Origin of the sequence: Ramlibacter sp. WS9, assembly GCF_003797765.1 — a bacterium.
In the GTDB taxonomy this organism is placed as follows: domain Bacteria; phylum Pseudomonadota; class Gammaproteobacteria; order Burkholderiales; family Burkholderiaceae_C; genus Ramlibacter.
This window is the reverse complement of record NZ_RKMB01000016.1, coordinates 1-53,767: the sequence shown is the minus strand read 5'-3', so window position 1 is coordinate 53,767 and position 53,767 is coordinate 1. Positions and strand designations below refer to the sequence as shown.

At 66.5% G+C, this 53,767-nt stretch carries 58 protein-coding genes; 25 read left to right on the top strand and 33 right to left on the bottom strand.

Going from position 1 to position 53,767, the window contains the following annotated elements; translation table 11 throughout:
- Positions 1–16: 16 nt before the first annotated feature.
- A complete protein-coding gene (locus EEB15_RS21605) occupies positions 17–385 on the bottom strand; it encodes a DMT family protein (RefSeq protein ID WP_141511998.1) in 369 nt (122 codons plus the stop codon).
- Here EEB15_RS21605 and EEB15_RS21600 point away from each other — a divergent pair.
- From EEB15_RS21600 to EEB15_RS21575, 6 genes are all read left to right on the top strand, one after another.
- The gene (locus tag EEB15_RS21600; protein ID WP_141511996.1) at positions 384–1,076 is read left to right on the top strand and encodes a pseudouridine synthase; all 693 of its coding nucleotides are present in this window, start codon (positions 384–386) and stop codon (positions 1,074–1,076) included. The two genes, EEB15_RS21605 and EEB15_RS21600, sit on opposite strands and share 2 nt — an antisense overlap.
- A gap of 56 nt (positions 1,077–1,132) precedes the next feature.
- Positions 1,133–1,759, top strand: a complete 627-nt coding sequence (locus EEB15_RS21595) for a protocatechuate 3,4-dioxygenase (RefSeq protein ID WP_199236594.1) — start codon at positions 1,133–1,135, stop codon at positions 1,757–1,759.
- Positions 1,641–2,327 carry an SDR family NAD(P)-dependent oxidoreductase gene (locus EEB15_RS21590; protein ID WP_141511994.1) on the top strand — a complete coding sequence of 229 codons (687 nt, stop codon included), beginning with the start codon at positions 1,641–1,643 and terminating at the stop codon, positions 2,325–2,327. The genes EEB15_RS21595 and EEB15_RS21590 overlap by 119 nt, the downstream gene beginning before the upstream one ends.
- A gap of 80 nt (positions 2,328–2,407) precedes the next feature.
- Entirely contained in the window at positions 2,408–2,719 is a 312-nt protein-coding gene (locus tag EEB15_RS21585; RefSeq protein ID WP_141511993.1) for a YqjD family protein, read from the top strand.
- 8 nt (positions 2,720–2,727) lie between these two features.
- A complete protein-coding gene (locus EEB15_RS21580; RefSeq protein ID WP_141511992.1) occupies positions 2,728–3,114 on the top strand; it encodes a phage holin family protein in 387 nt (128 codons plus the stop codon).
- Positions 3,115–3,123: 9 nt separating this feature from the next.
- Positions 3,124–3,426, top strand: coding sequence for a YqjK family protein (locus tag EEB15_RS21575; RefSeq protein ID WP_141511990.1), 303 nt, complete (start codon positions 3,124–3,126; stop codon positions 3,424–3,426).
- Positions 3,427–3,432: 6 nt separating this feature from the next.
- On the opposite strand, the gene EEB15_RS21570 is transcribed toward EEB15_RS21575, so the two are convergent.
- From EEB15_RS21570 to EEB15_RS21545, 6 genes are all read right to left on the bottom strand, one after another.
- Positions 3,433–4,161, bottom strand: a complete 729-nt coding sequence (locus EEB15_RS21570; protein WP_141511989.1) for a 2OG-Fe dioxygenase family protein — start codon at positions 4,159–4,161, stop codon at positions 3,433–3,435.
- Between the two features lie 32 nt (positions 4,162–4,193).
- Positions 4,194–5,573: a mercuric reductase gene (locus EEB15_RS21565; protein ID WP_141511987.1), complete on the bottom strand. Its 1,380-nt coding sequence runs from the start codon at positions 5,571–5,573 to the stop codon at positions 4,194–4,196.
- Positions 5,574–5,583: 10 nt separating this feature from the next.
- Complete coding sequence (locus EEB15_RS21560) at positions 5,584–5,865, bottom strand: DUF427 domain-containing protein (RefSeq protein ID WP_141511986.1); 282 nt, start codon at positions 5,863–5,865, stop codon at positions 5,584–5,586.
- Between the two features lie 16 nt (positions 5,866–5,881).
- The gene (gene egtD, locus EEB15_RS21555) at positions 5,882–6,883 is read right to left on the bottom strand and encodes an L-histidine N(alpha)-methyltransferase (protein WP_141511985.1); all 1,002 of its coding nucleotides are present in this window, start codon (positions 6,881–6,883) and stop codon (positions 5,882–5,884) included.
- Entirely contained in the window at positions 6,877–8,154 is a 1,278-nt protein-coding gene (gene egtB / locus EEB15_RS21550; RefSeq protein WP_141511983.1) for an ergothioneine biosynthesis protein EgtB, read from the bottom strand. The genes egtD and egtB overlap by 7 nt, the downstream gene beginning before the upstream one ends.
- A 169-nt stretch (positions 8,155–8,323) precedes the next feature.
- Positions 8,324–9,130, bottom strand: a complete 807-nt coding sequence (locus EEB15_RS21545) for an SDR family oxidoreductase (RefSeq protein ID WP_141511981.1) — start codon at positions 9,128–9,130, stop codon at positions 8,324–8,326.
- Positions 9,131–9,283: 153 nt separating this feature from the next.
- Between EEB15_RS21545 and EEB15_RS21540 the strand changes: the two genes are divergently transcribed.
- Positions 9,284–10,321, top strand: a complete 1,038-nt coding sequence (locus tag EEB15_RS21540) for an NADP-dependent oxidoreductase (protein ID WP_141511980.1) — start codon at positions 9,284–9,286, stop codon at positions 10,319–10,321.
- A gap of 49 nt (positions 10,322–10,370) precedes the next feature.
- On the opposite strand, the gene EEB15_RS21535 is transcribed toward EEB15_RS21540, so the two are convergent.
- From EEB15_RS21535 to EEB15_RS21515, 5 genes are all read right to left on the bottom strand, one after another.
- On the bottom strand, positions 10,371–10,781 hold the full coding sequence (locus EEB15_RS21535; protein ID WP_141511978.1) for a hypothetical protein: 411 nt from the start codon (positions 10,779–10,781) through the stop codon (positions 10,371–10,373).
- Between the two features lie 99 nt (positions 10,782–10,880).
- Positions 10,881–11,333, bottom strand: coding sequence for a response regulator (locus EEB15_RS21530; RefSeq protein WP_233259568.1), 453 nt, complete (start codon positions 11,331–11,333; stop codon positions 10,881–10,883).
- Entirely contained in the window at positions 11,330–11,809 is a 480-nt protein-coding gene (locus EEB15_RS21525) for a cupin domain-containing protein (protein ID WP_141511976.1), read from the bottom strand. Before EEB15_RS21525 ends, EEB15_RS21530 begins: the two co-directional genes overlap by 4 nt.
- A gap of 42 nt (positions 11,810–11,851) precedes the next feature.
- Complete coding sequence (locus EEB15_RS21520) at positions 11,852–13,000, bottom strand: serine hydrolase (protein ID WP_141511974.1); 1,149 nt, start codon at positions 12,998–13,000, stop codon at positions 11,852–11,854.
- Entirely contained in the window at positions 13,000–14,019 is a 1,020-nt protein-coding gene (locus tag EEB15_RS21515) for a methionine synthase (RefSeq protein ID WP_141511973.1), read from the bottom strand. The genes EEB15_RS21520 and EEB15_RS21515 overlap by 1 nt, the downstream gene beginning before the upstream one ends.
- Before the next feature lie 49 nt (positions 14,020–14,068).
- On the opposite strand from EEB15_RS21515, the gene EEB15_RS21510 reads away from it, so the two are divergent.
- On the top strand, positions 14,069–15,403 hold the full coding sequence (locus EEB15_RS21510) for an NAD(P)/FAD-dependent oxidoreductase (RefSeq protein WP_199236593.1): 1,335 nt from the start codon (positions 14,069–14,071) through the stop codon (positions 15,401–15,403).
- Between the two features lie 45 nt (positions 15,404–15,448).
- Positions 15,449–15,844: a DUF488 domain-containing protein gene (locus EEB15_RS21505; RefSeq protein ID WP_141511971.1), complete on the top strand. Its 396-nt coding sequence runs from the start codon at positions 15,449–15,451 to the stop codon at positions 15,842–15,844.
- Here the strand turns inward: EEB15_RS21505 and EEB15_RS21500 are convergent.
- The 4 genes from EEB15_RS21500 to EEB15_RS21485 all read right to left on the bottom strand — a co-directional run bounded on the left by EEB15_RS21500 (position 15,830) and on the right by EEB15_RS21485 (position 20,098).
- Positions 15,830–16,078, bottom strand: coding sequence for a hypothetical protein (locus EEB15_RS21500; protein ID WP_141511970.1), 249 nt, complete (start codon positions 16,076–16,078; stop codon positions 15,830–15,832). The two genes, EEB15_RS21505 and EEB15_RS21500, sit on opposite strands and share 15 nt — an antisense overlap.
- Before the next feature lie 94 nt (positions 16,079–16,172).
- Positions 16,173–17,285: a mandelate racemase/muconate lactonizing enzyme family protein gene (locus tag EEB15_RS21495; protein WP_141511969.1), complete on the bottom strand. Its 1,113-nt coding sequence runs from the start codon at positions 17,283–17,285 to the stop codon at positions 16,173–16,175.
- 61 nt (positions 17,286–17,346) lie between these two features.
- Positions 17,347–18,342, bottom strand: a complete 996-nt coding sequence (locus EEB15_RS21490) for a catalase (protein WP_141511967.1) — start codon at positions 18,340–18,342, stop codon at positions 17,347–17,349.
- A 58-nt stretch (positions 18,343–18,400) separates the two neighbouring features.
- Positions 18,401–20,098, bottom strand: coding sequence for a long-chain fatty acid--CoA ligase (locus EEB15_RS21485; RefSeq protein WP_141511966.1), 1,698 nt, complete (start codon positions 20,096–20,098; stop codon positions 18,401–18,403).
- A gap of 162 nt (positions 20,099–20,260) precedes the next feature.
- On the opposite strand from EEB15_RS21485, the gene EEB15_RS21480 reads away from it, so the two are divergent.
- The 4 genes from EEB15_RS21480 to EEB15_RS21465 are packed head-to-tail and all read left to right on the top strand — an operon-like array spanning position 20,261 to position 23,888.
- Complete coding sequence (locus EEB15_RS21480; RefSeq protein ID WP_141511965.1) at positions 20,261–20,698, top strand: OsmC family protein; 438 nt, start codon at positions 20,261–20,263, stop codon at positions 20,696–20,698.
- Between the two features lie 43 nt (positions 20,699–20,741).
- Positions 20,742–21,707: a tripartite tricarboxylate transporter substrate binding protein gene (locus EEB15_RS21475; RefSeq protein WP_141511964.1), complete on the top strand. Its 966-nt coding sequence runs from the start codon at positions 20,742–20,744 to the stop codon at positions 21,705–21,707.
- A gap of 1 nt (position 21,708) precedes the next feature.
- Complete coding sequence (locus EEB15_RS21470) at positions 21,709–23,127, top strand: amidase (protein WP_141511963.1); 1,419 nt, start codon at positions 21,709–21,711, stop codon at positions 23,125–23,127.
- The gene (locus EEB15_RS21465) at positions 23,124–23,888 is read left to right on the top strand and encodes a 2-keto-4-pentenoate hydratase (protein WP_141511962.1); all 765 of its coding nucleotides are present in this window, start codon (positions 23,124–23,126) and stop codon (positions 23,886–23,888) included. The genes EEB15_RS21470 and EEB15_RS21465 overlap by 4 nt, the downstream gene beginning before the upstream one ends.
- 100 nt (positions 23,889–23,988) lie before the next feature.
- Here EEB15_RS21465 and EEB15_RS21460 read toward each other — a convergent pair whose 3' ends face one another.
- Positions 23,989–24,840, bottom strand: coding sequence for a SirB1 family protein (locus tag EEB15_RS21460; RefSeq protein ID WP_141511960.1), 852 nt, complete (start codon positions 24,838–24,840; stop codon positions 23,989–23,991).
- Between the two features lie 58 nt (positions 24,841–24,898).
- Entirely contained in the window at positions 24,899–26,479 is a 1,581-nt protein-coding gene (murJ, locus tag EEB15_RS21455) for a murein biosynthesis integral membrane protein MurJ (protein WP_141511959.1), read from the bottom strand.
- A gap of 48 nt (positions 26,480–26,527) precedes the next feature.
- Between murJ and lepB the strand changes: the two genes are divergently transcribed.
- Together lepB and rpsT are read left to right on the top strand one after the other, a co-directional pair.
- Positions 26,528–27,337, top strand: a complete 810-nt coding sequence (lepB, locus tag EEB15_RS21450; RefSeq protein WP_141511958.1) for a signal peptidase I — start codon at positions 26,528–26,530, stop codon at positions 27,335–27,337.
- Positions 27,338–27,419: 82 nt separating this feature from the next.
- A complete protein-coding gene (rpsT, locus tag EEB15_RS21445) occupies positions 27,420–27,722 on the top strand; it encodes a 30S ribosomal protein S20 (RefSeq protein WP_141511956.1) in 303 nt (100 codons plus the stop codon).
- A gap of 92 nt (positions 27,723–27,814) precedes the next feature.
- Here the strand turns inward: rpsT and EEB15_RS21440 are convergent, their stop codons facing one another.
- The gene (locus EEB15_RS21440; RefSeq protein WP_141511955.1) at positions 27,815–28,048 is read right to left on the bottom strand and encodes a helix-turn-helix transcriptional regulator; all 234 of its coding nucleotides are present in this window, start codon (positions 28,046–28,048) and stop codon (positions 27,815–27,817) included.
- 8 nt (positions 28,049–28,056) lie between these two features.
- Positions 28,057–28,536 carry a DUF2975 domain-containing protein gene (locus EEB15_RS21435; RefSeq protein ID WP_158290186.1) on the bottom strand — a complete coding sequence of 160 codons (480 nt, stop codon included), beginning with the start codon at positions 28,534–28,536 and terminating at the stop codon, positions 28,057–28,059.
- Positions 28,537–28,685: 149 nt separating this feature from the next.
- On the opposite strand from EEB15_RS21435, the gene EEB15_RS21430 reads away from it, so the two are divergent.
- Complete coding sequence (locus tag EEB15_RS21430; RefSeq protein WP_141511952.1) at positions 28,686–29,261, top strand: hypothetical protein; 576 nt, start codon at positions 28,686–28,688, stop codon at positions 29,259–29,261.
- 13 nt (positions 29,262–29,274) lie between these two features.
- On the opposite strand, the gene EEB15_RS21425 is transcribed toward EEB15_RS21430, so the two are convergent.
- The gene (locus tag EEB15_RS21425) at positions 29,275–29,592 is read right to left on the bottom strand and encodes a DUF3579 domain-containing protein (RefSeq protein ID WP_141511951.1); all 318 of its coding nucleotides are present in this window, start codon (positions 29,590–29,592) and stop codon (positions 29,275–29,277) included.
- 219 nt (positions 29,593–29,811) lie between these two features.
- Between EEB15_RS21425 and EEB15_RS21420 the strand changes: the two genes are divergently transcribed.
- The gene (locus tag EEB15_RS21420) at positions 29,812–31,005 is read left to right on the top strand and encodes an aspartate aminotransferase family protein (protein ID WP_141511949.1); all 1,194 of its coding nucleotides are present in this window, start codon (positions 29,812–29,814) and stop codon (positions 31,003–31,005) included.
- A 7-nt stretch (positions 31,006–31,012) separates the two neighbouring features.
- The gene (argF, locus tag EEB15_RS21415) at positions 31,013–31,960 is read left to right on the top strand and encodes an ornithine carbamoyltransferase (RefSeq protein ID WP_141511948.1); all 948 of its coding nucleotides are present in this window, start codon (positions 31,013–31,015) and stop codon (positions 31,958–31,960) included.
- Positions 31,961–31,963: 3 nt separating this feature from the next.
- Here the strand turns inward: argF and EEB15_RS21410 are convergent, their stop codons facing one another.
- Positions 31,964–32,335 (bottom strand): hypothetical protein, encoded by a 372-nt coding sequence (locus tag EEB15_RS21410; protein WP_141511946.1) that lies wholly within the window; start codon positions 32,333–32,335, stop codon positions 31,964–31,966.
- A gap of 84 nt (positions 32,336–32,419) precedes the next feature.
- Between EEB15_RS21410 and EEB15_RS21405 the strand changes: the two genes are divergently transcribed.
- The 4 genes from EEB15_RS21405 (at position 32,420) to kynA (ending at position 35,610) form a co-directional block, all read left to right on the top strand.
- Positions 32,420–32,752: a YkgJ family cysteine cluster protein gene (locus tag EEB15_RS21405; protein WP_141511944.1), complete on the top strand. Its 333-nt coding sequence runs from the start codon at positions 32,420–32,422 to the stop codon at positions 32,750–32,752.
- Positions 32,753–32,823: 71 nt separating this feature from the next.
- Complete coding sequence (gene kynB / locus EEB15_RS21400; protein WP_141511942.1) at positions 32,824–33,450, top strand: arylformamidase; 627 nt, start codon at positions 32,824–32,826, stop codon at positions 33,448–33,450.
- Positions 33,451–33,452: 2 nt separating this feature from the next.
- The gene (gene kynU, locus EEB15_RS21395) at positions 33,453–34,748 is read left to right on the top strand and encodes a kynureninase (protein ID WP_141511940.1); all 1,296 of its coding nucleotides are present in this window, start codon (positions 33,453–33,455) and stop codon (positions 34,746–34,748) included.
- 1 nt (position 34,749) lies between these two features.
- Positions 34,750–35,610 carry a tryptophan 2,3-dioxygenase gene (kynA, locus tag EEB15_RS21390; RefSeq protein WP_141511938.1) on the top strand — a complete coding sequence of 287 codons (861 nt, stop codon included), beginning with the start codon at positions 34,750–34,752 and terminating at the stop codon, positions 35,608–35,610.
- A gap of 19 nt (positions 35,611–35,629) precedes the next feature.
- On the opposite strand, the gene EEB15_RS21385 is transcribed toward kynA, so the two are convergent.
- On the bottom strand, positions 35,630–36,805 hold the full coding sequence (locus EEB15_RS21385; RefSeq protein WP_141511936.1) for an FAD-dependent monooxygenase: 1,176 nt from the start codon (positions 36,803–36,805) through the stop codon (positions 35,630–35,632).
- A gap of 57 nt (positions 36,806–36,862) precedes the next feature.
- Positions 36,863–37,849, bottom strand: coding sequence for a BLUF domain-containing protein (locus EEB15_RS21380; protein ID WP_141511934.1), 987 nt, complete (start codon positions 37,847–37,849; stop codon positions 36,863–36,865).
- Between the two features lie 118 nt (positions 37,850–37,967).
- Here EEB15_RS21380 and EEB15_RS21375 point away from each other — a divergent pair, with 118 nt between their 5' ends.
- Complete coding sequence (locus tag EEB15_RS21375) at positions 37,968–38,882, top strand: LysR family transcriptional regulator (RefSeq protein WP_141511932.1); 915 nt, start codon at positions 37,968–37,970, stop codon at positions 38,880–38,882.
- 4 nt (positions 38,883–38,886) lie between these two features.
- On the opposite strand, the gene EEB15_RS21370 is transcribed toward EEB15_RS21375, so the two are convergent.
- From EEB15_RS21370 to EEB15_RS21355, 4 genes are all read right to left on the bottom strand, one after another.
- The gene (locus EEB15_RS21370; RefSeq protein ID WP_141511930.1) at positions 38,887–41,751 is read right to left on the bottom strand and encodes an aconitate hydratase; all 2,865 of its coding nucleotides are present in this window, start codon (positions 41,749–41,751) and stop codon (positions 38,887–38,889) included.
- An 83-nt stretch (positions 41,752–41,834) separates the two neighbouring features.
- A complete protein-coding gene (locus EEB15_RS21365; RefSeq protein WP_141511928.1) occupies positions 41,835–43,022 on the bottom strand; it encodes a phosphoglycerate dehydrogenase in 1,188 nt (395 codons plus the stop codon).
- Complete coding sequence (serC, locus tag EEB15_RS21360; RefSeq protein ID WP_141511927.1) at positions 43,015–44,088, bottom strand: 3-phosphoserine/phosphohydroxythreonine transaminase; 1,074 nt, start codon at positions 44,086–44,088, stop codon at positions 43,015–43,017. The genes EEB15_RS21365 and serC overlap by 8 nt, the downstream gene beginning before the upstream one ends.
- A gap of 217 nt (positions 44,089–44,305) precedes the next feature.
- Positions 44,306–44,710, bottom strand: a complete 405-nt coding sequence (locus tag EEB15_RS21355; protein ID WP_141511925.1) for a hypothetical protein — start codon at positions 44,708–44,710, stop codon at positions 44,306–44,308.
- 109 nt (positions 44,711–44,819) lie between these two features.
- On the opposite strand from EEB15_RS21355, the gene EEB15_RS21350 reads away from it, so the two are divergent.
- Both EEB15_RS21350 and EEB15_RS21345 read left to right on the top strand, forming a co-directional pair.
- Positions 44,820–45,638, top strand: coding sequence for a helix-turn-helix domain-containing protein (locus EEB15_RS21350; RefSeq protein WP_141512088.1), 819 nt, complete (start codon positions 44,820–44,822; stop codon positions 45,636–45,638).
- Between the two features lie 52 nt (positions 45,639–45,690).
- The gene (locus tag EEB15_RS21345) at positions 45,691–47,904 is read left to right on the top strand and encodes a molybdopterin-dependent oxidoreductase (RefSeq protein ID WP_141511924.1); all 2,214 of its coding nucleotides are present in this window, start codon (positions 45,691–45,693) and stop codon (positions 47,902–47,904) included.
- 143 nt (positions 47,905–48,047) lie between these two features.
- Here EEB15_RS21345 and EEB15_RS21340 read toward each other — a convergent pair whose 3' ends face one another.
- The 5 genes from EEB15_RS21340 to EEB15_RS21320 all read right to left on the bottom strand — a co-directional run bounded on the left by EEB15_RS21340 (position 48,048) and on the right by EEB15_RS21320 (position 53,709).
- Positions 48,048–48,284: a DUF6290 family protein gene (locus EEB15_RS21340; protein ID WP_141511923.1), complete on the bottom strand. Its 237-nt coding sequence runs from the start codon at positions 48,282–48,284 to the stop codon at positions 48,048–48,050.
- 101 nt (positions 48,285–48,385) lie between these two features.
- Positions 48,386–50,971, bottom strand: a complete 2,586-nt coding sequence (locus EEB15_RS21335; protein WP_141511922.1) for a bifunctional aconitate hydratase 2/2-methylisocitrate dehydratase — start codon at positions 50,969–50,971, stop codon at positions 48,386–48,388.
- Between the two features lie 55 nt (positions 50,972–51,026).
- A complete protein-coding gene (locus EEB15_RS21330; RefSeq protein ID WP_141511920.1) occupies positions 51,027–51,611 on the bottom strand; it encodes a hypothetical protein in 585 nt (194 codons plus the stop codon).
- Between the two features lie 20 nt (positions 51,612–51,631).
- The gene (locus EEB15_RS21325; RefSeq protein ID WP_141512087.1) at positions 51,632–52,534 is read right to left on the bottom strand and encodes a CoA ester lyase; all 903 of its coding nucleotides are present in this window, start codon (positions 52,532–52,534) and stop codon (positions 51,632–51,634) included.
- Between the two features lie 188 nt (positions 52,535–52,722).
- Entirely contained in the window at positions 52,723–53,709 is a 987-nt protein-coding gene (locus EEB15_RS21320) for a malate dehydrogenase (RefSeq protein WP_141511918.1), read from the bottom strand.
- Positions 53,710–53,767 lie beyond the last annotated feature (58 nt).

The window sequence follows — 53,767 nt, the reverse complement described above, 5'->3', positions numbered from 1 at the left end:
GCGGGGGCAATTTTCTTCAAGCACTGCGGAATATGAAATAGACGGCGCCAACCATGCACAGAGCCGCCCACAGGTAATCCAGCTTGAGCGGCTCGTCGAGGTACAGCACGGCAAACGGCACGAAGACGGCCAGGGTGATCACTTCCTGGATGATCTTCAGCTGGCCCACGGACAACGCGGCCTGCTGGAAACCGATGCGGTTGGCCGGCACCTGCAACAGATATTCCGCCAGTGCAATGCCCCAGCTGATGAGCGCCGCGGTGTACCACGGCGCCGTCGCCAGGTTTTTCAGGTGGCCATACCAGGCCATGGTCATGAAGATGTTGGACGCTATCAGCAGCACGATGGCCTGCAGCGAAAATGGGATCGAGGAAAGCATGCTCATGCGCAAATTATCGGATGCGGATACCGGCGGCCACGGGCTGTCGCTGCTGCATGCCGACACCCATCTGCTGGTCTTCGACAAACCCTCCGGCCTTCTGAGCGTCCCCGGCCGGGGAGCCGACAAGCAGGACTGCATGGCGGCGCGGGCCCAGCGCGCGTACCCCGACGCGCTGGTGGTGCATCGGCTCGACATGGCGACGTCGGGGCTCTGGCTCATGGCGCGCGGTGCCGACATGCAAAGGCGCATGAGCAGCGCGTTCGCGCAGCGGGAGGTGGGCAAGCGGTATGCCGCCGTCGTCACAGGCCGCCTGGAAACGCCGGCTTCATCCACCGATGGCTGGTCGCTGATCGACCTGCCGCTGGCGGCGGACTGGCCCAATCGGCCGCGGCGAGTCGTCGACCACGAGCATGGCAAGCCGAGCCAGACACGATGGCGAGTCCTCGAGTCTGCTTTGGGTGCAGGTGGGCGTGGGGGCACCACGCGCCTCGAACTCGAACCCCTCACGGGCCGCTCGCACCAATTGCGGGTGCACCTGCAAGCTCTGGGCCATCCCATCGTGGGCGACACGCTCTACGCGCCCGCCGAAGTCCAGGCGCAGTCACCGCGGTTGCTGCTGCACGCGACGGGACTGCGGTTCACACACCCCGCGACAGGTGAAGCGCTGGCCTTCTCCAGCGCTTGTCCGTTCTGAGTGAGGGAACTCCGGCCCGCGCTTCCTCTCAGACCGTGAAACCCCAGGAGAGCCCGATGCCCCCTTCCCTGCTCAACCGGCGTGCGGCGGCCGCCGCACTGGTGGCGCTGCCTGTGTTCTGGACAGGTGCTCGCGCCCAGCCGGCGCAGCCCCGGCGCGCCACGCCCTCCCAGACCGAAGGCCCGTTCTATCCCGTGAGCCTGCCCAAGGACGCCGACGCCGACCTGTTGCGCAGCGGCACGCTGGAATACCGCGGTGGCCAACCCTCGTGGGTCGAGGGCAGCGTCACCGACCTGCAGGGCAAGCCGCTGGCCGGTGCGCAAGTCGAAATCTGGCAGTGCGACGAGACCGGCCACTACCACCACCCCGGCGACCGTGGCGGCAAGGCCGATCCGGCTTTCCAGGGCTTCGGCCGCGTGACGGTCGGCGCCGATGGCAGCTACCGCTTCCGCACCATCCGTCCCGTGGCGTACAGCGGCCGCACGCCGCACATCCACGTCAAGGTCAAGCTGGGCTCACGCGAATTGCTGACGACGCAGTTGTACGTGGCGGGCGATCCGGGCAATGAGCGCGACGGTATCTGGCGTCGCCTCGACGAACAGGCGCGCGCCGCTGTCACAGTGCCGTTCATCGCCGGGACAGGTGGTTTGCATGCGACCTTCCCTATCGTCGTGGCGGCATAGTGTCCCGGGCGCGCAAGTTTGTTCGACGCTTGCGTTTGAAGACGGCGGCGCCTTCGCTTCGGTCACCCTGATCAACAACGCCGGCCTCGTGCCGCGCGCGGCTCCGCTCGACGCCATTCCGGTCGCCGAACTGGCGGAGGCGCTGCGGGTGGACCTGGAGGCGCCGATGCTGCTCACGTCCGCCTTCCTGCGCGCCACCGGGGCATGGCGAGCGCAGCGCAGGGTGCTGAACATCTCGTCAGGCCTGGGGCGGCGGCCGATGGCATCTCAGGCCGCGTACTGCGCCGCCAAGGCCGGCATGGACCACTTCACCCGCTGCGTGGCGCTCGAAGAGGCGGGCAAACCCGACGGCGCCAAGTTGTGCTCGCTCGCCCCCGGGGTGATCGACACCGACATGCAGGTGCAACTGCGCAGCGCGGACGCCAGCCAGTTTCCCGACATCGGCAACTTCATCGGTTTGAAGGACAAGGGCATGCTCACCTCGACGGCGGAAGCCGCGGCGCGAGTGCTGGCCGTGCTGGGGCGGGCGGACTTCGGCGCGAATCCGGTCGCCGACGTACGCGACTGATGAGAGTTGCGCCATTTTTGTGCCTCAACGGCGCCGCCAAGCGCTACCATTTGCTTCCAACCCGAACAATGGAGGCTCGCATGTCCGAGATGACCACCGCCCACAAAGAAAAATTGATGACCGATCTCAAACTCGTGATCGCCGACGCCGAAGAACTGCTCAAGCTCACCGCTGGCAATGTCGGCGACAAGGCGGCCGAAATGCGCCTGCGGATGCAGGCGCGAATGGAGCAGGCCAAGGCGGATCTCTCCAACCTCCAGGAAATGGCCATCAATCGCGCCAAGGACGCAGGCAAGGCCGCCGACAACTATGTCCACGACAACCCCTGGCGCGCCGTCGGCATCGCCGCCGGTGTCGGGCTGGTCGTCGGCATGCTGATCAGCCGCCGCTAGAGCGGGCGATGAGCGAGACGGAACCGTCTGTCGGGCTCTTCGGGTCGCTGCGCCGCCTGCTCGGCACGGTGCTGGAGATCGGGCAGGTGCGCCTGCAACTGTTCGGCAACGAGCTCGAGCAGGAGAAGCTGCGAATCTTCGACGGCCTGCTGCTGGCCGGCATCGGCCTCATGCTGCTGTCGGTCGGCGCCGTGCTGCTTTGCGCGCTGGTCGTGATGCTGTTTGCGGAGGGCTACCGCATCGTGGCGCTGGCGGTTTTGACTTTGGCGTTTCTGGCCGGCGGCGTGCTCGCGATGCGATCAGGCGGGCATCGCCTGCAAAGCCCGGGCGGAGCCTTCAAGGCCACACTGGCCGAGCTGTCGCGCGACCGCGCGGGCCTCGCGCCTCACGAATAGGCACCGGTCATGTTCAGCGAGCGCCGGATGATGATGCTGGTCCGTCAAGGCGAATTGGCCGCGCGCAGCCAAATGCTGCGCGAACAGCTGGCGCAGGATTCAATGGCGCTTGAACGCCCGCTGGCCATCGCGGACCAGTTGAGGGGCGGCGCCCACTGGCTGATCTCGCGGCCATGGTGGATCGCCGCCGCGGTGGCCCTGCCCATCGTGCTCCGGCCGCGACGCGCTGCGGCCTGGGGCGTCAAGCTGTGGTGGGGATGGCGCCTCTGGCGGAAGGCGCAGCCGTTCCTGGCGCACATCGGACGCCGCTGACGGCGCTCAACCGCCCTGAAAGCCGCCTGCGCGCAACGTCACGACCAGCGTGTCGCGATGGCCGCCTTCGGCCACAGGCTGAATCGGCGTGGATTCGTGGATCACGCGTTCGTCGTCCAGCAGCAGCAGGCTCCAGGGCTCGACCAGCGTGAAGCGTTGGCCCGCCGGGCCCGCAGCTTCGAACACGCGGGTCTCGCCCCCCTTGATGCCTTCGCGCCCGACCAGGAACACCGCCACCAGGTCCACGCCGTCGCGGTGCGCCCCTTCCGGTGTCGGCCGCCCGATGCCGCCTTCGGTGTCGATACGGAACTGGTGCGCTTCCACATACCAGGGCTGGGCGCCCTTGAGACCCGACGCCAGCTGCGCCAGGCCGTGCAGCATTTGCCGCCACGCCGGAGCGCCCACCACCGCCGGCTCCACCGGCTCGAACCACCGCTGCATGCCGCCGTGCAATGCGTTGTATTCGACCGGTTGCCAGTGCGCGCGGTGCGCCACCTGCGCCACCTCATCGCCTGTCACCACGAAGCACGAGTGGCGGCGCCTGCGATAGTGGCCGCCGTCCTTCAGGTAGTTGTCGGGCGGCAGGCCGTCCCAGCTGGGGTTGAGCGCCAGCAGGCCATCCAGCCGGCACCCCGCCAGATCGCAGACGGCTTGGGGGGCGACGACGGCATAGCCCTGGCCACGCAGCGCGGCGGGCACGGCGGCGGGTGCGGTGAGGGAAGGCGCGAGGATCATCCGGCGAGCATATCAAGCCCGCCGCGGCCCGGTCATTGCAGCGGCTTGAGGTTGCCCAGGATGGTCGGGAAGAACTCCGTCACCGTCGGGTGCACCGGCAACGCGTCCTTCATCACGCGCCAGCTCGCGCCGGCCGCCATGAAGTTGCTGACCACCTGGATGATCTCGTCGCCGTTGATGCCCAGCACTGTGGCGCCGACGAAGCGCTCGGTGTCGGCGTCGACCAGCAGCTTGATGAGGCCGGTGGTTTCGCTTTCTTCCTTGGCGCGGCTCACGTTCTTCATGTCGAAGGTCGCCATCAGGATGCGCTTGCCGCTGGCGCGCGCTTCCGCCTCCGACATGCCGACACGGCCCAGCGGCGGGTCGGTGAACATGGCGTAGGCCATGATGCGGTCGTCGGCGGAGCGTTCGCCGCCGTCGTGATTGGCCAGGGCGATTTCGTGGTCGTGATAGCTCGTGTGCGTGAAGGCGCCGCGTTTGTTGATGTCGCCCAACGCCCAGATGCCGGGCACATTGGTCTCCAGCCGCGCGTTGGTGGGAATGAAGCCCCTGGCATCCGTTTCCACGCCGACCGCCGCGAGGTTCAGCCGCTCGGTGTTGGGCAGGCGCCCCGTCGCCACCAGCAGGTGCGAACCTTCGACGCGCCGGTCACCCACCTGCAATGCGATGCCGTCGCCCGCGCGCTCCACGCGCGACACCGGCTGCCCAGCCAGCACCGTCACGCCCTCTTCGGCCATGAATGACGCGATGCAGGCGGACACCTCCGGATCCTCGCGGCTGGTGATGCGCGGCCCGGTTTCGATCACAGTCACCTCGCAGCCCAGGCGCCGGAAGATCTGCCCCATCTCGAGGCCGATGTAGCTGCCGCCGATGATGAGCAAATGGCGCGGCCGCGTGCGCAACTTGAGCAGGCTGACGTTGTCGAGGTACGGCACGTCACGGATGCCCGGGATTTCCGGGATGAACGCGCGCGTGCCGGAGTTGAGGTACACGCGCTTGGCCCGCACCGGCTGTTCGCCGGCCAGCAGGTCGAAGCAGCCATCGCTGCGGCCCGCGAAAGAACCCCAGGCGCGCAGCAGCGTGATGTTGGCCTGGCCGCCGACCCAGGTTTCCAGGCCGCCGCGCGCCGTGTCCACGCGCTGCTGCATGCGCTCCATCGCCGCGGCGAAGTCGACTTCGACGGGACCGACGCGCACGCCGAATTCGGCCGCGCGGCGTGCCAGGTGCGCGACGCGCGCGCTCTTGCGCAGCGTCTTGGTCGGCGTGCAGCCCGCGTTGATGCAGGAGCCGCCCAGCTGCACCGCCTCGATGTAGGCGACGCGCTCGCCGCGCTGCGCCAGCGCCACCGCGAGCGAGGGCGCGGCCTGCCCCGAACCGACGATGGCGGCGTCGACTTCGATTGTGTTGACCATCGCGGCCTCCTTAAGGTTCGATCTTCACGCCGTGCCAGAACGCGACGCGGTCCTTGACCATTTCGGCCTCGGGCTTCGGCTCGGCGTAGTACCAGACGGCGTTGGCGTTCATCTCACCGTTGACCAGCAGTGAGTAGTAGCTCGCCTGGCCCTTCCAGTAGCAACTGGTGCGATGGTTGCTGAAGGTCACGTACTCGCGCTTGAGCGCGGAGGCGGGGAAGTAGTGGTTGCCTTCCACGACGACCGTGTCGTCGCTCTCGGCAATGACCATGCCGTTCCAGATCGCTTTCATGAACTCCCTTGAAGAATTAGCCGGGCGCGTGCAGCCAATGCACGCTGAACAGCCGATTCTCGTCGGTCCACACAGGCCCGGGCCGGAAGCCGGCACGCATCGCCAGCGCACGGAGGCTGTCGATGGTGAACTTGTAGGAGTTTTCGGTGTGCAGGCTCTCGCCCTCTTCCAGTTCGTAGCACTCGCCGCCCAGGGCGACCTTCTGGCGCCGGCGGCTCACCAGGTGCATTTCGATGCGCTGCTGCGGCGCGTTGTAGAACGCGCTGTGGGCGAACTGCTCCAGCACGAACCGCGTGCCCAGTTCCCGATTCGCCCGCGCCAGCAGGTTCAGGTTGAATGCCGCCGTGACGCCTTGTGCGTCGTTGTACGCGGCGTGCAGGACCGCCGGATCCTTGATCAGGTCGGCGCCCAGCAGCAACGCGCCGCCACGCAACACCTGCCCCGCGATCTGCAGGAAGTGCAGCGCCTCGGCCGGCGTGAAGTTGCCGATGGTCGAGCCCGGAAAGAAGCCGACGCGCCGACCCGCGCCCGGCAAGGCCGCGGGCAGCAGCAAACGCTGGGTGTAGTCCGCCACCACGGGTTGCACGTCCAGGCCCGGGTAGTCGCGCTGCAATGACGTCGCGGACCGTGCGAGGTGCTCGCCCGAAATGTCGATCGGCAGGTAGCGCGCGGGACGGTCCATCGCATCCAGCAGCAGGCGGACCTTGCGCAGCGACCCGGCGCCGAATTCGACGATCTCCGCCCGAGGGCCCATGTGCGCCGCGATGTCAGCCGCTGCGTCGCGAAGAATGCCCAGCTCTGTTCGCGTGGGGTAGTACTCGGGCAAATCGCAGATACGGTCGAAAAGCAGCGAGCCCGGCTCGTCGTAGAAATATTTGGGCGAGATGCCGTGAGGCTTTGTGGACAGCGCGCGCATCAGGTCATGCGCGAACTCCCCGACGAGCGCGTCGCTGTCCGCCGGGCGGCTGCCCGCAGCGTCCCCGCCGGCTTCGATATTAATCAGCGAGCGGGTCAGCATGAACCATCCTTTGCCAGGCGCAGGCCCGAGAACTGCCAGCGCGCCCCCGGCGGGAAGAAATTGCGATACGTCGGGCGCGTGTGGCCGGCGGGCGTCGCGAGGCTGCCGCCGCGCAGCACCAGCTGGCCGACCATGAACTTGCCGTTGTACTCGCCCACGGCGCCGGCCAGCGGGCGAAAGCCCGGGTACGGGTCGTAGGACGAGCGCGTCCACTGCCAGGCGTGCCCCGTCATCTGCGTGATGCCCGGCGCAGCGTAAGCAGCTTCCCATTCGGCTTCGGTGGGCAGGCGCGCGCCGGCCCATTCGGCATAGGCAGCCGCTTCGTAGAAACTCAGCTGGCTCACGGGCGCCGAAGGGTCCAAGGGGCGCACGCCGTTCAGCCCGAAGACTTGCCAATGGCCGGCCGGGGCCTGCGGATCGCCAGGGGCGATCCAGTACGCGGGCGCCTGCCAGTTGTCGGCCCGCACCGCAGCCCATCCGTCGGACAGCCACAAGCCCGGCCTTTCGTACCCGCCGTCGGCGATGAACTGCGCGAACTCGCCGCAGGTGACGAGGCGATCGGCGATGCTGTAGGGCGCGAGTAGCACGGCGTGGCGGGGCGTTTCGTTGTCGAAGGCGAACCCGTCGCCGCTGTGGCCCATGTCCGAAAGGCCGCCCGCCATGCCGATCCAGCGCAATGGCACGCTGGCGGTGGCCAACCGCAAGGCCGGCGCTTCGGCCGCCTCATAGGCGGGAAGCAGCGGATTGCACGACAGCATGTGCAAGATGTCGGTGAGGATCAACTCCTGGTGCTGCTGTTCGTGGTTCAGCCCCAGCTCGACCAGCGGCGCCGCGGCCTCCCACACCTTGGCTTCCGCGCCCGCGATGAACGCCTGCATCGCCGCGTCGACGTGCGTGCGATAGGCATGCACCTCATCCAGGGACGGCCGTGTCAGCAGCCCGCGCTGAGGCCGCGGATGACGCGGGCCCAGCGACTCGTAGTACGAATTGAAAAGATGGAAAAAACACGTGTCGAAGGCGCGGTAGCCGGTTGCATGGGGCGAAAGCACGACCGCCTCGAAAAACCAGCTGGTGTGCGCCAGGTGCCACTTGGTCGGGCTGGCATCGGGCATGGATTGCACGCACTGGTCTTCGGCCGAGAGAGGTGCGGCCAGCGCCACGCTGTGGGTGCGCACTTGCGAAAAGCGTGCGGCCAGGGACTCGCGCCAGATTTCGGCATGGCGGCCGGGTTGCGCGGACGACGGCTTCGCGGACGACGGGTTCGCGGACATAAGCAAGGCCTCCGGTTGTTCTGTGTTTGACACCGCGCCGCCCTGATCCGGCACAGGCCTCGACACATCAGTCGCGGCCCCTCCCGAATCATTACAGCACAAGGGAAAGAAGCTTATCGCCTGTACGCGTGCCGTGGGCCGCCCCGGCCCACCCTCCTGACAGGAATGCTTACAGCGCCTTGCGCCCGATCACACCGCCGATCCGCCGAACCAGCCACTTGGGCGTGCTGCGCGACGCGATCATCGCGGCACGGTTGACGACGCCGGGCACGCAGATCACGTCGCCTTTCATGCAGGCTTCGAAGCCCAGCCGTGCAACGTCGTCGACGTCGCCGATCAGGAAGCCGGGCAATTGGCCCAGCCTGGCGTTGGCGCTTCGCGCGCTGTCGAGCATGTTGGTGGCGGTAACGCCCGGGCACAACGCGGTGATGGTGACGCCGGTGCCCTTGAGTTCCTCGGCCAGCGATTCGGTGAGCGACAGCACATATGCCTTGGTGGCCGCATAGGTGGCGAGCGTGGGCACCGGCTGGAATGAAGCGATCGACGCCACGTTCAGCACACGGCCCCTGCCGCGCTCGACCATGGCTGGGACGAACTCCGCGATGAGCGCCGTGAGGCCGGTCACGTTGAGGTCGATCATCTGGCGGTGTGCGGCCGGCTTCATCGCGGCGAATGGCCCTTGAGCCAGCACGCCCGCGTTGTTGACCAGCACGTCGATGGGCCGGCGCTTGCGGCGCAGCGCGGCGGCGAGGCGAGCCGGCGCTTCCGGTTCGGCCAGGTTGCAAGGCTCGGCCCACGCCTTGACGCCGTGTTCCGCCGCAAGTTGTTCCGCGAGTTCCTCCAGCTTGCCCGCGCTGCGCGCGACCAGTACCAGGTCGTGCCCCGCCTGCGCGAAGATGCGGGCGAGCGACTCGCCGATGCCCGACGATGCGCCGGTGATGAGCGCTGTCGGCGCGCGGGTGGGAACGGGTTTCATGGGCGGTCTCCTTGGGCAGTGCATGAGGTTAGCCCTGCCCGGCTCGGCTGCCTAGATGCGGCTCCCGGGAATCGTGTCACTTGCGCTACCGGCCCCGCATGAGCCCGCCGCTACCATGCGTTCACTTCCCCAGACATGCCTCCAGGAGCCCCCATGAGCGCCATCGCCACCCTTACCAACCACCAGGTCCGCCTGGCCAAGCGCCCCGTGGGCACGCCCACGCGAGACAACTGGTCCTTCACCAGCGAGCCGGTGCAGGAACCGTCCGCCGGGGGCGTGCTGGTCAAGACCCTGGCGCTGTCGCTCGACCCGGCGATGCGCGGGTGGATGAACGACGGCAAGAGCTACATCCCGCCCGTCGGCATCGACGAAGTCATGCGCGCGGGCGGCATCGGCAAGGTGATCGCGTCGGAGAATTCCAAGTTCGCCGTCGGCGACCTCGTGTCCGCGACCGTGGGCGTGCAGGAGTACATGCTCATTGCCGAAGACCAGATCAAGCGCAACGGCATGTTCAAGATCGACCCGCGCCTGGGCACACCCAACCAGTGGCTCAACGTGCTGGGCATGCCCGGCATGACGGGCTACTTCGGCCTGCTGGACATCGGCCTGCCCAAGCCGGGCGAGACGGTCGTCGTCTCCGGTGCTGCCGGTGCTGTCGGCCAGACCGTGGGCCAACTGGCCAAGATCAAGGGCTGCCGCGTGGTGGGCATTGCCGGCGGCCGCGCCAAATGCGACTGGGTGGTCAACGAACTCGGCTTCGACGCCTGCGTCGACTACAAGGCCGGCAACGTCAAGGCCGGGCTCAAGGAACACTGCCCCAAGGGCGTGGACGTGTACTTCGACAACGTCGGCGGCGACATCCTGGACGACGTGATGACGCGCCTGGCGCGCGGCGCCCGCATCATCATCTGCGGGGCGATCAGCCAGTACAACAACACCACACCCGTGCAAGGCCCGAAGAACTATCTGTCGTTGCTGGTGAACCGCGCCCGCATGGAAGGCATGGTCGTGTTCGACTATGCGGACCGCTTCCCCGTAGCGGTGGCCGAGATGGCCGGCTACCTGAAGGACGGACGGATGAAAAGCAAGGAAGATGTGGTGCGCGGCCTCGAGACGTTCCCCGAAGCGCTGATCAAACTCTTCACCGGCGAGAACTTCGGCAAGCTGGTTCTGCAGGTAGCTGACGCGTAAGCGGCAACGCGCAGATCCATCCCCGCGCAGGCGGGGATCCAAACCCTGCCTATCCAGGCCCGGGCATCAGCTTCACCGAAGCGCCGTCGACCATCACGCGGGTGCCTGCCGGCATGGCGCCGCGTTGCTCGACCGTGCGCAGTGTGCCGTCGTCCATGCGAATGCGCATCTGGAAGCCCTTCGCGCCGTCCACAGCAGTCACCGACTCGACCATGCCGCAAGCCCGGCATGCCGGGCCGGCGCCCATGCTGTTCAGCGGCGGCGCGTGCACCACCTGCTGCTGCGGGGGTGCCGCGGCTATCCGTGAATCGGGGTCGGCCGTATCTTGCCGGGTCGTCATCACGGCGGCGGCCAATGCCACGACCGCCATTGCGAGCACCGCAAGCGCTGGCGCGTGCTTTGCAGCCCAGTGGGTCTGCACCCTGGGAAGGGGTTGAGTCGCTTCGAAATCCGGTTCCATGGAGGAAAGTGTCCTTTCCCCGTTTTCTAGACCGCTCGCGGCGCGCGGCGCGTAGGAGAAGGTGACATCCGTAAGCACTCTTTGCCCGCAGGCCCGGCTTTACACGCGCGAAGCACGATTGGCCTCGTTCACCGTCATCCAGAAGTCGTAGACCTTCCGCATCTTCCAGCGCAGCTCGTCGTAGTCCAGGCTCTTGCGCACCACGCTGTTGGCGCCCGCTTCGTAGCAACTGTCGAGCTCGGCTTTTTCAGTGGACGCGGACAGCATGACCACCGGCACCGACTGGGTCCGCGGGTCCGCGCGCATGGCCCTGAGCACATCCACGCCATGGACGCGCGTCATGCGGATGTCCAGGATCACCAGGCGCGGCTGCTTGCGCACGTCGCGGCCTTCATGCGCGCCGCGCGCGAGAAGGTAGTCGAGCGCGTCGACGCCGTCTTCCGCCGTGGCGATGCGCGCCGGGTCGCAGCATTCGCGAAGCGCCGTGACCGTCAGTTCCCGGTGGTCGGGGTTGTCTTCGACGACGAGGATCGCGACGTCGCTCACCGTCATACCCCGCCGTGCGGATGCGTCGGATCCACCCAAAGCACCTGTTCGGGCTTTTCCACCGGCTCGATGTCGAGATTGACCGCCACCGCTTCTCCGTCGCTGCGGCAAAGCACGCATTCCAGCGTCTCGGTGGCGCTGGCGTTGATCTCCTGGTGCGGCACGAAGGGCGGCACGTAGATGAAATCGCCGGGGCCGGCTTCCGCGGTGAATTCGAGGTGCTCGCCCCAGCGCATGCGCGCGCGGCCCTTCACGATGTAGATGACGCTTTCCAGCGGGCCATGATGATGGGCGCCGGTCTTGGCATTGGCGTGGATGTGGACGGTGCCCGCCCAGAGTTTTTGCGCCCCGACTCGCGCGAAATTGATCGCCGCCTTGCGGTCCATGCCGGGTGTCTGCGCGGTGTTGGCATCCAGCTGGTTGCCCGGGATGACGCGCACACCATCGTGCTTCCAGGGCGCCGTGGAGGGGTCGTTGGCCATGGCGTTAGCGTACCACCACCGCCCGATATCCGCCACGGACCATCAGTCCACCGCCGCGTAGACCAGGTGGCGGAACAGGTTGCGAAAGAAGATGCGCTGGTTCGGCGCCTGCGTGAGGAGCATGGCGAAAAGGTCTTCCGCCGGATCGACGAAAAAGGAGGTGCCGCCGATGCCGCTCCAGAAGTACTGGCCGACCGACCCGGGCTGTGGGGCCAAGCCCGCATGCGTGCGTACGGAAAAACCCAGGCCGAAGCCATAGCCGGGCAGCAACAGGTCGCCGTTGGCGGGGATCGCGCCCAAATGATCGGCGGTCATCCACTCGATGGTCTTGCGCGACACCATCCGCGTGCCTTCGAGCGAGCCGCCGTTGCGCATCAACTGCAGGAAGCGCGTGTAGTCGGCCGCGGTGGACAGCAGCCCGCCACCGCCCGATTCGAACTTCGGCACTTCGCGGCCGTCCATCATCACCACGGCGTCGCCCGAGTCCGGGTCGTTGGCGAAAGGTTCCGCAGTGCGATGCCATTGGTCCTGCGGCACGGCGAAAGCGGTGTCCTTCATGCCCAGCGGCCCCAGAACGCGCTGCTGCAACAAGGCGCCCAACGGCTGGCCCGCCGCCACCTCGATCAGGGCGCCGAGCACGTCGGTCGCGCGGCTGTACTGCCAGCACGTGCCTGGCTGGTCGGCCAACGGCATCGCCGCGAGGACCTTGCAGAACTCGGCGCTGGTGCGTGAGCGGTTCGTGATGTCGGCGGCCTCGTACTGCCGCTGCACGGCGTTGCTGCCGAGAAACTCGTACGTGAGGCCCGCCGTGTGCCGCAGCAGGTCATGCACCGTGGCGTCACGCCGCGACGGCTGCAGGCGGACGGCGCCACCCTCTTCCACCGCCACCTGCTGGTTGGCAAACTCGGGCAGGTACTTCGACACCGGGTCGGCCAACTGCAAGCCGCCCTCTTCCGCCAAGATGAGTGTGGCCAGCGAGACGATCGGCTTCGTCATGGAGTAGATGCGGAAGATCGCATCGTCCTTCATCGGCGCGCCCGTCTGCGGGTCTTGCCGGCCGAGCGCCTCGAACAGCTCCACGTGCCCGCCCAGCGCGACCACGGCGATGGCGCCGGGGATGCGCTGCCTGTCGATGTGCGATTGAAGCGTCGCGCGCAACCGCGCCAACGCGGAACGGTTCAATCGGGCCATCAGGCGTGCCTCCGGCGAGCCAGCTCGGCGCCCTGCGCCAGCGCCTGCAACTTCTTCATCGCAACATCGCGGTCCATCGGGGCCAGGCCGCAGTTGGTGCACGGGAAGAGCCGCTGCTTCGGCACGAACTGCAGTGCCCGGCCGATGGTCTCGGCGACCTGTTCCGGCGTTTCAATCTCGTCGCTGGCGACGTCGATCACGCCCACCATCACGTCCTTGCCATCCAGCAGCTTCATCAGATCGGGCGGCACATGCGAGTGGTAGCACTCCAGGCTCACCTGCTTGATCGAGCTCGCCGCCAGCGCGGGGAAGATCTGCTCGTACTGCCGCCACTCCTCGCCCAGCGACTTCTTCCAGTCCACGTTGGCCTGGATGCCGTAGCCGTAGCAGATGTGGACAGCCGTCGTGCAGGTGAGGCCCTGCGCCGCCCGTTCGAGCGCCTTCACGCCCCAATCGGCCGCGTCCTTCATGTAGGCATTGAACGCCGGCTCATCGAACTGGATGATGTCCACCCCGTCGGCTTGCAGCGCCAGCGCCTCCTGGTTCAGCAACTCGGCGAAAGCGAAGGCCATCTTGACCTTGTCGCCATAGAACTGGTCGGCCACGGTGTCGATGATGGTCATCGGCCCCGGCAGCGTGAACTTGAGCTTGCGCTTCGTGTGCGCACGCGCCAGCTGCGCCTCGAACGCGTGGACGCGGCCCTTGAGCTTCAGCGGCGCGACCACCTGCGGCACCATCGCGTCGTAGCGGTTGTCGCGGATGCCCATCTTGACCTTGTGCTCGAAGTCGATGCCGTCGACCTGCTCGAGGAAGCCGTGCACAAAGTGCTGGCGCGACTGTTCGCCGTCGGTGACGATGTCCAGGCCCGCGTCTTCCTGTGCCTTGATCCACAGCAGCGTGGCGTCGGCCTTGGCCTGGCGCAGCTCATCGCCTTGCGCCCTCCACTGCGGCCAGAGCTTCTTCGTTTCGGCCAGCCAGGCGGGCTTGGGCAGGCTGCCTGCGATGGAGGTGGGGAACATATCGGCTCCTTTTGGATTTGTCATTGTGCCTCCTCGCATAATCGGGATCATGACTTCGACCGACAACAAGAAACCCCGGATCGTCATCATCGGCTGCGGCTTCGGAGGGCTGGAGGCCGCCAGGGCGCTATCCAATGCCGACGTCGACATCACCCTCGTCGACAAGACCAACCACCACCTGTTCCAACCGCTGCTCTACCAGGTGGCCACAGCGGGCCTGTCGGCCCCCGCCATCGCCGCGCCGGTGCGGCACCTGTTTCGCAAGCAGTCCAACGTGACCACGTTGCTGGGCGAGGTCGATTCCATCGACACAGAGGGCCGAAAGGTGATGCTGGCAGAAGGGCATGCACTGCCGTACGACCACCTGATCGTCGCGGCGGGTGCCACCCACAGTTACTTCGGCCGCGACGACTGGGCGCCCCACGCGCCGGGCCTGAAGACGCTGCAGGACGCCTTCGAGATCCGCCGGCGCATCCTCGTGGCCTTCGAAGCGGCGGAGAAGGAAGCGGACCCGGCCTTGCGCGCGGCATGGCTGACGTTCGTCGTCATCGGCGGCGGTCCCACCGGCGTGGAGATGGCCGGCACGCTGGCCGAGATCGCGCGCCATACCCTGCCCGGGGAGTTCCGCCGCATCGACCCGGCGAGCGCGCGCATCCTGCTGCTCGAAGGCGGCTCACGCGTGTTGCAGGCCATGCCCGAAGACCTGAGCCAGCGCGCCAAGGAGCAGCTGGAAAAACTCGGCGTCGAAGTGCACCTGGATTCGCGCGTGGTGGCCATCGACGCAGCCACGGTGGAAGTCCAGCAGGGCGCGGGCGGCGCGGCGAAACCGCTGACGCTCAACAGCCGCTGCGTGATCTGGGCCGCCGGCGTTGCGGCATCGCCTTTGGGCCGGCAGCTGGCCCAGACCACCAACGCCACCACCGACCGCGTCGGCCGCATCGCCGTGGACGCCGACCTCACCTTGCCGGGCCATCCCGAGATCAGCGTCATCGGAGACTTGGCGGCGGCGCGTAGCTTTGCTCCGGGACGCGAGCCGCAAGCCGTACCCGGTGTTTCGCCCGCGGCCAAGCAGATGGGCCGGACCGCTGCCGCCAACATCCTGCGGCGGCTGGCAGGCAAGTCATCGGAAGCCTTCCGCTACCGCGACTACGGCAACCTGGCCACCATAGGCCGCAATGCGGCGGTCGTGGACCTCGCGGCGCTGGCGGGCCACTTCAAGTTCAGCGGCTATTTCGCCTGGCTGTTCTGGCTGTTCGCCCACATCTACTTCCTGATCGGCTTTCGCAACCGCCTCGTCGTGCTGATCGATTGGGCGTCGGCCTATTGGAGCAAGCAGCGCTACGCCCGCGTGGTGAGCGACATCTCGGCTCGGGCACCCTTGTAAGAGCGCTGATCCGGTTTACGCTCTCGGCTGCAAGGAGAACGATCCATGACCATCCGCATCGTCCGACTCGGAACGCCCCGCACTGCGGGAGAAGGCTTGCGCCTGGGTACGGTTCGGCGTCCGCCGCGCGGCGTGCCCAAGGCCGAATTCGGCAAGCGCGACTTTTACGACACGTGGCTTCCCAACCTGGCGCCCAGCGCCGATCTCATGGCGCAGGGCCAGGCGGCGCAGGACGAAAAGGAATGGGCCGCCTTCCGGCGCAAATTCCACGCCGAGATGAAGCAGCCCGATGCCAGCCATGTGCTGGACCTGCTGGCGGCCCTGTCGCACCAATCGTCGTTCTCGCTGGGCTGCTATTGCGAGGACGAGAGCCGCTGCCACCGCTCCGTGCTGCGCGAGTTGCTCACGCAGCGCGGCGCGGCGATCTCAGATCCCGAGTAGCTTCTTCGCTTCGCCCAGCGATTTCATCGACTCGGTGTGCTTGCCGGCCGCGTGCTCGGCCTCGCCCTGGGCACGCAACTTCGCCACCTTGTCGGCGTTCTCCTTGGAGAGCGTCGGCTTGGCAGCGAGCTTGGCGTCGATGGCCTTCATTTCATTCGGGCAGTTATGGGCCAAGGCGGTGCCGCACACGGCGGCCAGGATGCCGAAAGCCAGCAGGGAAACGAGCTTGCGCATGATTGTCTCCGACCAGGAAAAGGGGGCTCCAACATAGCGCAACTGCGGGCGCCGCGCCAGCGCGCTTACCCCGGCGGCGTGGAGCCATGCCGCGTCACTGCGCCGGCTGGCGGAAGCGTTCCCAGGCCTCAGGCGTGGGTGTCGTGCCCGCACCGGGTTGCTGCGGCAGGCGGAAGCTGCCTTCCACCACCTCGACTGGTTCGGTGAAGCAGTCCTTGATCCACGGGATGTATTCAAGAACTGCACAGGCAGGATGCGCGTAGCTCAGGTGCACGTGGACCTGACTCATGTCGCCCGCGTGCGGCGCGACGGGAAGGCGGTACGCATGAGCCGTTTCGCAGACGCGCCATACCTCCGTGATGCCGGCCATGCGGGTGACGTCCGGTTGCACCCAATGGATGGCACGCTGGTGAAAGAATTCGGCGAAGGCATCGTGCGTGTACAACTGCTCGCCCAACGCCACGGGGATGCGCGTGGCACGCGCCAGCTCCGCGTGGCCCTTGACGTCGTCGTACCAGAGCGGCTCCTCGAACCAGTAGACGTCGAAGGCTTCGGCGGCGCGGCAGAATCGAAGGCAGGTGGGCAAGTCCCATTTGCCGTTGCCGTCGACGGCCAGCGTGATGTCGGGACCGACGGCGTTTCGAACCGCCTCCAGCCGCCGCAGGTCGCGCTCCACCGTGCTGCCGATCTTGATCTTGATCCCGGTGAAACCTTCGGCCACGGCGCGCAGCGCACCGGCCACCAGCTTGTCGTCGGCGATGCTGAGCCAGCCGATGTCGGTGTTGTACGCGCGCACTTTCTCGCGCACCTGGCCGCCCAGCAACTTCCACAGCGGCACACCCGCCTGCTTGGCTTTCAGGTCCCACAGCGCGATGTCGATTGCGGCATGCGACAGCGTCGTGATGCCGGCCCGCCCGATCCACTGCAGAGCAGGGTTGCGCGCGAGCTTCAGCCACAGGCGCTGCACGTCGCCCGCGTCTTCACCGATCAGCAAGGGCGCGTGGCACGTCGCGATGCAACGGGTGATCAGCTGGTCGCCCGCAAGGTGGGCATGCGTGCCGGTGAACCCGTAGCCCGCAAGCCCATCTTCGGTTTCGATGCGCGCGCCCACCACGCCCCAGTGCGTGATGGTGTGCGTGCTGTCGGCGATCTGCGAGCCGGTGACCGGCACGTGCAGGACGAATGGCTCGACGGTCTTGATCTTCAAGGACGCTCCTTCGCAAGGTCGTCCATCGTAAGGCAGCCGTGGCCGCGCGCCACAGGCGGGCTCAAGCCGCGCCGCGCCCCTTCTGGCTTTCGAAGTAGACGACCTTGCGGGCGCGCTGCACGTCGCCCAGGGGGCGATGCTCGCTTAGCGCCTGCCATGGGTCGATGACGCAGGCCTCGACCTTGTCGGCGAGTTCCTTGCCGCCTGCACTGTGTGTGTCCTGCTTGGGCAGCATGAGGCGCGCCACGGTCGTGTACGGCGTGGTCCAGTTGACGGATGCGTCCTCGATCGGCGTGGCTTGTTCGGTCGCGAAAAATTGGAGCTGCAAGTCCCAGTGCAGCGGCCCGCGCGCGAGCCGGCTGGAGAAATCGGCATCCCAGTCGACGCTGGCGCCGGCTTGCGCCTTGCCGTTGGACGCCGCGGGCAACAGGCGCACGCGCACCGCATAGGGGCCATTGGCCATCGGCACCGCGCTGAACAACGGCTCGGTCGCGAAGCCGCTGAAGGGCTTGCCGGCCAGCTTGATCATCTTGCCGAGCAGGCGCGGCCCGCCCAGCAGGCCATAGCGCTTGAAGGCGTGCTTGAACAGCTCGCCGGTGCCACGCGACGCGGCGACAACGAAAGCGACGAACTCGTCGGAGCCGCGGAACGCGAATGCTTCCTGGTTGATCAAGGTGAAGTCCTGGCTGCGCGCAGGCCCGTTGCCAAGCGCAGATTCGCCCTGCACGCCGAGCACCCGCAGGGCAAAGCCGCGTATGTCGGGGGTTTGGTCGTTCGCGCGGTCCAGCCCGCCGTTGGACAGCCGCACCCAGACGTCATAGTCGTGCGGTACTGCGAAGAGCCCGTGCCGCGCGAAAACGGGCAGGCCGTCCAGTACTTCCAGGGTGCCGTGCGCCGCCGTGAGCTGCTTGCGGTGCAGGGTGCGGCCGGCGCCCCAGCGCGCTGACTTGCGCTGCTGGATCTGCGCGAACTGCTTCGCGTATTCGGCGTAGCGCTGGTCCTCGTCGGGAGCGATCTTCTCTTGCCAATCGGTGCTGGCCAGGGGGACACTGCTCATGGGGACTTTCGTGCGAGTTCTTGTTGGGCTTGCAGTCTACGCCCGCCGCGGATTGGATTCAATCGGTGCGCGCCTCGGCCTCCTGCAGGGTGCGCCACATCACCTTGCCGCTGCCGCTCTTGGGCAGCGCGTCGGCGAACTGGACGATGCGTGGCACCTTGTACACCGCCATGTTGGCACGGCACCAATCGATGATGTCCTGTTCGCTGACCTGGCCCTTGTGGCTGGCCCGCAGCACCACCACGGCCTTCACGGTCTCACCGCGGTAGCTGTCGCGGGCCGAGATGATGCAGGCCTCCTGAATCGCGGGGTGACGAAACATCAACGCTTCCACTTCAGCGGGCCAGACTTTGAAGCCCGACGCGTTGATCATGCGCTTCAAGCGGTCGGTGAGGAAGAAGTAGCCGTCGGCGTCGACGTAGCCCAGGTCGCCGGTGCGAAAGAAGCGCTTGCCGGCAAACTCGATGAAGACGCCTGCGGTGGCATCGGGCCGCTTCCAGTACCCGTCGAACACCATGGGGCCGTGGACGATGATCTCGCCCTGCTCGCCGGTGGTCACCTCGTGCAACGTTTCAGGGTCGATCACCCGGGCGTCGCAGCTCATGAAGGGAATGCCCAGGCATTGCTGCTTGGGATCGTCCGGTGGGTTGCTGTGCGAGGGTGCGGCGGTTTCGGTCAGTCCGTAACCCTCGACGTAGCGCAAACCGAACTGTTCCAACAGCCGCTGCGCGACGGCCTGCGGCATGGCCGCGCCGCCGCCGCCGATGTGCACCAGGCTCGACAGGTCGAACTGGTCGAAGCTCGGGCTGCCCAGCAAGTCGATCACCATCGTGGGAATGTTCGTCCACGCGGTGACCTTCCATTGCGAGATCAGTCGCCCCGCCAGGTCGCGGTCCCAGCGAGGCATCACGACCAGCGTCGCGCTGGCGTAGATGCTGGCGTGCATGACGCTGACCATGCCGGTGATGTGGAACATCGGCACGACCAGCAGCGTCACGTTCTCGGCTGTCGCGTTGCCCCACACGCTGCTGGACACGGCGTTGTGCATGATGCTGGCGTGCAGGTGCATGCAGCCCTTGGGCAGGCCCGTCGTACCGCTGGTGTAGGGCAGGATGGCCAGGTCGCCGGGGCCTACCAGCAGTTCCGGCGCGGCGGCCATGGTGTCCAGCGCCGCCTGCCAGCCGATCGTCTCGCCGCCCTCGAGCGCGGGAAGCGGATGCTTCGCGAGCAGCCAATCGCGCCACGCGGCGGGCATGTCCTGCGCGCCCGGCCCCTGCACGTCGAATGCATCCGTGAAGTGGGTGACGATCATGTGCGCCAGCCGCTGGCCTTCCGGCAGCGCGTTGTTGGCCCTTGCGATTTCCGCGGCCAGGTCCGCCGTGGTGATCGCGACCTTCGCGTCCGGGTCGGTGATGTAGTGCTTGAGCTCCTCGGCACGGTTCATGGGATTGACCGGCACCACCACCGCGTTGGCGCGCAGGATGGCGAAGTGCGCGATGACCAGCTGCGGGCAGTTCTGCATGTCCAGCATGACGCGGTCGCCTTGGCGCACGCCCAGCGTGTACAGGCGCGCGGCCAGCCGCTCGGCCTGCTGCTGCACATCCTTGTAGGTGAGGACCTGGCCGAAGAAAACCAGCGCGGCCTTGTCCGGATAGCGCTGGGCGCTGATCGCGAGGTTGTCCCAGAGCGAGGTGGCGGGAGGTCGAAGGCTGTGCGGAAGGCGCTTGGGCCAGAACTTGTGATGCGGACGCTGCATGAAGACTCCTCTGTGGCCAGAGTAGCGGGCGTCCTTGCGCATCGCATCAGGGATGGCCCCAAAGCCGTCACCTTGGCGACGCGAGGCGCCGTCCTACAGACGCGGCAATGCGCCTTGCGCAAGACTCGTGCGCACCCCCCCCGTCGTCAAAAGGAGACCATCATGATCGAGAAGAAGGCCAGCATCCATTGGGAAGGCCCGGGCAAGACCGGCAAGGGCCAGGTCAGCACCGAGACCGGCGCCCTGAAGGACTATCCGTACGGTGTGGCCAGCCGCTTCGCCGACGACCGCAAGGGCACCAATCCCGAAGAGATCCTCGGCGCGGCGCATGCCGCCTGCTTCACCATGTTCTTCGCCGTGTCCTGCGAGAAGGCCGGCATCACGGTCGGCTCCATCGACACCACCGCCACCGTGCGGCTGGCCAAGGACGGCGAAGGCTTCAAGATCGACCGCATCGCACTGACCATGGAAGCAACCGTGCCCGGCCTGGACCAGGTGAAATTCGACGAGCTGGCCGAAAGCTCCAAGAAGAACTGCCCGGTGTCGAAGGCGCTGGCGGCGGTGCCTGAAATCACGCTGGACGCCAAGCTGCGCGGCTGAACAGTGCCCCGATATCATGTGTGCTCCTCTGCCGGAGACACACATGAAATTGACCCGCCGCGCCCTGGCGGCGCTGCTCATCAGCGCCAGCACCACCACGGCGTTTGCCGCCTTCCCCGAAAAGCCCATCCGCCTGGTGATCGGCTTTCCCGCGGGAGGCCCACTCGACCAGCACGCCCGCCTGCTCGGCGACCGCTTGCAGGCCGTGCTGGGGCAGCCAGTCATCATCGACTACAAGTCCGGCGCCGGCGGCACGGTGGGTGCGCAAGATGTGATGAAGGCCGCGCCCGACGGCTACACGCTGATGCTGGCGAACACCGGCGTCATGGTCATCAACCCCGGGCTCTACACCAAGCTGCCCTACCAGACCCTGCGTGATTTCACGCCGATCGCGCGCACCGCGATGCAGCCGCTGGCGTTGCTGGTCAACCCCAAGCTGCCCGTGAACACGCTCAAGGAGTTCGTCGACTACACGCGTACGCGGCCGGGCCAGGTCAACTACGGATCGGCCGGCAACGGCGGCATCAGCCACCTGGTTCCCGAGATGTTCAAGACGTCCACGGGCCTCTTCATGGTCCACATCCCGTACCGTGGCAGCGCGCCTGCCTTCACCGACCTGATGGGCGGGCAGGTGCAGTTCATGGCCGAGTCCATCCCCCAGGCCGCCAACTACCACAAGCAAGGCAAGGTCAAGGCACTGGCCGTGACCAGCAAGGAGCGCAACCCCGCGTTGCCCGACACGCCCACGGTGATCGAAAGCGGCATCAAGGGCTTCGAGGTGGTGGGCTTCTACGGCTTCCTCGCGCCCGCCGGATTGCCGAAAGACGTCACGGCCAAACTCAGCGATGCGTTCAAGCAGGTGATGGCCACGCCCGACATCCGCAGCCGCATGGTGGCGCAAGGAGCCGACCCGGCGTTCCTGGGCAGCGAAGACTTCGCGAAGTTCCTGGCCGCGGAGATGCCGCGCTGGGCCGACGCGGTGAAGAAGTCCGGCGCCAAGATGGATTGACATGACAGAGCTTTGGCGGCTCGGCGCCACTGCGCTGGCGGAAGGTTATCGCAGCGGCGCGTTCGATCCCGTCGAGGTGCTCAACGCCTGCCTGACCCGCGCAGCCGCGTGCCAGAGTGCGGTCAACGCGTTCGTCCATCTCGATGCGGAACGCGGGCGGATCGCCGCACTGGCCAGCCGTGAACGCTGGGCACGCGGCGCACCGCTCGGCCCGCTCGACGGTGTGCCCATCAGCTTGAAGGACAACTTGCACGCTGCCGGAATGCCGACGACCTGGGGCAGCCGGCTCCTGCGCGATTTCATTGCAGGCAGCGACGAGCTTCCGGTCTCACGGTTGCGCGCGGCCGGTGCGGTGATCTTCGGCAAGACGAACCTCCCCGAGTTCGCGCTGCAGGGCATCACCGACAACCTGCTGCACGGCCCGACGCGCAACCCGTGGGATCTGTCGTTGACGCCCGGTGGTTCGTCCGGTGGCGCTGCAGCCGCCGTCGCCTGCGGTTGCGGCCCCCTCGCATTGGTCACCGATGGCGGAGGTTCGACGCGCCGCCCCGCGTCGCACACGGGGCTCGTGGGGTTCAAGCCCTCGGCCGGGCTGATCGCGCGCGGCGGCGGCCTGCCGGAAATCTTTCTGGAGTACGAGGTGCCGGGCATGCTCGGCCGTCACGTGAGCGACGTGCAAAGTCTCGCGGGCGTGCTGGCCGAACGCGCTTTGGCCCATGCATCTGCGCGGCCGGCGCGCATTCTCTACGTTCCGCGGTTTGGCAGCAATCCTGTGGAGCCTGGCATCGCGCAGCGGGTGGCCGAAGCAGCGCGGCAACTGGCGTCGCTGGGCCACGCGATCGAGGAAGCGCCGCCCGCCGAGTGGGCCGAAGAGATCAACGAGGTGTGGCCCGTGCTCTCGAGCGCCGGGCTGGCATGGATGCTGCGCGACGCGGCGCGCTTCCCGGAACTGCGCTTGCCGGCGGGGCAAGCTGCTGACCTTTCGCTGTGCGGCCCATCCGCGCAAGCCAACGCCGCGCAAGGCGGCACCGCCAACGCCACGGCATTGTTCGCGGCCTTCGCCGCCATTCACGTTCTGCGCAAACGCATGGACGAAGTGTTCTCGCACTGCGACTTCATCCTCACGCCCGCCACGGCCGCCCTGCCCTGGCCCGCGCAACAAAGCCATCCGTCCGAGATCGGCGGGACGGCCGTCGGGCCGCGCGGCCACGCCGTGTTCACGGCCTTCGCCAACGCGGCGGGCCTGCCGGCGATCGCCCTGCCTTGCGGCTTTGCGAACGTGTTGCCGACAGGCTTTCAGCTGGTAGCACGTCCCGGCGCCGACGCCGCGCTGCTGGCGCTTGCCCTTCAGTACGAGCAGGCTTTTCCCTGGCACGCCCACTGGCCGCCAGGGGCTGTGGCTACGATGGCCGTGTCATGAACACGAACACTTCTTTCTTCGACGCAGCGGCTGTTGGCAGGCACTTGGCCGCCGCCCACAAGGGGTCGGCGGCGGTTCCGTACGCCGATGCATTGCCACCAGACCGCGTGGGCGCGTTCGCGGTGCAAGACACGACGCTCGCCGAGCTGGGCGCCGTCGGCGGCTGGAAGGTCGGCGCGAAGGGCCCCACAGCGGAACCGAGTTGCGCGCCCCTCCCGGCGTTGGGCATCAAGCCCTCAGGCACGGCGCTATTGGGACCGCCGTGGAACATGCGCGGCATCGAAGTGGAAGTGGCTCTGCGCCTCGGCAAGGACCTCGTCCCCGCCTCGGGCGAACCCGATGCCGCCACAGTGCGCGCCGCCGTCGAAGCCGTGCTGCCCGCCATCGAAGTCGTCGAGACGCGGCTGGCCGACTGGCGCGACAGCGCGCCGCTCGCGCAACTCGCAGACCTCCAAAGCCACGGTGCGCTGATTCTCGGCGACCCATCGGGCACCGACATCGATGCGCTGGACTTGCGCACCGTGCAAGCGTACCTCGCCTTCGATGGCCAGCCGGTCGCCAGCACGCGCGGCGCGAATCCTGCCGCCGACATCTGGCGGCTCGTGGGATGGCTCGCATGGCATTGCGTTCAACGCGGCCAGCCGCTGCGTGCGGGCCAGGTCATCACTACTGGTTCCTGCACCGGGATGCTGTTTGCGCCCGAGGGTGCGCATGTTCAGGCGCAGTTGGATGGGATCGGGCGGGTTGAGTTGCAGTTTTAGGTCTGTTTCTTTTTTCGGAAGACGTTCCCAGTGGTTCCGGGAAGTTGCGCTCTGAGACCTCGCGGCAAAACACCGAACCCCGCGAAACTCGAAGAAGAACCTAGTTTTTGGCTCTTCGCAGATCAGCCACACGATCCGCGATAGCGTCGATGTCCAGCGCGTCCTGGGCATGCACCAGATAGGTTTCCAGGTCGACCACCGCCAACGAAGTATGGCCCTGCTCGGCATGCGCCAGGCCACGATCGCGGTACTCGCCCCAAGCGTCGGGCAGCAGGATCACCAGGCGGTCCTGGACGGCGATCAGGCGCTGCCAGTCTTCCTGCGCCTGATGGATCTCCTTCAGGTTGCGCAGCATTCGCGCGATGATGTCGCGCGCCGGCGCCGCCTGCAGGTACAGACCCAGCGGCACCTCGAACTCGTCGACCAGTCCGCTGCGGCGCTTGTAGGGCTCGAGCCTTTCCGCCAGCTCTTCGCGCGAGAGCGACTGGCCGGTGAACGGGTCGATCACGACCTGTCCCTTGGGCAGGTTGACCTTCACCATGAAGTGGCCGGGAAAACAGACCCCGCGTGCATGCAGTCCCAGCCCCTGGGCCAGCTCGATCCACAGTACGGCGAGCGAGATCTGGATGCCGCGGCGCGTGCGCAGGACGACGTTGAGGTAGCTGTTGTCCGGGTCGCAGTAGTCGTTGACGTTGCCGCCGAAGCTCAGGTCGCGAAAGAAGAACTGGTTGAGCGCGCGCAGCCGTTGCAGGGGCGCCGCATCGGCGGGAAGCCGGCGCTTCAGCCGCGCCAGCAGTTGGTCGACATCGCCCAGGACCTGCTGCACGTCGAGTTCGGTGTATTCGTCTTGCGCCAGGCTGGCAGCGGCCTCCAGCAAGGGGAAATCATCGTCGCTCTGCACCAGCGAGCTGAAGTACTCGAGCGGCGTTGGCGCGGTGAGATTCAACAGCATGAGTTCTTTGTAATGGACGGGCCCGCGCGCGTCAAGCCTGGCCGCTCAGCACGCGTTCTCAACGCGTGACAAACTGACGCAGTTTCACCCCGGCGGCCCAGAGCGCTACAAAGTAGATAGCGGCGGAACCAGCCAGCATCAACGCCATCAGCCCGACGCGCTGCAGTACATGGGCACGCATGGCAAGCCACGGAAAAGCCGTTGCACCCCACAGCAGAAAGGCCGTGAGCAGCGCCGTCGCGGCGAACACCTGCAGCGCGAACACGCCCCAACCGGGCGAGGGCGTGTAGCTGCCGCGCCGGATCAGGCCCACGAGCAGCCACGCGGCGTTGATCAGCGCGCCGAGCCCGATCGAGAGCGCCAGGGCCGCGTGGCCCAGATTGAAACCGCGCATCCACGGCACCAGCGCGATGTTGAGCAACTGCGTGAGAACGAGCACGACGATGGCGATGCGCACCGGCGTGCGCATGTCCTGGCTGGCGTAAAAGCCAGGAGCAAGGATCTTGATCGCGACCAGCCCGAGCAGGCCGACGCCGTACCCCGACAGCGCGGCCGCGACCTGCAGCACGTCGCTGTCCTTGAACGCGCCGTAGTGGAAAAGCGTGGCAACCAGCGGCACGTTGAAGACCAGCAGCGCCGCCGAACTCGGGATCGCGAGCAGCACCACCAGGCGCAAACCCCAGTCGATCATCGCGGAGTAACGCTCCGGCTCACCGGCGGCACGCGCGCTCGCGAGTTGGGGCATCAGCACCACGCCCAGCGCGACGCCCAGCATGGCCGTCGGAAACTCCATCAGGCGGCCCGCATAGTCGAGCCATGTGACGTTGCCGGTGCCGAGCCAGGACGCGATCTGCGTGTTGATCATGAGCGATATCTGCGCCACGCCGACACCGAGCAGCGCGGGCGCCATCATGCCGGCCACTCTGCGCGTCCCCGGGTCTGACCATGCCTCCTTGAGGCCGCGCCACGTCAGCCCGATCCGCGGCAGCAGGCCGAGTCGGAGCAACGCAGGGATCTGCACGGCCAGCTGGAGCAGCCCGCCCAGCATCACGCCCCCGGCCATCGCATAGATCGGCTCGATACCCATAGCCTGGAACCATGGCGCGCCAAGCCACGCGGCCAGGATCATCGCCAGGTTCAGCAGCACCGGTGTCGCGGCCGGAATGGCGAATCGCTTCCAGGTGTTGAGCACCCCGGCGGACAGCGCGACCAGCGACATGAAGCCGATGTAGGGGAACATCCAGCGCGTCATCAGCACCGCGGCCTCGAAGCCGTTTGGGCTCTGCTTCAAGCCGCTGGCCAGGGCCCACACCAGGATGGGCGCGGCCGCGACGCCGATGACGCAGGTCAGCAGCAGCGCCCATGCAAGCGCTGTTGCGACGTGGTCGATCATCCGGCGGGTGGCCTCTTCGCCGTCCGTCTCCTTCGAGTGTGCGAGCGCGGGCACGAAGGCCTGGCTGAAGGCGCCCTCGCCGAACAGCCTGCGAAAGAGATTGGGGATTCGGAACGCGACGTTGAACGCATCGGTGAGCGCGGTGGCGCCGAACACGGACGCCATCAGCAGGTCACGCACGAGCCCGGTGATGCGCGATGCGAAGGTCAGCAGGGAAACGGTGGAAGCGGCTTTGAGCAGGGTCATCGAGGGCTCGGTGGTTGCGGAGTTTATAGTGCGGCTGCATCCACTTGCATGGACCCCATGGACCACATCGGCATCAGCATCCTCGAATACCTCAGCATGGCAGCGGCCGTGACCGGCATCTGCTGGCTGCTTGCGCGGCGGCGCCGCCTGCACCTGGCCGCACGCAAGCCCCTATGGGTCACCTGGGGCGCCGAGCTGTTCGGCGTGGTTGCGCTCGTGCTGGGTTGCCGCGTGGCCCTGGCCGATTGGCCCAGTGTGCCCACGGGTTCGATGGAGCCGACCATCCGGATCGGGGACTATCTGCTGGTGAACAAGTTGGCATACGGCCCGCGGTTGCCTTTCACCAACACCGCGATCGAGTTCGGCCAGCCGCAGCGCGGCGACGTGGTCGTGTTCCGCTATCCGCTGGACGTCTCCGTCCTGTATGTGAAACGCCTGATCGGCCTGCCGGGCGATGTCGTCAGCTACCGCCGGGGCGTCGTCAGCATCAATGGCGAACCGTTCCACGCCGCCAGCGAGCCTTTGGCGGCACCCTACCCGGAGGACAAGGGACAGGTCCTGGTGCACGAAACCGCGGCCGGGCAGGAACGGACGATCAAGGTCGACGCCCACCGGCCCGGGGCCATGATCCCGCCGCAGGCCTGGGTCAGCGCCTGGCCCGGCGCTTGCCAGGTGACGGCGGCCGATGCCTGGCGGTGCCAGGTTCCGGAGGGGAAATACCTGATGATGGGCGACAACCGCGACAACTCGGTCGACTCGCGGATCTGGGGCTTTCTGGACCACCACGAGGTCTACGGCAAGGCGGTGCGCGTGCTCGTGAATTTTTCCGACCTGAAGCGGGCATTCACGCCCCTTTAGGCGCGGCTGCGCGCGCGGCCGGGCCGCGCGATATAATGGTGGGCTTTGCTGGCATCATCCTCAGACACAAGGAACCACATTCATGGCCTCAGCCAAACCCAAGAAAAAGAACCCGCGCCTCGCGTCGGGCCGTAAACGCGCCCGCCAGGACGTCAAGCTGAACGCAGCCAACACGTCCCTGCGCTCCAAGTACCGCACTGCCGTCAAGAACGTCGAGAAGGCCGTGGCCGCCGGCGACAAGACCAAGGCCGCCGAAGCTTTCGCCAAGGCGCAAAGCATCGTCGACACCGTGGCCGACAAGCAGATCTTCCACAAGAACAAGGCCGCTCGCGACAAGAGCCGCCTGGCCGCCAAGGTGAAAGCCCTGGCCCAAGCCGCCGCCTGACGCTTCAGGCAAACAGCCCGTGGGGGAAACCCCGCGCCGTTTGAAACGGGTGCGCTGCCAGCAAAGTGAGAAACCGCCTTCGGGCGGTTTTTTCATGTCCGCGAAGGGGGTGACCCAGGGCCCTCGGCCACGAACGCCAGCAGGTCGCCCGGCTGGCAGTCCAGGAAGACGCAGATTTTCTCCAGCGTCTCGAAGCGCACGCCCTTGACCTTGCCCTGCTTGAGCAGGGACAAATTGGCCTCGGTGATGCCGATGTGCTCGGCCAGCTCCTTGGACCGCACCTTGCGGCGCGCGAGCATCACATCGAGTTGGACAACGATAGCCACACCCGGCCTCAGACGAATGAAGCGTTTTCGTCGGCCAAGGCCTGGCCCTGCCCGATGACGGCCGCCATCAACCACACCATGCCGGCAAAGAGCAGTGCGAACAGATGGTCCGAGCCGACGCCCAGCGCCAGGTGCCGCGTGCCCGGCGCGTTGCCCCAGGTCAGCAGCACCGAGAGGACAGGTCCCACGACGATGGCCGTCAGCGCACTGCCACCCATGCAGGCGGCAAAACGGCGCAGGCGCAGCACCGCGCCGGCTGTGAACACCTCGCCCTGCGTGAAGCCGCGGAAACACCGGTGCGCGTGCCATAGGCCGAGGCAGGCCAACCCCGCCGGCACCAGCGTGCACAGCGCGCCGGCCAGCCGTTGCCATCCCAACAACCGGCCTTGCACCGCGTCGGCGCGCAGATGCCCGAGCGCCGCCAGCTCAGCGGTGTCCGCGAGCAACCAGTAGGCCGACACTGCCAGCGGCAAGGCGACCGCGGCCATGAGGCAAGTCCAAGCCATGAATGCGCTGAGACGCTGGATTCGTTGGGCATGAGGGGTCGAGTGCGGCATATGGCCTCCTTGGTAATCATTGTAGATTGACATTTAATTTCTGTAAAACAATAATTATTTATCTCAATTCAATTATCACCATGAAAAAACTGCTGCCCCTGATCGCCTGCCTGGTGCTGGGCGCATGCTCCGGCATCCCCCTCGCCTCGGTACCGCGGATACTGGCCCTGAAGGCCGACTTGCTGGAGGCCAACCCTGCGGAGATCATGCTGGCGATCCAGGTCGACGAGCGGATCGCGCCGGCGAGGGGTGACGTGCCCGTGCTCCACATCGACATCCGCCCGCGCGAGGTAGGAGCCTTCGCGCCGTGGGAGGGCAAGATGCCCATGCGCCTGAGCGCCGGCGCGGCGCCCAAGGGCCTGCAACCTGCCGCACGCGGCAGGCATTGGCTGGTCTACAGCCTGGGGCCGGAATCGCAGGCCGAGCTGTTGCGAACACGGGCCAGGTTTCAACAACTTCAAGCCGAGCGCCGGGGCAAGAGCGGCGGCAGCGTCAGCGTGGGAATCGCCCAGGAGGGTGTCGCGGCCGCGAGCCCGCACGTGGCGGGCAGCGTGTGGGAAAGCTGGCTGCAGACCTCTGCGCAAGCCGGTTTCTTCAAACTGTGGTCCGGCACCCTGGATGACTTGAGAGCCCAGGCGCGCGCCGGCTCGCCCTGAGGGGCGACAGGCCCTACTTCCGGGCCGCGTCCGGCATCAGGCAGGCTTCGGTGACCTGCAAATCGTTGTCCCGCGCGAAGTTGATGACGAAGTCCCAGGCCATGACGTCGTGGTCGCGCAGTTCGCGGTTGACCACGACGGCTTTCACGTTGCCGATGAGGGTGGGAATGCACCAGGGCGAATAGCTCAGGTGGCTGCCGGGCTGCGCGCCGCCGGGGCGAAACGAGCTCATCACCCCGGCCAACCGCTCCGCCCAATCGCTGGGACGGAAGGTCTTGCCGTCGCGGGTCTGCCCCAGGATGAAGACTTCTTTGGCGGTACTCGAAACCATCGGTTGGAGGTTGGTTCTGGACACCGCGAACCGGGTGGATGAGCCCTTGTTGCAGTGCACAAGTATTATATCTTATATAAGACTTGCCAAACTTTCAGTCGGCTGTCACGGCGCATCGCTGTGATGCGCAATTGTCAACCAAGCCATGCAACCTCTGTGCCTAAAATCGGGCCTCAGCGGCTCACTCGTTGAGCCGAATTTCATTTTGAAAGGTCCCAAATGGCATTCATCGAGGCTGCTTCGCCCCACACCATGAACACGTACGGCCGGCTGCCGATAGCGCTGTCGCACGGCCAGGGCGTTCGAGTCTGGGACATCAACGGCAAGCAGTACCTCGATGCGCTGGCCGGCATCGCCGTCAATACGCTCGGCCACAACCACCCCAAGCTGGTGCCCGCGCTGCATGATCAGGTCAGCAAGATCATCCACAGCTGCAACTACTACCATGTGCCCAACCAGGAGCGGCTGGCCGCCACGCTGGCGGAGCTGTCGGGCATGACCAACGCGTTCTTCTGCTGCACCGGGCTGGAGGCCAACGAGGGCGCGATCAAGCTGGCGCGCAAATACGGGCATGACCGCGGCATCGCTCGGCCCGAGATCGTCGTGTACGAGAAAGCTTTTCACGGACGCAGCATCGCCACGCTGTCCGCCACCGGCAACGAGAAGGTGCAGGAAGGCTTCGGCCCGTTGGTCGAGGGCTTCATCCGCGTGCCCCTCAACGACATCGATGCCCTGAAGGCCGCGACCGAAGGCAACAAGAACGTCGTTGCGGTGTTCTTCGAAACCATCCAGGGCGAAGGCGGTATCAACCCGATGCGGGCCGACTACCTGCAGCAGGTGCGCAAGCTGTGCGACGACCGCGAATGGCTGCTGATGATCGACGAGGTGCAGTGCGGCATGGGCCGCACCGGCAAGTGGTTCGCCCACCAGTGGGCCGGGATCGTGCCCGACGTGATGCCACTTGCCAAGGGCCTGGGTTCAGGCGTGCCCGTGGGCGCCGTGGTCGCGGGCCCCAAAGCCGCCAACATCTTCAAGCCGGGCAACCATGGCACGACCTTCGGCGGCAACCCGCTGGCGATGCGGGCCGGAGTGGAAACCATCCGGATCATGCAAGAGGACGGCCTGCTGGAAAACGCCGCCAATGTCGGCCAGCACCTGAAGGGAGCGTTGGCGCGCGAGATCGGTGGGCTGCCCGGCGTGAAGGAAATCCGTGGCCAGGGCTTGATGATCGGCGTGGAGCTGGACCGCAATTGCACGGTGCTCACCCCCCGCGCCGCCGAGGCGGGCCTGTTGATCAGCGTCACCGCCGACAACGTGATCCGGCTACTGCCCCCGCTCATCATGACGCAGGCCGAGGCCGACGAGGTGGTGACTATGCTGGTACCGCTGGTCAAAGACTTCCTCGCACAATAGCCTGCTTATGGCGATCAAACACTACCTCCAGTTCAGCGACCTCTCGGCCGACGAATATGCCTGGTTGTTCCAGCGCGCGGCCATCATCAAGAAGAAGTTCAAGGCCTACGAGAAGTACCACCCGCTGGCCGACCGCACGCTGGCGATGATCTTCGAGAAGGCCTCGACGCGCACTCGCGTGAGCTTCGAGGCCGGCATGTACCAGATGGGCGGCAGCGTGGTGCACCTCACCACCGGCGACAGCCAGCTGGGCCGCGCCGAGCCGATCGAGGACAGCGCCAAGGTGATCAGCCGCATGGTCGACCTGGTGATGATCCGCACCTTCGGCCAGGACAAGATCGAGCGCTTCGCGCAGCACTCGCGCGTGCCGGTGATCAACGGCCTGACCAACGAGTTCCACCCGTGCCAGATCCTGGCCGACCTGTTCACGCTGCTGGAGCACCGCGGCGCCAACGCCGACGGCTTGCCCGATCCGGCGTACCTGAAGGGCAAGGTCGTGGCGTGGGTCGGCGACGGCAACAACATGGCCAACACCTGGCTGCAAGCCGCCGACCTGCTGGGCTTCACGGTGCACCTGAGCACGCCTTCGGGCTATGAGGTGGACCAGGCCATCGCCGGCATTCGCAGCAGCCAGAGCTACAAGGTCTTCAAGGACCCGATGGACGCTTGCCGAGGCGCCGACCTGGTGACCACCGACGTGTGGACCAGCATGGGCTACGAGGCCGAGAACGAGGCGCGCCGCAAGGCCTTCGCCGACTGGTGCGTCGACGCCGACATGATGCGGGTGGCCAAGCCCGATGCGCTCTTCATGCACTGCCTTCCCGCCCACCGCGGCGAAGAAGTCGAAGCCGACGTGATCGACGGCCCTCAGTCCGTGGTGTGGGACGAAGCCGAGAACCGCATGCACGCGCAGAAGGCGCTGATGGAATACCTGCTGCTGGGCAAGGTCGGCTGACCTTCAGGCTGCTGCGGTCGGCGCCATCATGCGCATGCCGGGACGCGGCGGCAGCAGGCCCATCTTGACCAGCCGCGACTCCACCGCGAAAGGCGTGCGGCCCATTTGCTCGGCCATCTGCTTCACGTCTTTGCCCTCGCGATGCGCGGCCACCAGTTGCGCGTCCTCGTCGGTCACCCAGGGTTTGCCGGCGTTGCGAGGTTGCGCCCGCTGCATGCGAGCCAGCTTGCCTTCAAGCGCGTGCGACACCGTGAACAAGGCGCGGATGACGGCCGGCTCGTTGTACGGGCTGTCGGCGGGCATCGTCTCGCCGGTGACGGGGTCCACGCCCTGGGACAGGGTGTCGATAATCTGGCGTGCAGTCTGAAGTTCCATGCTTTCCTCCTGATGAAGAGATGAATGACTGTATTTATATACAGTTTTACCGCAACGCGTCAACGTGGGCGCGGGTTGACCGCCATGGCTGAACCGGCCGGCCACCCGTGCCTCGCCTGTGGCGCCTGTTGCGCGAGCTTCCGCGTGGACTTCGCCGTGGATGAGCTGGAAGACCAGGGCGGTTGCGTTCCGGACGGCTTGGCCGTGGAGGTGACGGGCGCCACCTGCCGGATGCGCGGCACCGACCATTCGCCACCGCGCTGCGCTGCCCTCACGGGCACGCTCGGCCAGCGCGTCACGTGCGGCATCTATGAATGGCGCCCTTCCCCTTGCCGCGAATTCGAGGCCGGCAGCCCGGCTTGCAACACCGCCCGGGCGCGCCACGGCCTGCCGCCGCTGCCGCACCAAGTGCTTTAAGCCTCAACTATTTTCGTTTTGTTGGGATTAACCGACACCGCGCCCCCGCGCACCGGCGCACACTTTCTTTCATGAAAAAAATCTGGGACATCTCGCCACCGGTGGCGCCCGGCTCGCCCGTGTTTCCGGGCGATACGCCTTACGGCCAGGAGTGGTCGGCGACGCTGGCACCGGGCTGCCCGGTGAACGTCAGCCGCATCACCCTGTCGCCGCACGTCGGTGCGCACGCCGATGCGCCGCTTCACTACGACCCTGAGGGCGCGGCCATCGGCGCCGTCGGGCTCGAACCCTATCTCGGGGTCTGCCGCGTGATCCATGCGATCGGCAAGGGCCCGCTGGTCGAATGGAAACATCTTGAGCACGCGGTGCATGGCATTCCGCCTCGCGTGCTGGTGCGCACGTACGAACGCATGCCGGCCGACCGCTGGGACGCGGACCTCGCCGCCTACGCACCCGTCACCATCGAGCGGCTCGCCGTTCTGGGCGTTCAGCTGGTGGGCATCGACACCGCCAGCATCGACCCCGCCGAAAGCAAGACCCTGGACAGCCACCAGGTGATCCGCCGCCTGGGCCTTCGCGTGCTGGAAAACCTGGTGCTTGACGACGTGCCCGAAGGCGACTACGAACTGATCGCCCTGCCTCTCAAACTGATAACAGCCGACGCCTCCCCCGTGAGGGCCGTGCTGCGAGAACTATGACGATGACCACACTGCAAGACTGCCGCGCCCTCGATGCGCAAGACCCGCTGCGCAACCTGCGCGACCTGTTCATCCTGCCCGAAGGCGTGATCTACCTCGACGGCAACTCGCTGGGCGTGCTGCCACGCGCGGCTCCCGCGCGCATCGCGCAAGCGGTCACTGAGGAATGGGGCCAAGGCCTGATCCGCTCGTGGAACAGCGCCGGCTGGTTCAGCCTGCCGCAGCGCCTGGGCGACCGCATCGCCACCTTGATCGGCGCGAAGGCCGGCGAAGTGGTCGCGACCGACAGCACGTCGATCAACCTGTACAAGGTGCTGAGCGCGGCGCTGCACATGGCTGCGCAGGCCGATCCGAAACGCAAGCGTGTGGTCAGCGAACGCAGCAACTTCCCGACCGACCTGTACATCGCGCAATCGCTGTGCAAGGAGCGCGGCTTCACGCTGGATTTGGTCGACGACGAGCGCATCGACGAAGCGCTGGGGGCGGACGTCGCGGTGCTCATGCTCACCCACGTCAACTACCGCACCGGCGCCATGCACGACATGGCAGCCATCACCGCGGCGGCGCACCGGCACGGCGCGCTTACGGTGTGGGACCTCGCGCACAGTGCCGGCGCCGTGCCTGTGGACCTTCATGCTGCGCAGGCGGACTTCGCGATCGGCTGCGGCTACAAATACCTCAACGGCGGCCCGGGCGCGCCGGCCTTCGCGTGGGTCCATCCCCAGCACACTGACCGCTTCGAGCAGCCGCTCTCCGGTTGGTGGGGCCATGCGGCGCCGTTCGAGTTCACGCCGGAGTATCGGCCCGCCCCAGGCATCGCGCGCTACCTGTGCGGCACGCAACCGATCCTCGGTATGACGGCCCTGGAGTGCGGACTCGACACACTGCTGGCCGCACAGCCACTGGGTGGCATGACGGCATTGCGCGCGAAGTCGCTGGCGTTGACAGACCTGTACATCCGCCTGGTGGAAGAACGCTGCGCCGGGCACGGTCTGGAACTTGTGACGCCGCGCGACCACGGGCGCCGCGGCTCGCAGGTGTGCCTCACGCGAAGGGATGTCAAAGAGGCCGGTGCGGCCTCGGGCGCTTACGCCATCGTGCAAGCATTGATCGCGCGCGGCGTGATTGGCGACTTCCGCGCCGGCGATGCGAAACACCCGGACATCCTGCGCTTCGGCTTCACCCCGCTGTACATCGGGTTCGAGGATGTGTGGCATTCGGTGGAACATTTGAAGCAAGTGCTGGAGTCCGCGGAATGGCGCCGCCCCGAGTTCAACCAGAAGCACGCGGTAACTTGACATGAACGGCAACAACCCATCCCCCACCACGCCCGAGTCCATCGTGCACAGTGAAGGCGCGCAGCTGGACTTCAGCAAGTCCATGAGCTATGCGGACTATCTGCAACTCGACGCCATCCTCAGCGCCCAGAAGCCGCTCTCGCCCGACCACAACGAGATGCTGTTCATCATCCAGCACCAGACCAGCGAGCTGTGGATGAAGCTGATGCTGCACGAGCTGCGCGCGGCCATCGCCCATGTGGCCAAGGACGAATTGGGCACTGCGTTCAAGATGCTGGCGCGCGTCAGCCGCATCATGGAGCAGCTGGTCCACGCCTGGGATGTGCTGGCCACGATGACTCCCCCCGAATACAGTGCGATCCGGCCCTACCTCGGCAGCTCCAGCGGCTTCCAGAGTGCCCAGTACCGCTGCATCGAGTTCGCCCTGGGCAACAAGAACGCGGCGATGCTCAAGCCGCACGCGCACCGGCCCGAATTGCTTGCGCAGGTACAGCAAGCCTACGAATCGCCATCGCTCTACGACGAGGCATTGCGCCTGCTCGCCCGCCGCGGCTTGCCGGTGCCGCAAAGCCATCTGCAGCGCGACTGGACGCAGTCGTATGTGGAAAGCGACGAGGTCGAGAAGGCCTGGCTGGCCTGCTACCGCAACCCCAAGCAGTATTGGGACCTGTATCAGCTGGGCGAAGAACTCACCGACCTTGAAGATGCGTTCCGGCTTTGGCGCTTCCGCCATGTCACCACGGTGGAACGCGTGATCGGCTTCAAGCGCGGCACGGGCGGCACCGGCGGCGTGAGCTACCTGCGCAAGATGCTCGACGTGGTGCTGTTCCCCGAAATCTGGAAGCTGCGCACGGACTTGTAGGGCGTTGCAGGGCGGCGAATCATTCGCCGTAGAGCCAGGGCTGGTCGAGCAGGCGTTCGCCCATCACGCGCATGGCCAGGTCGCGCGCCCACCGCACCGGCCCCATCGCGTGGAAGATGCGGCCGTTGCGCCGCGACAGGCCCTGGACGCGCGCCACACGCTGCCAACGATTGAGCGCATAGCGGCGAAGGGCCAAGGGTACGTCGATAGGCCCGCCCACGGACGACAGGGCTCGCCCCAGCTCTCGCGCATCTTCGATCGCCATGCCCGCGCCCTGGGCGAAGTACGGGCGCATCGGATGCGCGGCATCGCCCAGGAGCGCGACGCAACCCTGCGCCATCGCGTCGGCGCTGCGCATCGGTGCGCGATCGTGCAGGCTCCACAGGCGCCAACCCGGCATCGCATTCACCAGATCGCGCAGTGGCGCGCACGACTCGCCCATCGCGCGCTGCAATTCGGCCGTGACCGCGTGTTGGTCCCAGTCGTCGGCCGGGCCGCTGGACCGCCCTTCGACCAGCACCACGACATTCAGCGCGTCGCCCCCGCGGACGGGATACGCCACCAGGTGCATGCGCGGCCCGAGCCAGACGTTGACGTCCTGCGTGCGCAGCGCCGGCGGCAGGCCTTCCTGCGAGGCAACGCTGCGGTAAGCAACATGCCCCGTCGCGGGCGGCGGCCCATCGCGCCAGATCAGTTCGCGCACGCGGCTCCACAAGCCGTCCGCGCCGATCAGCGCATCGCCCTCGACCTCGGCGCCGCCCTTGACGCGGAGCGCGACCGCGTCACCGAAGGCGACCACAGCGCTGACGCGCGAAGCGAGCACAGGAACGACGCCCTCCATCCGCGCCGCTTCCAGCAGCAGCGCCTGCATGTCGGCGCGGTGCACGCAAGCGTAGGGGGCGCCGTAGCGCTGCGCGAGGGTGTCGCCCAAGGCCAGTGTGCCGAGCTCGCCCCCATCATGCGCGCTGCGCACGCGAAGGCGCTGCGGAAAGGCCGCGACCTGGGCGAGGGCCCGGTCCAGGCCCCAGCTGTGAAGGATGCGTGTGGTGTTGGGGCCGAGCTGGATTCCGGCGCCCACCTCGCTCAGGTGCGGCGCCTGTTCGTACAGGCGCGGCAGCCAGCCGGCCCGGCTCGCCGCGAGAGCAGCAGACAGGCCGCCTATGCCGGCCCCAACGATCAGCACTTGTCGGGTCATGGGCGCCCATTGTGCACACGCGGCGTGCGCGCTGCATGCGCGCTGCAGGCGGGCGTTCTACGCGCTCAGGAAATCCAGTCGTGCACGCGCCGTATCGGCGCAGCTGCCAATGGCATCGAGAACCGTGTCGGCCAGCGCACCCGAGGAGCGGGTCGACTCAACCTCGACGATGTCCAGGCCCGGGAGACCGTGGAGCACGTTGACTGCTTCGGCACGGGTTTGTGCGCAAGACCCGATGACCCGCACATTCGGCCGCACGGCCATGCCTTCGAGCAAACCGACGACGGCCGTGGCCAGGCGCGAGGCGTGGTGCGGGCGGTGGCCGGTGAGCAGCACCAGGCTTTGCATGCCGCACAGCGACAGCTTGATCATGCTGTTGTCGAGGGCGCGCCGCGACAGTGCCTGCAGTCGGGTCATGTACCCACTGCCCGCCACGTCGACATACGCAGCTCCCGCCTCGCCCGCGTCGCCGCTCGCAAAACGCTGGTAGCTGATCGGGGCGCGGCTTCGATCGGCGATCACCTTGATCAGATCCACCGACTCGGTGTACTCGGAGGTGACGGCCACCACGTTTCGGCGAGCCACCGACAGCGCCGTGTCGCGAGGCTCCAGCATGCAAGGGGCGCTCAGCAGGTTCCACATTTCCGCGGGCTCGCCGTCGAGCTCCAGTTCATGCTCGCGCTCGATGCGCAGCAAGCGGCGCGCAACGTCCGTGGGTTTGTCGCGGTTGTGGAGCGACGCAATGTGCAGGGGTTCGGTCAAGCCGGGCACCCCCTGGCTGCGATGAATCACGCGGGCGTGGGCATGGCCGGGGTGCGTCAGGGCCCGCTGCCAGACATCGTCGACGGCTTCCTGCGTGCCCTCATGCCACTGCACGAACCAGCCGCTGCTGTAGAGCAGGGCCGTGCGCACTCCGGTGCGGGCGTTCAGCCGGCAGATGCCCGCGCGCATTCCCAGCAGCTGCTCCACCACGGAGCCCGGCATGCGGCAAACGCTCGCGCCCATCAACCTGGACACGTTGTGCGCGCCCGAACCGCCTGTCATTGCCCTGCTCCTGTTGCGAATATCTCAATTGCGATTGTTCATGCTTAAAGTATTTCCGTCCAATGCATAGTATGAATAAAATCGATGCAGCGGCTGCATCAGCGGCCAGGGCGAAACCATGGACCTCAAACGACTCGGCCACGTCGTCGCTTTGGCGGACGAGAGCAATTTCCGCCGCGCGGCCCAGACGGTGCACCTGAGCCAGCCGGCGTTCAGCCGCAGCATCCAGGCGGCCGAGGCAGAGCTGGGCCTGACGCTCTTCGAGCGCGGCGGCGCCGCTGTCCGCTGTACGCCCGCCGGTGCGTTCGTGGCCGAGCGGGCGCGGCGGCTCCTGGCGGAAAACAGCCGCTTCCAGCGCGACGTGGACCTGTACCGCGACCATGAAATCGGTGAACTCGCGCTGGGCTTTGGCCAGTTCACCGCGGCACGCCTGCTGCCGCCATTGTTGGCCCACCTGCGCCAGCGCTACCCGCGGGTGGCCGTGCGGCTGCAGGTTCAGAGCCCCAGCTACCTGCTGGCGCCGCTCAAGCGGCAGGAACTGGATTTCTTCGTGGGGGACGCGCGGTTCGCGGCGGGCGACGAGGCGTTCGAGGTCCGCTCCATCGGCACGGTCGCGGGCACCTTCTACGTGCGCAAGGGCCACCCGCTGCTCGCACGCAAGACACGGTGCATGGCCGACATGGCGCCTTTCGGCCTCGCGACCGGCCGGCTGCCTATGCCCGTGCAGGCGAACCTGCGCCGGCTGATGGGAATCGACGAATCCGACGAGTTGCCCATCGCCGTGGAATGCGACGACATCCTGTCGCTCAAGGCCATCACCATGGCGACGGACACTGTCATGATCGGCACGCCCGGGCTGGTGGCGCAGGAGGTCGCTTCCGGCGTGCTATGCGCCCTGCAGATCGCCGACCAGCCCAAGTCGCAGTCGCACCTTGCGATCGTGTCGCTGCGCGGGCGCACGTTCTCGCCAGTGGCCTCGCACGCGGCCGGTTTTCTTCAGAAACTCGTGGCGGCGACGCCGCCAGCAGAATAAGTGCTTATGCAGCCAACAGCTGCCTGAGCACAAAAGGAAGAATGCCGCCGTGCTGGTAATAGTCCACCTCGATCGGCGTGTCGATGCGCAGCGTCACCGTCAGTTCCTCGCGGCTGCCGTCGGCGCGCGTCACCAGTAGCTGCGCGTCGCTGCGCGGGCGCAGCAGCGGATCGGGGATCACGTCGATCAGCTCGTCGCCCTGCAGGCGCAGCGATTGCCAGGTGTCGCTGCCCTTGAACTGCAGCGGCAGCACGCCCATTCCCACCAGGTTGCTGCGGTGGATGCGCTCGAAGCTCTTGGCGATGACCGCCTTGATGCCCTGCAGCTGCGTGCCCTTGGCTGCCCAGTCGCGCGAGGAGCCCGTGCCGTACTCCTCGCCCGCGAAAATGACCGTGGGCCGGCCCTCGGCCATGTACTTCATCGCCGCGTCATAGATGAACATCTTTTCGGCGGCACCGTCGGCGCCGCGGTAGAGCGTGAGGCCGCCCTCCTCGCGTGAGCCGTCGGGGCCCGCGGGGATCATCAGGTTCTTGATGCGCACGTTCGCGAAGGTGCCACGCATCATCACTTCGTGGTTGCCCCGGCGCGAACCGTAGCTGTTGAAGTCGGGCTTCTTGACGCCGTTCGCCAACAGCCATTGACCGGCCGGTGAGCTTTCCTTGATGGAACCCGCCGGCGAGATGTGATCGGTGGTGATGGAATCGCCGAACAGGGCCATGACCCTCGCACCGCGCACCGTCACCGGCTCCTCGGCTGCGGTGTGTGCGAGCGTGAAGTCCTCGAAGAACGGCGGCTGGGCAATGTAGGTACTGGCGGGCCAGGTGTAGGTTTCGCCGCTGACGCCGTGGATCGCTTCCCACAACTCGCCGGGCTCGGCCTTGACCTTCGCATAATTGGCGCCATACATCTTTCCGTCGAGCGCGAACTTCATGAGCTTGTGGATCTCGTCGCTGGAAGGCCAGATGTCGCCCAGGTAGACATCCTTGCCGCCATGGCCCTTGCCGACGGGCTCGGTCATCAGGTCCTTGAGCACGGTACCGGCGATCGCATAGGCCACGACCAGCGGCGGGCTGGCCAGGAAGTTGGCCTTGATGTTCGGGTGGATACGCGCTTCGAAGTTGCGGTTGCCCGAGAGCACCGCGGCGCAAACCAGGTCGCTCTTGGTGATAGCTGCGTTGATCTCCGGCGTGAGGTCACCCGAGTTGCCGATGCAGGTGGTGCAGCCGTAGCCGACCAGGGCGAAGCCGAGCTTCTCCAGGTAGGGCAGCAGGCCGGTGCGCTCGAAATATTCCGTGACGATGCGTGAACCGGGCGCCAGCGACGTCTTGACGTGGGGCTTCACGCGCAGGCCCGCCTCGACGGCTTTCTTCGCCAACAGGCCGGCGGCCAGCAGCACGCCCGGGTTGGACGTATTGGTGCAACTGGTGATGGCGGCGATCAACACGTCGCCATTGCCGATGGTAACGTCCTCGACCTTGATGGCCGGCGGCGGCGCTTCGAATTTCGCGGCGGCGAGCGTGGGCTTGTTGCCCTCCATCTCCATGAGTTGGCGCTCGGCCGCCGGAGGCGTCGGTGGGCTGGCCGGCACCTTCGCGTCGGGCTGCTCGCCGCCGGCCCGTACGAGGTGGCGCGTCAGCAGCAGGCCGGCCGACTGGTTGAAGCCGTTCTCGGCGATTGGTTTGCTGAACAGCTGGCCGAAGTTGCCGGCCACCTTGCCCAACTCGATGCGGTCCTGCGGGCGCTTGGGGCCGGCCAGGCTGGGCGTCACGTCGGACAGGTTGAGGCGCACGACCTGCGTGTAGTCGATCTCGCCGTCCAGTGGCACGCCGAACATGCCTTGCGCGCGGAAGTACGCCTCCAGCGCGGCGATCTGTTCCTTGGTGCGGCCCGTGCCCTTGAAGTACTCGATGGTCTTGTCGTCGACGGGGAAGAAGCCCATGGTCGCGCCGTATTCGGGCGCCATGTTGCCGATGGTGGCGCGGTCCGGCACCGCCAGCGTGCGGGTGCCTTCGCCGAAGAACTCGACGAATTTGCCGACCACCTTCTGCTTGCGCAGGATTTCCGTCACCGTGAGCACCAGGTCGGTGGCCGTGCAGCCTTCGCGCAGGCGGCCGGTCAACTCGAAGCCGACCACGTCGGGCGTGAGCATGTAGACGGGCTGGCCGAGCATCGCCGCTTCGGCTTCGATGCCCCCCACACCCCAACCCACCACGCCGACGCCGTTGATCATCGTCGTATGGCTGTCGGTGCCAACGAGCGAGTCGAAGTAGTGCACCCCTTCCTCGGTGCGATGCACGCCGCGCGCCAGGTACTCGAGGTTGACCTGGTGCACGATGCCGAAGCCCGGCGGCACCACGCCGAACGTGCTGAACGCCTGCATGCCCCACTTCATGAACTCGTAGCGCTCGCGGTTGCGCTGGAACTCGAGCTTCATGTTCAGGTCCAGCGAATCCTTGCCGCCGTAGTGGTCGACCATGATCGAGTGATCGACCACCAGGTCCACCGGCACCAGGGGTTCGATGGCGCCGGCCTTCTTGCCCAACCTTGCAGCGGTGCTGCGCATCGCCGCCAGGTCGGCCAGCAGCGGCACGCCGGTGAAGTCCTGCAGGATCACGCGCGCCACGACGAAGGGAATCTCTTCGGTGCGGTCGGCGTTGGGGAACCAGTTGGCCAGTTGGCGCACGTGCTCAGCCGTGACCTTCTTGCCGTCGCAATTGCGCAGCACCGACTCCAGCACGATGCGGATAGAGACCGGCAACCGGCTGATCTTGGGAAACTGCTTCGCGAGAGCGGGCAGCGAGTAGAACTTGCCGGCGGTGCCGGCACCTGTCTTGAAGGACTTGAGGGTGTCCGCGAAAGCGTGGGGCATGCTCAACCTTGGTTGTTGTTGCTCTTGCCCCTATTCTGCAGCCAGAACAACCACCCCTGCCCCGACAGTGACAACTGTTGCGGCTACTCCGGCTGCGGCAGGTAGCGCACTGCGAGCACCCCTTCAATGCCCCTGAGCGCGGCAATGACCGAGTCCCCCACGGGGCTGTCCACATCCACCAGCGTGTAGGCCATGTCGCCGCGCGACTTGTTGACCATGTTGTGGATGTTCAAGCCCGCGTGCGCCATGGCGGTGGAAATTTGCCCCAGCATGTTGGGCACGTTGGCATTGGCGATCGCCACGCGAAAGCGCGACTCGCGGCCCATCGTCACCTGCGGGAAATTGACCGCGTTGGTCACGTTGCCGTGTTCCAAATAGTCGCGCAACTGGTCGGCCACCATGATGGCGCAGTTCTCTTCAGCTTCGCGCGTAGACGCACCCAGGTGGGGCAGCGCGACGACCTTGGGGTGCTTGAGGATCGTGCCGCTCGGAAAGTCGCAGATGTACCAGCCCAGCTGGCCGCTGTCCAACGCCGCGAGCACGGCGGAATCGCTCACCACGCCTTCGCGCGAGAAGTTCAGGACGACGGCGCCGGGTTTGGTCAGGGCGACGTTCTTCTCGTTGACCAGATCGCGCGTGGCGTCGACCAGGGGCACGTGCAGGCTGATGAAGTTCGCATTCTTCAGCACGTCGATCACGCTGGTGGCCCGCTTCACCTGCGCGGGCAGGCTCCAGGCCGCATCGACGGTGATCTCCGGGTCATAGCCCAGCACGTTCATGCCGAGCTTGATGGCCGCATCGGCGACCAGGCAACCGATCTTGCCCAGGCCGACGATGCCCAAGGTCTGGCCCGCGAGTTCGTAACCCGCGAAATTCTTCTTGCCGTCTTCCACGGTCTTGTCGAGATCGGCCGACGAAGGGTCGAGCTTTTCGACGAAGCGCTGCGCCGGCGCCAGGTTGCGCGCCGCCATCAGCATACCCGCGAGCACCAGTTCCTTCACTGCGTTGGCATTCGCCCCAGGTGCATTGAAGACCGGCACGCCTCGTGCGCTCATCGCCTTCACCGGGATGTTGTTGGTGCCCGCGCCGGCGCGGCCGATGGCCTTCACGCTCGCGGGGATGTCGATGCTGTGCATGTCGGCGGAGCGGACCAGCACCGCATCGGGATCGCTCAGGTCTTTGCCTGTGGTGTAGTTCTCTTCCGGCAGCCGCTTGAGCCCATTGGAAGAGATCTGGTTCAGGACCAGGACCTTGAACGATCTTTTAGCCATGCTGCGCCTCGAATTCCTTCATGTAGGCGACCAGCGCCTTCACCCCCTCGATCGGCATCGCGTTGTAGATCGACGCGCGCATGCCGCCCACCGAGCGGTGGCCCTTGAGCTGGATCATGCCCTTGGCCTGCGCGCCCTTCAGGAACGTGTCGTCCAGTGCGTCGTCCTTGAGCTTGAACGGCACGTTCATCAGCGAGCGGTCTTCTTTCGCGACGGGGTTCGAGAAGAACTTGCTTTCATCGAGGTAGTCGTAGAGCACCGCGGCCTTGGCCTTGTTGTGCGCTTCCATCGCGGCCAGGCCGCCCGTCGCCTTGATGTGGTTGAACACCAGCCCGGCGATGTAGATCGCGTAGGTGGGCGGCGTGTTGAACATCGAGTCGTTCTCGGCCTGCAGCTGGTAGTTGAACGCAGACGGCGTGATGGGCAGTGCGTGGCCCATCAGGTCGTCGCGGACGATCACGATGGTCAGGCCCGACGGGCCCATGTTCTTCTGCGCGCCAGCGTAGATCAGCCCGTACTTGCTGACGTCGATGGGCCGCGACATGATGTTCGAGGACATGTCGGCCACCAGCGGCACGTTGCCCGTCTCGGGCGTCCAGTGGAACTCGACGCCGCCGATGGTCTCGTTCGAGCAGATGTGCACGTATGAAGCTTCCGGGTCGAGCTTCCAATCGGACTGCTTCGGAATGGAAGTGTTCGGGCCTGTGGCCGCCGTGTTGATGGTGCCGTAGGTCTTGGCTTCCTTCAGCGATTTCTTGGACCAATCGCCGGTGACGATGTAGTCGGCCTTGCCGGTCTTGCCGATCAGGTTCATCGGCACGATGGCGTTCTCGCCGATGGCGCCGCCTTGCATGAACAGCACCTTGTAGTTGGCGGGCACGCCCATCAGCTCGCGCACCAGGCTTTCGGCTTCGGCGTGGATCGAGATGAATTCCTTGCCGCGGTGGCTCATCTCCATCACCGACATGCCGGAGCCGTGCCAGTCGAGCATTTCTTCGGCTGCCTTGCGCAGCACGGATTCGGGCAGGGTCGCGGGGCCGGGGCTGAAATTGAAGACGCGGGTCATGGGACTTTCTCTCTCTTGGCTGGGGATGGGAACTTGGCTGGCACAGCGGTAGCGCCAAAGTTCCCACAGCATACAAGAAACGGAATAAACCCACCCCCGAAGCGCCTACGGCGCCTCCCCCTCAAGGGGGCGCCACCAGCGGCCCGGCAAAGCCGGTTCCGCGGTGGCCCCCGCATCTGGCCGTCGCGCTCCAGACGCCGTGTTCTAGGACTTCGTTTCATGCCCAGCCGACGCGTGGGGCGCGGCGCAGGCCGAACCACTCCAGTTCCGCGAGTGCGGCCACAGCCAGGGCGTGGACCACGATGTAGGTTTGGCCGAGCGGCGTTGCCGTGCCGGCGTTCATCATGAAGATGACCGCGCAGCCGCCCACCCAGGCCCAATTGGCCGCGATGAGCATGCTCACGCCGCTGCGCGAGATCGGCTCATACGCCGCCAAGTACATGGCCGCCGCCACGTAGACGAGCAGTCCCGCGCCACTCATGACCAGCACGGCATGGGGCAGGCCGAGCAGGGGCGCCAAGAGGCCCGCGCCCAGGAGGTGCAGCAGGCTGCTGACAGCGCCGGCCGTGGCGTCGGCCCACAGCACATTGCGCAGGAATTGGGGTGAGGCAAAGATCGACATGAGAAGCTCCTTTTGCGTTGCGAAGGGCTCCATCGTTCCCGCGCACAGGCAGCCAGTCGATTACCTGGCCGGTAATGGCCTTGCGCTCTGGCCGCACTACGATGCGGGCATGAACACTGTCACCCACTCCGCCCATCGTGCGCCCCAACCTTTCGGCGATCACCTGCGCCACTGGCGGCAGCACCGGCGCCTGTCGCAGCTGGATCTCGCGCAGGAAGCCGAGATTTCGACGCGCCACCTCAGCTTCGTCGAGACCGGCCGATCGGTGCCAAGCCGCGAAATGGTGCTGCGCCTGGCCGAGCGCCTGGACGTCCCGCTGCGCGAGCGAAATGCGCTGCTGGTGGCGGCGGGCTACGCGCCCATGTACCGCGAGCGCCCGCTCGACGACCCTGCCCTCAGCGCGGCGCGCCAGGCCGTGGAGTTGATCCTCAAGAGCCATGAGCCCAATCCGGCGCTGGCCGTCGACCGGCATTGGAACCTGGTCGCGGCCAACGGCATGCTGCCGCACCTGCTCACAGGTGTCGATCCTTCGCTGCTGCAAGGCCAGACCAATGTCTTGCGCCTGTCGCTGCATCCGCTGGGCCTGGCGCCGAAGATCGTCAACCTCGTCCAATGGCGCAACCACCTCTTCGAACGGCTGCGTCAGCAGATCCACGCCACGGGCGACAGCGTGCTGGCCGCGCTCCTGGAAGAGTTGCGGGCCTATCCCGTACCCGAAGGTGCGGACGAGCTGCACATGGACGGCGAACACCTGGGCGTGGTCATGCCGTTCCGGTTCCGCAGCACTCATGGTGTCCTGAGCTTCATCAGCACCACCACGATCTTCGGCACGCCGGTCGACGTCACGCTGCAGGAACTGGCGATGGAGACCTTCTTTCCGGCCGACGCCATGACAGGGGAAGTGCTGCGCAAGCTGTCGCCCGCGTGATCGCGCGGCGTGCGCAGACCCGTCAGCATCGACAACGTTAGGAGCCCATGCCATGACCGAAGCCACCGTCCACCACCGCATCTGCCCCCTTTGCGAAGCCTGCTGCGGCCTGGAAATCAAAGTCGCCGACAACAAGGTCATTGCCATCCGCGGCCATGACGAAGACGTCTTCAGCGCGGGCTACATTTGCCCCAAGGGCGTGGCGCTCAAGGACCTGCACGAAGACCCGGACCGGCTGCGCACACCGCTGGTCAAGCGCGATGGCCAGTTCGTGGAGGCGACATGGGACGAAGCCTTCGCCGAGATCGAACGCCGCCTGCCGCCGCTCATCGCGGCGCATGGGCGCGATGCGGTCGCGATGACGCTGGGCAATCCGGCGGCGCACAAGTTCGGCCTGCTGCTGTACGGGCCGCAGCTGATGAAGGCGCTGGGCACCAAGAACATCTTTTCCGCATCCACGCTGGACCAGATGCCCAAGCACGTGTCCTGCGGCTTCATGTTCGGGAACATGCTGAGCATCCCGGTGCCCGACATCGTGCGCAGCGACTACCTGTTGATGCTGGGCGCGAACCCGATGGCGAGCAACGGCAGCTTGTGGACGGTGCCGGATTTCCGCGGCAAGGCCAAGGCGCTGCGGGCCCGCGGCGGCAAGCTGGTGGTGATCGATCCGCGCCGCACGGAAACGGCGGCGCTGGCCGACGAGCACCACTTCATCCGCCCCGGCGCCGATGTCTTCCTGCTACTGGGCATGGTGCACACGTTGTTCGACGAGGGGCTCGTGCGCCTGGGCCGGCTCGGCCCGTTCGTCGCGGGCGTCGATGCGGTTCAGTCGGCAGTGCAAGCCTTTTCGCCCGAGACAGTGGCGAAGCGCTGCGGTATCGCCGCCGCCGACATCCGCCGGCTGGCGCGTGACCTCGCCGGCGCCCAGCGCGCCGCCGTCTATGGCCGCATCGGCACCTGCACGCAGGAATACGGCACCCTGGCCAGCTGGCTGGTCGACGTGCTCAACGTTCTCACCGGCCGTCTGGACGAACCCGGCGGCGCGATGTTCCCGAAGGCGGCCGCATTCGCTGCGAACACCGCCGGCACGCCCGGCTCGGGCCGCGGCGTTGCCACGGGCCGCCACAAGAGCCGCGTGAGCGGCGCGCCGGAAGTGTTCGGCGAGTTGCCGATGACGTGCCTGGCCGAGGAGATCGAAACACCGGGCGCAGGCCAGGTGCGCGCGCTCATCACCGTCGCGAGCAATCCCGTGCTCTCGTCGCCCAACGGGCCTCGCCTGGCCGCCGCGCTCGACCAGCTGGACTTCATGGTCAGCATGGACATCTACGTCAACGAGACCTCCCGCCATGCCAACGTGATCCTGCCCGCGCCCTCGCCGCTGGAAGACGTGCACTACGACATCGCCTTTCCGCAGATGTCGTGGCGCAACCATGCGCGGTTCAGCGACGCGGTCTTCGCATTGCCGGAAGGCCAATTGCCCGAGTGGGTCACGCTGTTGAAGCTGGCGGCCATCGTGCGCGGCCAGGGTGCGCAGGCGGATGCCGTGCAGATCGACGACGAACACTTCGCGCGCGAAGCCGGCAAGCACTTCGGCGAGCATGCGGCCCGGGCCATCGAAGCAACGTCGCACTTGAAGGGGCCGCGCCGGATGCTGGACATGGCACTACGCATCGGCCCGCACGGCGACCAGTTCGGCCGCAAGCCCGAGGGTTTGAACCTGGCCAAGGTGCAGGCTGCGCAAGGCGGCATCGACCTGGGCGAACTCACGCCGCGCGTCCCGGAGATGCTGCGCACACCGTCGGGCAAGATCGAACTCGCGCCCGCGACGTTCCTGGCGGACCTTTCGCGACCGGCGCGGGATCTCGCGAACGCGGCTCCGCCCATGGTGATCATCGGCCGCCGCGATGTGCGCTCCAACAACAGCTGGATGCACAACTTGCCGCTGCTTGCCAAAGGGCCGGAGCGCTGCACGGCGCTGGTCCATCCCGACGATGCCAAGCGACTCGGCCTGCGGGACGGCGCCATGGCTCACATCAGCAATGCGAACGGCCGCATCGAGGCACGCGTGCAGGTGAGCGCCGACATGATGCCCGGCGTGGTGAGCCTGCCCCACGGGTGGGGCCACAACCTGCCGGGCGCGCGGCTGTCCGTCGCAGCAGAACGCCCAGGCGCCAACCTCAACGACCTGCTCGACGAGGACCGGCGCGATCCGCTGTCCGGCAACGCGGTGCTCGGCGGTGTCGCGGTAGAACTGCTGCCGGCCTGACTGGCTGCCAGCGAACGCCGACAGGCGCGCGCGTTGTGTTCCGACAGGGTTTCCTGTGTTGCGTCGAGAAGCTCGTTGAGCCGTGTTGCGAGCATGAAAAAGCGGCCCGTAGGCCGCTTTTTTTTTTGGCGCTCCGCGCAAGCCTATTTGCGATCCAATTTATCGGGTGCAACGTCGGGGACCCGCGCCAGCGCCGCGTCAAACTTTTTCCGGCTTCCGCGCTTCGCGCGCAACTCCAGATAGTCCTCGGTCGCCAGTGCCGACAGCTTCTCTGCCAGCGCGGTGCTGATCAGCTGATTCACGGAGATGCCCTCCTGGGCGGCGTACTCCTTGGCGTATTTGTGCAGGGATTCGGGCAAACGGACACTGAGTGCGCTCATGATTACTGCTCCTTCAATCGTTTCAGAAACACATCGGGGCTCAAGGCTATTCCCAAACGAGAAAGCGGCCCGCGGGCCGCTTTTTCTTGGGTGGGGAAGCCTCAGGCCGCCACGGTCTGCGCCGCGTCGGTGTAGTCGCTCACCTTGTCGAAGTTCAGGTACTGGTAGATCTTGTCGCTGGCGGCCGTGAGCACGCCCATGTCGGCCAGGTACTCTTCCTTCGTCGGGATGCGCCCGAGTTTGGAGCAGATCGCGGCGAGCTCGGCGCTGCCCAGGTACACGTTGCTGTTCTTGCCCAGGCGGTTCGGGAAGTTGCGCGTGCTGGTCGAGAACACCGTCGCGCCTTCCTTCACCTGCGCCTGGTTGCCCATGCACAAGCTGCAGCCCGGCATTTCCATGCGAGCGCCGGCCGAGCCCAGCACGCCGTAGTGGCCTTCCTCGGTTAGCTGCTTGGCGTCCATCTTGGTCGGCGGCGCCATCCACAGCTTCACCGGGATGTCGCGCTTGTTTTCCAGCAGCTTGGAAGCCGCGCGGAAGTGGCCGATGTTGGTCATGCACGAACCGATGAACACTTCGTCGATCTTGGCGCCGGCGACTTCCGCCAGCGTCTTCACGTCGTCCGGGTCGTTCGGGCAGGCCACGATCGGCTCATGGATCTCGGCCAGGTCGATCTCGATCACGGCGGCGTATTCGGCGTCGGCGTCGGCCTTCATCAGCACCGGGTTGGCGAGCCATGCTTCCATCGCCTTGATGCGGCGGTTGATGGTGCGCACGTCCGAGTAGCCGGTCGCGATCATCCACTTCAGCATCGTGATGTTGCTGGTGATGTACTCGATGATCGGCTCCTTGTTCAGGTGCACCGTGCAGCCACCGGCCGAGCGTTCGGCGGAAGCATCGCTCAGTTCGAACGCTTGCTCCACCTTCAGGTCAGGCAGGCCCTCGATCTCGAGGATGCGACCCGAGAAGATGTTCTTCTTGCCTTGCTTGGCGACGGTCAAGTGGCCCGCCTTGATGGCGTACAAGGGAATCGCATTGACCAGGTCACGCAGCGTGACGCCGGGCTGCATTTCGCCCTTGAAGCGCACCAGCACCGATTCAGGCATGTCCAGCGGCATCACGCCGGTGGCGGCGCCGAAGGCCACCAGGCCGGAGCCGGCCGGGAAGCTGATGCCGATGGGGAAGCGGGTGTGGCTGTCGCCGCCCGTGCCCACGGTGTCGGGCAGCAGCATGCGATTGAGCCACGAGTGAATGATGCCGTCGCCCGGGCGCAGCGAGATGCCGCCGCGGTTGCTGATGAAGTCGGGCAGCTCGTGGTGCATCTTCACGTCGACCGGCTTCGGGTAGGCGGCCGTGTGGCAGAAGCTCTGCATCACCAGGTCGGACGAGAAGCCCAGGCAGGCAAGGTCTTTCAGTTCGTCACGCGTCATCGGGCCGGTGGTGTCCTGCGAACCCACGGACGTCATCTTCGGCTCGCAGTAGGTACCGGGGCGCACGCCCTTGCCTTCCGGCAGGCCCACCGCGCGGCCCACCATCTTCTGTGCCAGCGTGTAGCCCTTCTTGGTGTCGAACGGCGCCGTCGGCAGGCGGAACAGCGTGGAAGGCGGCAGGCCCAGCGCCTCGCGCGCCTTGGTGGTGAGGCCCCGGCCGATGATCAGAGGGATGCGGCCGCCGGCGCGCACTTCATCGAACAGCACGTCGCTCTTGAGTTTGAACTCGGCGATCACTTCGCCGTTCTTCAGCGCCTTGCCTTCGTAGGGACGCAGCTCGACCTCGTCGCCCATGTCCATCTTGGAGACGTCGAGCTCGATCGGCAGCGCGCCCGAGTCTTCCATCGTGTTGTAGAAGATCGGGGCGATCTTGCCGCCCAGGCAGACGCCGCCGAAGCGCTTGTTGGGAACGAACGGGATGTCCTCGCCGGTGAACCACAGCACCGAGTTGGTGGCGGATTTGCGCGAAGAGCCCGTGCCGACGACATCGCCGACGTAGGCCACCAGGTTGCCCTTGGCGCGCAGGTCTTCGATGAACTTGACCGGGCCGCGCTTGCCTTCTTCTTCGGGCGTGATGCCCGGGCGCGGGTTCTTGTGCATCGCCAGCGCGTGCAGCGGGATGTCCGGGCGGCTCCACGCATCGGGCGCGGGCGACAGGTCGTCGGTGTTGATTTCGCCGGAGACCTTGAAGATGCTGACCTTGATGCTTTGCGGCACTTCCGGGCGGCTGGTGAACCACTCGGCGTCAGCCCAGCTTTGCAGCACGGCCTTGGCGTTGGCGTTGCCCTTGTCGGCCTTTTCCTGGACGTCGTGGAACTGGTCGAACATCAGCAGCGTCTTCTTCAGGCCTTCGGCGGCGATGCCGCCGACCAGCGCGTCGTCCAGCAGGTCGACCAGCGGGCTGATGTTGTAGCCGCCCAGCATGGTGCCCAGCAGCTGCGTCGCCGTTTCGCGGGTGATCGCGGGGCACTTCTCGGTGCCGTGCGCCACGGCGGCCAGGTAGCTCGCCTTGACCTTGGCCGCGTCGTCCACGCCGGCCGGCACGCGATGCGAGATCAGGTTCACCAGGAACTCGGACTCGCCCGGCGACGCGTTCTTCAGCAGCTCGATCAGCTCGCCGGTCTGCTTGGCCGACAGGGGAAGGGGCGGGATGCCGAGCGCGGCGCGCTCGGCAACGTGGTCAACATAGGCTTGCAACATGGTCTTCTCCGTTCAAATCAAAAATCGTTTACCGGCAAGCAGGAATCGTTCCGCTTCAATTCGGGCCGGTTTTCTGGGTGGCGGTGCTCTGCGGTCCCGGCAACGAATCGAGGATGCTGGGCAACGGGTTCTTCTTCAGGGCTTCGGCATAGGTGAGCTGCTCGGGGCTCTGGCATTCGTCGGCCAGGCGCTGGCCCAGCTTCTGGCTCATGAGCATCGACTTATTGCCCAGCTGGAGCCACATGGCGCCGCGCGCCGGGTCTTCCAGGCGGATGGCGCCGGTGCGGCTCTCGACCGGGTGCATGCGGAAGCGATGGCCCTTGGTCGTGATCATGAACATGCCTTCGCGCCGCATCGGTGTGATCTTGACGCTGGCGCCCAGCTCGCACGGGATGTCGCCCACATAGACCTTCTTGGCGACTTCGACATCGGCCTCGGACAGCTTGATGCTCGGATCGTCGTCGATGGGCGTCACTTCTTCCACGGCCTTCTGCGCGGACGGGGCGAGCTTGCCCTTGGCGGCCGGCTTGGCCGCGGGTTTTACGTCGGGTTTGGCGGCAGGCTTGGCTGCCGCGGGAGCTTGCGCGAACACCAGCGCGGGTGCGGTGGCGATGAGCAGCGAAGCGAGGATTGTTTTCATGAGGGTTGTCTCCGTTGGGATCATTGTTGACGCGGGGTGTCCATCCACCCCTGCACTTCCTGCGGCAGCTTCCTTCCGGTCTGGTGCGCCCTCTCCAGCACCTGCCAGTAATAACGGTAGCTTGCCCTGTCCTCCAGCTTTCCTTCGTGGCTGATCGGCGCCCAATCCGCTTGGGCCGCCGCAGCGATTATTCTTGTGGCTGTCTCGATCTCATGCACGCTCGGCGCAAACGCTTCCAGGATCGGACGGATCTGGTCCGGGTGGATGCTCCACATGCGTGTGTAACCCAGCTCTTGCGCGGCCCGGCGGGCGGCGCGGCCGAGCGCTTTCGTGTCCTTGAACTCCGTCACCACGCAGTGCGACGGCACTTTGCCGTGCGCGTGGCAGGCCGACGCGATCTCCAGCTTGGCGCGCACCACCAGCGGATGCGTGAACTGGCCTTCGATGCCCATGCCGTCCGATGGAATGGCACCGGCGTGCGCCGAAACAAAATCCATCAAGCCGAAGCTGAGCGACTGCACGCGAGGGTGCGCCGCGATGTCGAATGCGCGGTGTACCGCAGCGGGAGATTCGATCAGCACCTGAACCGGCAAGTGACCGGCGCCCGCGGCGTCGAGCAGCTGGCAGGCACGCTCCACGTCCTTCACGGACTCGACCTTCGGAATCATGACGTGGCACAGCCGCTTGCCGGCCTTGCCCGCGATGGTGGCGATGTCCTGCTCGAAAGCCGGATGGTCCGCCGGATGGATGCGCACCGCGACGCGCGCCTTGTCGCTCGCCAGCGAAGCCAGCGCTACGACCAGCGCGGCGTGTTCCGCTTCGCCGCCAACCGGGGCGCCGTCCTCGCAGTCCAGCGTCACGTCGAAAACGCAAGCGCCGAACTCCTCGGTCATCTCGGCCTGCAGCTGCAGGCTCTTGCGCATCCGCGCCTCCACGCCGCTGTAGTGGTCGCAAACCGGCAGAAAGCCGGTTTGTGCCTGCGCGCCGAGGAGGACTTCTCGCGGATGAAGCCTGGCCCCCACGCTTGTCACTGCGTGTACTGCGCTGCCCCCCGAGGGGGCCTTCGCGCCTAGGGGCGGCCCGTCGTCGCTCACAACTGCTCTTCTGTCAATCAGAGCAGATGGGCGACGCCCGCTTGCTCGTCCTGCAGCTCCTTCAAGGTCTTGTTGATGCGTTCCTGGCTGAACTCGTCGATGGCCAGGCCCTGGACCACTTCGTATTTGCCGTCCTTGGTGGTGACGGGGAAGCCGAACATCACGTCCTTGGGGATGCCGTAGTCGCCATTGGACGGGATGCCCATGGTGACCCACTTGCCGTTGGTGCCCAGGGCCCAGTCGCGCATGTGGTCGATGGCGGCATTGGCGGCCGAAGCGGCCGACGACAGGCCGCGCGCTTCGATGATGGCGGCGCCGCGCTTGCCCACGGTGGGCAGGAAGGTGTCGGCGTTCCAGACCTGGTCGTTGATCAGGTCCTTGACGGCCTTGCCACCGACGGTGGCGAAGCGGTAGTCGGCGTACATGGTGGGCGAGTGGTTGCCCCACACGGTGAGCTTTTCGATGTCGGCCACGGCGGTGCCGGTCTTGGCGGCCACTTGCGACAGGGCACGGTTGTGGTCCAGGCGCAGCATGGCGGTGAAGTTCTCGCGCGGCAGGCTGGGCGCGCTCTTCATGGCGATATAGGCATTGGTGTTGGCGGGGTTGCCGACCACGAGCACCTTGACGTTGCGGCTGGCCACGGCGTCGAGCGCCTTGCCCTGGCCGATGAAGATCTGGCCGTTGATCGACAGCAGTTCGGCCCGCTCCATGCCGGCCTTGCGAGGCATCGAACCCACGAGCAGCGCGTAGTCGGTGTCCTTGAAGGCGGTCATGGGGTCGCTGTGCGCTTCCATGCCGGCCAGCAGCGGGAAGGCGCAGTCTTCCAGTTCCATCATCACGCCCTTGAGCGCCTTCTGCGGGCCTTCGACCGGCACTTCGAGCAGTTGCAGGATGACCGGCTGGTCCTTGCCCAGCATTTCACCGGAAGCGATGCGAAACAGCAGGGCGTAACCGATCTGGCCTGCGGCGCCGGTGACGGCAACGCGGACGGGCTTTTTGCTCATGGGATTCTCCGAAACGTGAGTTGTGAAACGGGGCCGGCCGGGCGGGGTGGGCCTGCGG

What these genes read in the sequence shown, in the direction of transcription:
- EEB15_RS21600 (WP_141511996.1), top strand. Translation starts at nt 384, where the DNA reads ATGCGCAAATTATCGGATGCGGATACCGGCGGCCACGGGCTGTCGCTG.
- EEB15_RS21605 (WP_141511998.1), bottom strand. Translation starts at nt 385, where the DNA reads ATGAGCATGCTTTCCTCGATCCCATTTTCGCTGCAGGCCATCGTGCTG.
- EEB15_RS21595 (WP_199236594.1), top strand. Translation starts at nt 1,133, where the DNA reads ATGCCCCCTTCCCTGCTCAACCGGCGTGCGGCGGCCGCCGCACTGGTG.
- EEB15_RS21590 (WP_141511994.1), top strand. Translation starts at nt 1,641, where the DNA reads ATGAGCGCGACGGTATCTGGCGTCGCCTCGACGAACAGGCGCGCGCCG.
- EEB15_RS21585 (WP_141511993.1), top strand. Translation starts at nt 2,408, where the DNA reads ATGTCCGAGATGACCACCGCCCACAAAGAAAAATTGATGACCGATCTC.
- EEB15_RS21580 (WP_141511992.1), top strand. Translation starts at nt 2,728, where the DNA reads ATGAGCGAGACGGAACCGTCTGTCGGGCTCTTCGGGTCGCTGCGCCGC.
- EEB15_RS21575 (WP_141511990.1), top strand. Translation starts at nt 3,124, where the DNA reads ATGTTCAGCGAGCGCCGGATGATGATGCTGGTCCGTCAAGGCGAATTG.
- EEB15_RS21570 (WP_141511989.1), bottom strand. Translation starts at nt 4,161, where the DNA reads ATGATCCTCGCGCCTTCCCTCACCGCACCCGCCGCCGTGCCCGCCGCG.
- EEB15_RS21565 (WP_141511987.1), bottom strand. Translation starts at nt 5,573, where the DNA reads ATGGTCAACACAATCGAAGTCGACGCCGCCATCGTCGGTTCGGGGCAG.
- EEB15_RS21560 (WP_141511986.1), bottom strand. Translation starts at nt 5,865, where the DNA reads ATGAAAGCGATCTGGAACGGCATGGTCATTGCCGAGAGCGACGACACG.
- egtD (WP_141511985.1), bottom strand. Translation starts at nt 6,883, where the DNA reads ATGCTGACCCGCTCGCTGATTAATATCGAAGCCGGCGGGGACGCTGCG.
- egtB (WP_141511983.1), bottom strand. Translation starts at nt 8,154, where the DNA reads ATGTCCGCGAACCCGTCGTCCGCGAAGCCGTCGTCCGCGCAACCCGGC.
- EEB15_RS21545 (WP_141511981.1), bottom strand. Translation starts at nt 9,130, where the DNA reads ATGAAACCCGTTCCCACCCGCGCGCCGACAGCGCTCATCACCGGCGCA.
- EEB15_RS21540 (WP_141511980.1), top strand. Translation starts at nt 9,284, where the DNA reads ATGAGCGCCATCGCCACCCTTACCAACCACCAGGTCCGCCTGGCCAAG.
- EEB15_RS21535 (WP_141511978.1), bottom strand. Translation starts at nt 10,781, where the DNA reads ATGGAACCGGATTTCGAAGCGACTCAACCCCTTCCCAGGGTGCAGACC.
- EEB15_RS21530 (WP_233259568.1), bottom strand. Translation starts at nt 11,333, where the DNA reads ATGACGGTGAGCGACGTCGCGATCCTCGTCGTCGAAGACAACCCCGAC.
- EEB15_RS21525 (WP_141511976.1), bottom strand. Translation starts at nt 11,809, where the DNA reads ATGGCCAACGACCCCTCCACGGCGCCCTGGAAGCACGATGGTGTGCGC.
- EEB15_RS21520 (WP_141511974.1), bottom strand. Translation starts at nt 13,000, where the DNA reads ATGGCCCGATTGAACCGTTCCGCGTTGGCGCGGTTGCGCGCGACGCTT.
- EEB15_RS21515 (WP_141511973.1), bottom strand. Translation starts at nt 14,019, where the DNA reads ATGTTCCCCACCTCCATCGCAGGCAGCCTGCCCAAGCCCGCCTGGCTG.
- EEB15_RS21510 (WP_199236593.1), top strand. Translation starts at nt 14,069, where the DNA reads ATGACTTCGACCGACAACAAGAAACCCCGGATCGTCATCATCGGCTGC.
- EEB15_RS21505 (WP_141511971.1), top strand. Translation starts at nt 15,449, where the DNA reads ATGACCATCCGCATCGTCCGACTCGGAACGCCCCGCACTGCGGGAGAA.
- EEB15_RS21500 (WP_141511970.1), bottom strand. Translation starts at nt 16,078, where the DNA reads ATGCGCAAGCTCGTTTCCCTGCTGGCTTTCGGCATCCTGGCCGCCGTG.
- EEB15_RS21490 (WP_141511967.1), bottom strand. Translation starts at nt 18,342, where the DNA reads ATGAGCAGTGTCCCCCTGGCCAGCACCGATTGGCAAGAGAAGATCGCT.
- EEB15_RS21485 (WP_141511966.1), bottom strand. Translation starts at nt 20,098, where the DNA reads ATGCAGCGTCCGCATCACAAGTTCTGGCCCAAGCGCCTTCCGCACAGC.
- EEB15_RS21480 (WP_141511965.1), top strand. Translation starts at nt 20,261, where the DNA reads ATGATCGAGAAGAAGGCCAGCATCCATTGGGAAGGCCCGGGCAAGACC.
- EEB15_RS21475 (WP_141511964.1), top strand. Translation starts at nt 20,742, where the DNA reads ATGAAATTGACCCGCCGCGCCCTGGCGGCGCTGCTCATCAGCGCCAGC.
- EEB15_RS21470 (WP_141511963.1), top strand. Translation starts at nt 21,709, where the DNA reads ATGACAGAGCTTTGGCGGCTCGGCGCCACTGCGCTGGCGGAAGGTTAT.
- EEB15_RS21465 (WP_141511962.1), top strand. Translation starts at nt 23,124, where the DNA reads ATGAACACGAACACTTCTTTCTTCGACGCAGCGGCTGTTGGCAGGCAC.
- EEB15_RS21460 (WP_141511960.1), bottom strand. Translation starts at nt 24,840, where the DNA reads ATGCTGTTGAATCTCACCGCGCCAACGCCGCTCGAGTACTTCAGCTCG.
- murJ (WP_141511959.1), bottom strand. Translation starts at nt 26,479, where the DNA reads ATGACCCTGCTCAAAGCCGCTTCCACCGTTTCCCTGCTGACCTTCGCA.
- lepB (WP_141511958.1), top strand. Translation starts at nt 26,528, where the DNA reads ATGGACCCCATGGACCACATCGGCATCAGCATCCTCGAATACCTCAGC.
- rpsT (WP_141511956.1), top strand. Translation starts at nt 27,420, where the DNA reads ATGGCCTCAGCCAAACCCAAGAAAAAGAACCCGCGCCTCGCGTCGGGC.
- EEB15_RS21435 (WP_158290186.1), bottom strand. Translation starts at nt 28,536, where the DNA reads ATGGCCGCGGTCGCCTTGCCGCTGGCAGTGTCGGCCTACTGGTTGCTC.
- EEB15_RS21430 (WP_141511952.1), top strand. Translation starts at nt 28,686, where the DNA reads ATGAAAAAACTGCTGCCCCTGATCGCCTGCCTGGTGCTGGGCGCATGC.
- EEB15_RS21425 (WP_141511951.1), bottom strand. Translation starts at nt 29,592, where the DNA reads ATGGTTTCGAGTACCGCCAAAGAAGTCTTCATCCTGGGGCAGACCCGC.
- EEB15_RS21420 (WP_141511949.1), top strand. Translation starts at nt 29,812, where the DNA reads ATGGCATTCATCGAGGCTGCTTCGCCCCACACCATGAACACGTACGGC.
- argF (WP_141511948.1), top strand. Translation starts at nt 31,013, where the DNA reads ATGGCGATCAAACACTACCTCCAGTTCAGCGACCTCTCGGCCGACGAA.
- EEB15_RS21410 (WP_141511946.1), bottom strand. Translation starts at nt 32,335, where the DNA reads ATGGAACTTCAGACTGCACGCCAGATTATCGACACCCTGTCCCAGGGC.
- EEB15_RS21405 (WP_141511944.1), top strand. Translation starts at nt 32,420, where the DNA reads ATGGCTGAACCGGCCGGCCACCCGTGCCTCGCCTGTGGCGCCTGTTGC.
- kynB (WP_141511942.1), top strand. Translation starts at nt 32,824, where the DNA reads ATGAAAAAAATCTGGGACATCTCGCCACCGGTGGCGCCCGGCTCGCCC.
- kynU (WP_141511940.1), top strand. Translation starts at nt 33,453, where the DNA reads ATGACCACACTGCAAGACTGCCGCGCCCTCGATGCGCAAGACCCGCTG.
- kynA (WP_141511938.1), top strand. Translation starts at nt 34,750, where the DNA reads ATGAACGGCAACAACCCATCCCCCACCACGCCCGAGTCCATCGTGCAC.
- EEB15_RS21385 (WP_141511936.1), bottom strand. Translation starts at nt 36,805, where the DNA reads ATGACCCGACAAGTGCTGATCGTTGGGGCCGGCATAGGCGGCCTGTCT.
- EEB15_RS21380 (WP_141511934.1), bottom strand. Translation starts at nt 37,849, where the DNA reads ATGACAGGCGGTTCGGGCGCGCACAACGTGTCCAGGTTGATGGGCGCG.
- EEB15_RS21375 (WP_141511932.1), top strand. Translation starts at nt 37,968, where the DNA reads ATGGACCTCAAACGACTCGGCCACGTCGTCGCTTTGGCGGACGAGAGC.
- EEB15_RS21370 (WP_141511930.1), bottom strand. Translation starts at nt 41,751, where the DNA reads ATGCCCCACGCTTTCGCGGACACCCTCAAGTCCTTCAAGACAGGTGCC.
- EEB15_RS21365 (WP_141511928.1), bottom strand. Translation starts at nt 43,022, where the DNA reads ATGGCTAAAAGATCGTTCAAGGTCCTGGTCCTGAACCAGATCTCTTCC.
- serC (WP_141511927.1), bottom strand. Translation starts at nt 44,088, where the DNA reads ATGACCCGCGTCTTCAATTTCAGCCCCGGCCCCGCGACCCTGCCCGAA.
- EEB15_RS21355 (WP_141511925.1), bottom strand. Translation starts at nt 44,710, where the DNA reads ATGTCGATCTTTGCCTCACCCCAATTCCTGCGCAATGTGCTGTGGGCC.
- EEB15_RS21350 (WP_141512088.1), top strand. Translation starts at nt 44,820, where the DNA reads ATGAACACTGTCACCCACTCCGCCCATCGTGCGCCCCAACCTTTCGGC.
- EEB15_RS21345 (WP_141511924.1), top strand. Translation starts at nt 45,691, where the DNA reads ATGACCGAAGCCACCGTCCACCACCGCATCTGCCCCCTTTGCGAAGCC.
- EEB15_RS21340 (WP_141511923.1), bottom strand. Translation starts at nt 48,284, where the DNA reads ATGAGCGCACTCAGTGTCCGTTTGCCCGAATCCCTGCACAAATACGCC.
- EEB15_RS21335 (WP_141511922.1), bottom strand. Translation starts at nt 50,971, where the DNA reads ATGTTGCAAGCCTATGTTGACCACGTTGCCGAGCGCGCCGCGCTCGGC.
- EEB15_RS21330 (WP_141511920.1), bottom strand. Translation starts at nt 51,611, where the DNA reads ATGAAAACAATCCTCGCTTCGCTGCTCATCGCCACCGCACCCGCGCTG.
- EEB15_RS21325 (WP_141512087.1), bottom strand. Translation starts at nt 52,534, where the DNA reads ATGCGCAAGAGCCTGCAGCTGCAGGCCGAGATGACCGAGGAGTTCGGC.
- EEB15_RS21320 (WP_141511918.1), bottom strand. Translation starts at nt 53,709, where the DNA reads ATGAGCAAAAAGCCCGTCCGCGTTGCCGTCACCGGCGCCGCAGGCCAG.